This window comes from Microcoleus sp. PH2017_09_SFU_O_A (genome assembly GCF_020738625.1).
In the GTDB taxonomy this organism is placed as follows: domain Bacteria; phylum Cyanobacteriota; class Cyanobacteriia; order Cyanobacteriales; family Microcoleaceae; genus Microcoleus.
In genome coordinates, this window is the sequence record NZ_JAEQCF010000047.1 from 37,184 (window position 1) to 78,008 (window position 40,825).

40 protein-coding genes and 1 pseudogene are annotated in these 40,825 nt (G+C 45.5%); 31 read left to right on the forward strand and 10 right to left on the reverse strand.

Annotated features, from left to right (window positions below):
- Positions 1 to 312: 312 nt before the first annotated feature.
- Positions 313 to 1,329 carry a hypothetical protein gene (locus tag JGK16_RS18170; protein WP_293181891.1) on the forward strand — a complete coding sequence of 339 codons (1,017 nt, stop codon included), beginning with the start codon at positions 313 to 315 and terminating at the stop codon, positions 1,327 to 1,329.
- 254 nt (positions 1,330 to 1,583) lie between these two features.
- Here the strand turns inward: JGK16_RS18170 and serS are convergent, their stop codons facing one another.
- The gene (gene serS / locus JGK16_RS18175) at positions 1,584 to 2,864 is read right to left on the reverse strand and encodes a serine--tRNA ligase (RefSeq protein WP_293191677.1); all 1,281 of its coding nucleotides are present in this window, start codon (positions 2,862 to 2,864) and stop codon (positions 1,584 to 1,586) included.
- 607 nt (positions 2,865 to 3,471) lie between these two features.
- On the opposite strand from serS, the gene JGK16_RS18180 reads away from it, so the two are divergent.
- On the forward strand, positions 3,472 to 4,611 hold the full coding sequence (locus JGK16_RS18180) for a glycosyltransferase family 4 protein (RefSeq protein WP_293191679.1): 1,140 nt from the start codon (positions 3,472 to 3,474) through the stop codon (positions 4,609 to 4,611).
- Between the two features lie 168 nt (positions 4,612 to 4,779).
- The gene (locus JGK16_RS18185) at positions 4,780 to 5,160 is read left to right on the forward strand and encodes a hypothetical protein (protein WP_293153860.1); all 381 of its coding nucleotides are present in this window, start codon (positions 4,780 to 4,782) and stop codon (positions 5,158 to 5,160) included.
- 183 nt (positions 5,161 to 5,343) lie between these two features.
- Here the strand turns inward: JGK16_RS18185 and JGK16_RS18190 are convergent, their stop codons facing one another.
- Positions 5,344 to 5,592, reverse strand: a complete 249-nt coding sequence (locus JGK16_RS18190) for a chlororespiratory reduction protein 7 (RefSeq protein ID WP_293181897.1) — start codon at positions 5,590 to 5,592, stop codon at positions 5,344 to 5,346.
- A gap of 288 nt (positions 5,593 to 5,880) precedes the next feature.
- Here JGK16_RS18190 and sir point away from each other — a divergent pair, with 288 nt between their 5' ends.
- The 9 genes from sir to JGK16_RS18235 all read left to right on the forward strand — a co-directional run bounded on the left by sir (position 5,881) and on the right by JGK16_RS18235 (position 14,226).
- On the forward strand, positions 5,881 to 7,872 hold the full coding sequence (gene sir, locus JGK16_RS18195; protein ID WP_293191681.1) for a sulfite reductase, ferredoxin dependent: 1,992 nt from the start codon (positions 5,881 to 5,883) through the stop codon (positions 7,870 to 7,872).
- Between the two features lie 351 nt (positions 7,873 to 8,223).
- Positions 8,224 to 9,450, forward strand: a complete 1,227-nt coding sequence (locus JGK16_RS18200) for a transposase (RefSeq protein WP_293191683.1) — start codon at positions 8,224 to 8,226, stop codon at positions 9,448 to 9,450.
- Positions 9,451 to 9,578: 128 nt separating this feature from the next.
- Entirely contained in the window at positions 9,579 to 10,415 is an 837-nt protein-coding gene (locus JGK16_RS18205) for a 16S rRNA (uracil(1498)-N(3))-methyltransferase (RefSeq protein ID WP_293191685.1), read from the forward strand.
- Positions 10,416 to 10,474: 59 nt separating this feature from the next.
- A complete protein-coding gene (locus tag JGK16_RS18210) occupies positions 10,475 to 10,705 on the forward strand; it encodes a hypothetical protein (protein WP_293181902.1) in 231 nt (76 codons plus the stop codon).
- Positions 10,695 to 11,081: a type II toxin-antitoxin system PemK/MazF family toxin gene (locus tag JGK16_RS18215; RefSeq protein ID WP_293191687.1), complete on the forward strand. Its 387-nt coding sequence runs from the start codon at positions 10,695 to 10,697 to the stop codon at positions 11,079 to 11,081. Before JGK16_RS18210 ends, JGK16_RS18215 begins: the two co-directional genes overlap by 11 nt.
- 117 nt (positions 11,082 to 11,198) lie before the next feature.
- Positions 11,199 to 11,555 carry a lysozyme inhibitor LprI family protein gene (locus JGK16_RS18220; RefSeq protein ID WP_293181906.1) on the forward strand — a complete coding sequence of 119 codons (357 nt, stop codon included), beginning with the start codon at positions 11,199 to 11,201 and terminating at the stop codon, positions 11,553 to 11,555.
- 3 nt (positions 11,556 to 11,558) lie between these two features.
- Positions 11,559 to 11,999: a hypothetical protein gene (locus tag JGK16_RS18225; RefSeq protein ID WP_293181908.1), complete on the forward strand. Its 441-nt coding sequence runs from the start codon at positions 11,559 to 11,561 to the stop codon at positions 11,997 to 11,999.
- Between the two features lie 104 nt (positions 12,000 to 12,103).
- The gene (locus JGK16_RS18230) at positions 12,104 to 12,877 is read left to right on the forward strand and encodes a PPC domain-containing protein (protein WP_293191689.1); all 774 of its coding nucleotides are present in this window, start codon (positions 12,104 to 12,106) and stop codon (positions 12,875 to 12,877) included.
- Positions 12,878 to 13,068: 191 nt separating this feature from the next.
- Positions 13,069 to 14,226: a tetratricopeptide repeat protein gene (locus JGK16_RS18235; RefSeq protein ID WP_293181912.1), complete on the forward strand. Its 1,158-nt coding sequence runs from the start codon at positions 13,069 to 13,071 to the stop codon at positions 14,224 to 14,226.
- A gap of 104 nt (positions 14,227 to 14,330) precedes the next feature.
- Here JGK16_RS18235 and JGK16_RS18240 read toward each other — a convergent pair whose 3' ends face one another.
- The gene (locus JGK16_RS18240; protein WP_293181914.1) at positions 14,331 to 14,780 is read right to left on the reverse strand and encodes a hypothetical protein; all 450 of its coding nucleotides are present in this window, start codon (positions 14,778 to 14,780) and stop codon (positions 14,331 to 14,333) included.
- 315 nt (positions 14,781 to 15,095) lie between these two features.
- Here JGK16_RS18240 and JGK16_RS18245 point away from each other — a divergent pair, with 315 nt between their 5' ends.
- Positions 15,096 to 15,737, forward strand: coding sequence for an alpha/beta fold hydrolase (locus JGK16_RS18245; RefSeq protein WP_293181916.1), 642 nt, complete (start codon positions 15,096 to 15,098; stop codon positions 15,735 to 15,737).
- On the opposite strand, the gene JGK16_RS18250 is transcribed toward JGK16_RS18245, so the two are convergent.
- Positions 15,721 to 16,176, reverse strand: a complete 456-nt coding sequence (locus JGK16_RS18250; RefSeq protein WP_293191691.1) for a VOC family protein — start codon at positions 16,174 to 16,176, stop codon at positions 15,721 to 15,723. The two genes, JGK16_RS18245 and JGK16_RS18250, sit on opposite strands and share 17 nt — an antisense overlap.
- 26 nt (positions 16,177 to 16,202) lie before the next feature.
- Between JGK16_RS18250 and JGK16_RS18255 the strand changes: the two genes are divergently transcribed.
- Positions 16,203 to 17,096 (forward strand): TIGR00297 family protein, encoded by an 894-nt coding sequence (locus JGK16_RS18255; protein ID WP_293181920.1) that lies wholly within the window; start codon positions 16,203 to 16,205, stop codon positions 17,094 to 17,096.
- A 206-nt stretch (positions 17,097 to 17,302) separates the two neighbouring features.
- Here the strand turns inward: JGK16_RS18255 and hetR are convergent, their stop codons facing one another.
- Positions 17,303 to 18,208: a heterocyst differentiation master regulator HetR gene (hetR, locus tag JGK16_RS18260; protein WP_293181922.1), complete on the reverse strand. Its 906-nt coding sequence runs from the start codon at positions 18,206 to 18,208 to the stop codon at positions 17,303 to 17,305.
- Between the two features lie 744 nt (positions 18,209 to 18,952).
- Between hetR and JGK16_RS18265 the strand changes: the two genes are divergently transcribed.
- The gene (locus JGK16_RS18265) at positions 18,953 to 19,108 is read left to right on the forward strand and encodes a hypothetical protein (RefSeq protein WP_293203316.1); all 156 of its coding nucleotides are present in this window, start codon (positions 18,953 to 18,955) and stop codon (positions 19,106 to 19,108) included.
- A 180-nt stretch (positions 19,109 to 19,288) separates the two neighbouring features.
- On the opposite strand, the gene JGK16_RS18270 is transcribed toward JGK16_RS18265, so the two are convergent.
- The 3 genes from JGK16_RS18270 to JGK16_RS18280 form a co-directional block, all read right to left on the reverse strand.
- Positions 19,289 to 19,507, reverse strand: coding sequence for a hypothetical protein (locus JGK16_RS18270; RefSeq protein WP_293181924.1), 219 nt, complete (start codon positions 19,505 to 19,507; stop codon positions 19,289 to 19,291).
- A 679-nt stretch (positions 19,508 to 20,186) separates the two neighbouring features.
- A complete protein-coding gene (locus JGK16_RS18275) occupies positions 20,187 to 20,414 on the reverse strand; it encodes a hypothetical protein (protein WP_293181926.1) in 228 nt (75 codons plus the stop codon).
- 95 nt (positions 20,415 to 20,509) lie between these two features.
- Positions 20,510 to 22,393 (reverse strand): FAD-dependent oxidoreductase, encoded by a 1,884-nt coding sequence (locus tag JGK16_RS18280; protein ID WP_293191693.1) that lies wholly within the window; start codon positions 22,391 to 22,393, stop codon positions 20,510 to 20,512.
- A 496-nt stretch (positions 22,394 to 22,889) separates the two neighbouring features.
- Between JGK16_RS18280 and cysC the strand changes: the two genes are divergently transcribed.
- The 5 genes and pseudogenes from cysC to JGK16_RS18305 form a co-directional block, all read left to right on the forward strand.
- Positions 22,890 to 23,414: an adenylyl-sulfate kinase gene (cysC, locus tag JGK16_RS18285; protein WP_293181930.1), complete on the forward strand. Its 525-nt coding sequence runs from the start codon at positions 22,890 to 22,892 to the stop codon at positions 23,412 to 23,414.
- 37 nt (positions 23,415 to 23,451) lie between these two features.
- Positions 23,452 to 25,257: an SLBB domain-containing protein gene (locus tag JGK16_RS18290; RefSeq protein ID WP_293191696.1), complete on the forward strand. Its 1,806-nt coding sequence runs from the start codon at positions 23,452 to 23,454 to the stop codon at positions 25,255 to 25,257.
- Between the two features lie 289 nt (positions 25,258 to 25,546).
- Positions 25,547 to 27,871: a tyrosine-protein kinase domain-containing protein gene (locus tag JGK16_RS18295; protein ID WP_293181934.1), complete on the forward strand. Its 2,325-nt coding sequence runs from the start codon at positions 25,547 to 25,549 to the stop codon at positions 27,869 to 27,871.
- Positions 27,872 to 28,367: 496 nt separating this feature from the next.
- Complete coding sequence (locus tag JGK16_RS18300) at positions 28,368 to 29,735, forward strand: NAD-dependent succinate-semialdehyde dehydrogenase (protein ID WP_293181936.1); 1,368 nt, start codon at positions 28,368 to 28,370, stop codon at positions 29,733 to 29,735.
- A gap of 205 nt (positions 29,736 to 29,940) precedes the next feature.
- A pseudogene (locus JGK16_RS18305) lies at positions 29,941 to 31,581 on the forward strand (acetolactate synthase large subunit); the annotation flags it as partial.
- A gap of 262 nt (positions 31,582 to 31,843) precedes the next feature.
- Here the strand turns inward: JGK16_RS18305 and JGK16_RS18310 are convergent.
- Together JGK16_RS18310 and JGK16_RS18315 are read right to left on the reverse strand one after the other, a co-directional pair.
- Complete coding sequence (locus JGK16_RS18310; RefSeq protein WP_293191699.1) at positions 31,844 to 32,236, reverse strand: ACP S-malonyltransferase; 393 nt, start codon at positions 32,234 to 32,236, stop codon at positions 31,844 to 31,846.
- A complete protein-coding gene (locus tag JGK16_RS18315) occupies positions 32,233 to 32,664 on the reverse strand; it encodes a DUF433 domain-containing protein (protein WP_325315363.1) in 432 nt (143 codons plus the stop codon). The genes JGK16_RS18310 and JGK16_RS18315 overlap by 4 nt, the downstream gene beginning before the upstream one ends.
- 256 nt (positions 32,665 to 32,920) lie before the next feature.
- Between JGK16_RS18315 and rpmH the strand changes: the two genes are divergently transcribed.
- The 11 genes from rpmH to JGK16_RS18370 all read left to right on the forward strand — a co-directional run bounded on the left by rpmH (position 32,921) and on the right by JGK16_RS18370 (position 40,176).
- Positions 32,921 to 33,058, forward strand: a complete 138-nt coding sequence (rpmH, locus tag JGK16_RS18320) for a 50S ribosomal protein L34 (RefSeq protein ID WP_006632320.1) — start codon at positions 32,921 to 32,923, stop codon at positions 33,056 to 33,058.
- Positions 33,059 to 33,095: 37 nt separating this feature from the next.
- Positions 33,096 to 33,500 (forward strand): ribonuclease P protein component, encoded by a 405-nt coding sequence (rnpA, locus tag JGK16_RS18325; RefSeq protein WP_293181943.1) that lies wholly within the window; start codon positions 33,096 to 33,098, stop codon positions 33,498 to 33,500.
- A complete protein-coding gene (locus JGK16_RS18330) occupies positions 33,472 to 33,867 on the forward strand; it encodes a PH domain-containing protein (RefSeq protein WP_293147797.1) in 396 nt (131 codons plus the stop codon). Before rnpA ends, JGK16_RS18330 begins: the two co-directional genes overlap by 29 nt.
- Before the next feature lie 332 nt (positions 33,868 to 34,199).
- Positions 34,200 to 35,348, forward strand: coding sequence for a membrane protein insertase YidC (gene yidC / locus JGK16_RS18335; RefSeq protein ID WP_293191702.1), 1,149 nt, complete (start codon positions 34,200 to 34,202; stop codon positions 35,346 to 35,348).
- A gap of 8 nt (positions 35,349 to 35,356) precedes the next feature.
- Positions 35,357 to 35,830 carry a R3H domain-containing nucleic acid-binding protein gene (locus JGK16_RS18340; RefSeq protein ID WP_293181947.1) on the forward strand — a complete coding sequence of 158 codons (474 nt, stop codon included), beginning with the start codon at positions 35,357 to 35,359 and terminating at the stop codon, positions 35,828 to 35,830.
- A 251-nt stretch (positions 35,831 to 36,081) separates the two neighbouring features.
- The gene (locus JGK16_RS18345) at positions 36,082 to 36,600 is read left to right on the forward strand and encodes a YceD family protein (RefSeq protein ID WP_293191704.1); all 519 of its coding nucleotides are present in this window, start codon (positions 36,082 to 36,084) and stop codon (positions 36,598 to 36,600) included.
- 11 nt (positions 36,601 to 36,611) lie between these two features.
- Positions 36,612 to 36,815, forward strand: coding sequence for a hypothetical protein (locus tag JGK16_RS18350; protein WP_293203319.1), 204 nt, complete (start codon positions 36,612 to 36,614; stop codon positions 36,813 to 36,815).
- Between the two features lie 175 nt (positions 36,816 to 36,990).
- A complete protein-coding gene (locus JGK16_RS18355; RefSeq protein ID WP_293181951.1) occupies positions 36,991 to 38,499 on the forward strand; it encodes an AAA family ATPase in 1,509 nt (502 codons plus the stop codon).
- 121 nt (positions 38,500 to 38,620) lie between these two features.
- Positions 38,621 to 38,902, forward strand: a complete 282-nt coding sequence (locus JGK16_RS18360) for a hypothetical protein (RefSeq protein WP_293203321.1) — start codon at positions 38,621 to 38,623, stop codon at positions 38,900 to 38,902.
- Entirely contained in the window at positions 38,899 to 39,375 is a 477-nt protein-coding gene (locus JGK16_RS18365; protein ID WP_293181953.1) for an SH3 domain-containing protein, read from the forward strand. Before JGK16_RS18360 ends, JGK16_RS18365 begins: the two co-directional genes overlap by 4 nt.
- A 624-nt stretch (positions 39,376 to 39,999) precedes the next feature.
- On the forward strand, positions 40,000 to 40,176 hold the full coding sequence (locus tag JGK16_RS18370) for a hypothetical protein (protein WP_194010918.1): 177 nt from the start codon (positions 40,000 to 40,002) through the stop codon (positions 40,174 to 40,176).
- Positions 40,177 to 40,825 lie beyond the last annotated feature (649 nt).

Sequence of the window (40,825 nt, forward strand, 5' to 3'; positions counted from 1 at the left end):
GAGAAATTAAAATCAGACTATTCATTACTCCAATCCTCGGACTTAAGGGTAGAGGCCGCTCTCAAACTGTCAACTGTCAACTGTCAACTGTCAACTGTTCAACGACATACTTAAATCAAGCCTGAAAATATCTAAAATTGATTGTGCTTTGTGAAGCACTGAACCTGCAAGGAGCAACCAGTTGTATTGTAGAGTCAGGGGAAATCAGACAAGTTCAGCAACAGCGGCAACAAGTAACATGAAGCGGGGTGAAGTTTTTTGTAAAATTAAGCCAAAATATAACTAGAGTTCCTTCCCTGCTTCCCGACTGAAATGGATATTGCAAAACTAGATAGTTGGTATTCTCAATCTCAGCGCCGCGCCGCTGTTTCCCTGTTGATGAAACGAGTAGGCGTCACTCGCACTAGGGCTGAATGCTTTGTCAGGCTTTGGATTTACTTATCAGTGAAACAGCTTCAGGAAAGCCAGCCCCGCGTCAAACCGCCGCTGACTAAACTGGAATTACCAGCCACAGAAGTGCAGTGCACTCACCGGGAAGCAGCAGAACTATTTTACTCGGATTCCGATCGCGGGAGCGATCGCGCCGCCGGCATGATGTTAGATAAACTAGAAGCACTCGGATTGATCGAAAAACACTTTGACGGAAACGCTACAGCAATTCAAATTCAACCCATCCCAGAAATTTTAGATCCGCCGAAGCCCGAAAATTCAGTCAAACTCAAATTAGATGATTTTAACCCTCGGTGCGATGCAATCCCCGTCGCTAATTTACTAGCAAGCTATTATAACTGGATGAACCGCAGTACGAACGCAGTTCCACAAAAGATTGCTAAAGTTATTCGGCTTTCGGCTGCTCAATATTCAAAAGGAATGCGAGTTTTGCGTCGCTGTGACAATCTCAATCCAGTCGGATTTTATTTACTTTATCCCACCGCTAGCGAATCGGATGTTAATTTTTTTAGTGCTCCCAGCAAAAGCCTGCATTTAAGTTCTGTTTCTGATATCGATCCTTTCAAGATGGCGCTACCAGGAGATCGGAATTGCCAGTCAGTGTTTGTCCGCTGTTGGGTAATCGATCCGAAATATTTAGAAGAATACCGAATTACTTTGATTGAGGATGTACAAAAAATTTTAGTAGAAATCCAAACAGATTTTCCCAATCTTTGCGACTTGTACACGTTAATTATTCACCCCAGCTATGAAAAAATGTCCTATGCTTTGGGGTTTCAAAAGACTAACAGTGATGCTCAGTTATCTCTTTATTGGATGTATTTAGCGTTGGATAGATTTTTGGCGCTGGATATCAAGGAAGCACTAAAAAATTTGTAAGTCAGAAACCCCGTTTGAGTCGGCGGTTGAAACCGCGCCTACACAAACAATGTCCGCCTCCGCGGACTCAAGAAGATCGCCTAATTTCAACCGCCTTTGCCTTCAACCCGCGGAGGCGGGTTTTGTCTGTATAGACGCGGTTTCAACCGCCGTGTCTTCGTAGTTTACAATACCTCGCAACCGCCTTTGTCTTCAACCCGCGGAGGCGGGTTTTGTCTGTATAGACGCGGTTTCAACCGCCGTGTCTTCGTAGTTTACAAAACCTCGCGACCGAGATAAGATTGGAGAACTTCCGGCACTTTTACCGTCCCATCCGGCTGCTGGTAATTCTCCAAAATAGCCGCCATTGTCCGCCCCACAGCTAAACCGGAACCGTTAAGCGCGTGCACGAATTGAGTACCTTTTTTCCCCGCTTCTTTAAACCGAATATTTGCCCGCCGCGCCTGAAAATCTGCGACATTGGAACAACTCGAAATCTCGCGGTATTTGCCCGCAGAAGGCAGCCACACCTCTAAATCGTAGGTTTTTGCCGCCGCGAAACCTAAGTCGCCGGTACAAAGCTCGATCGCCCGATAAGGCAATTTCAGCGCCTGCAAAACACCCTCAGCATCCTGCACGAGCTTTTCGTGCTCAGCCTCAGAGGTACTCGGATGCACCAGTTTTACCAATTCCACCTTATTAAATTGGTGCAACCGAATCAATCCCCGCGTATCTTTGCCGTAACTTCCCGCTTCCCGGCGAAAACAAGGAGTGAAAGAACAGTGATAAACTGGCAACTGTTCTGCTGTCAAGATTTCACCTCGGTACAAATTCACCACCGGAACTTCAGAAGTAGGAATTAACCATAAATCGTCTTGATCGCACTTAAAACTTTCTTCAGCAAATTTGGGAAGCTGCCCGGTTGCTGTGAGGGATTCGGTGTTAACTAAAAGTGGGGGAATTACTTCTACATAACCAGCTTTTGTATGGCGATCGAGCATAAATTGAATAATCGCTCTTTCCAGGGCTGCACCTGCGCCAACTAACGTGACAAAGCGGGGACTAGCGATTTTTACTGCCCGTTCAAAGTTGATAATTCCTAATTTTTCGCCGATTTCCCAGTGGGGCAAAATCTCGGGATTTTGGGGAATGTATTCGTCTCCCCAGCGCCGGATTTCGATGTTTTCATCTTCATTTTTGCCTAACGGAGTTGACTTACCGGGCAAGTTCGGCAATGGTAACAATAGAGCTTCTATTTGAGCTTTTAAGTCTTTTTCCTGTGCTTGCAATTCGTTCGACTGCGTGCCGACTTCGTTACCTTCGGCTTGCAGAGTCTGAATTTCGGGAGATTCGAGGGGTAAACCCGATTTTCTTTTTTGCCCGATGAGTTTGGCTATTTCGTTGCTGCGGGCTTGCAGTTGCGATCGCTTACCTTCCAACTCCCGCTGCTGTTTGTCTAGTTGCAGAATTGGCTCGATTTCGTGATTGCCTCCGCGAGTGTTGAGGCCCTCTTGTACGGCTTGCGGATTTTCTCGGATTAATTTGAGGTCTAGCACGGATTTATTTTAAATAATATAGGACTTGCCGATCGCCAACCCGATTTCTGGAAAAATATCGGCTTTCGCGAGCATAGATCTACGAATCTACAGGCTTTCTGAGGATTTTTGCGTCAGTCCTATCTTAGGTTAACAGCGACAATGCGATCGGACATACAAGCTTTGGCAATCATTTAGCACCTCAAATATAATTTATTCTCATCGAAAAAACTGCGTTGGTGTCACCCATGATGGGTGACACCCCACAAAAGGATGCTATACTAACCACATTAGTAGATGCACCCTGATAATTTTCTCCCCTAACCAGCGATGTTTAGGGGCTTTTTGTTTTTTGGGCGACATGAAAGTTAGGGCCCAGATGAAAGTTAAGATAGGACGTACGGTTGAAACCGCGCCTAGACAAACGATGTCCGCCTCCGCGGACTAAAGAGAATAACGTAATTTCAATCGCTGTGTCTTTTATCTTCAACCCGCGGAGGCGGGTTTCGCTTGTATAGGCGCGGTTTCAACCGCCGTGTCTTTTATCTTCAACCCGCGGAGGCGGGTTTCGCTTGTATAGACGCGGTTTCAACCGCCGTGTCTTCTTATCTATCAAATCTAAATAAAAATGCGATCGACAAATCACCTATTCTGTTTCCTAGAAATATTTTCCAGCGAAGGCGGGATTCAATCCTACATTCAAGACATCCTGAAAGCTTATTTGTCACTAACCGCAGCCAACAACCTTCCGCCACAAGCAGAAATTTTGCTGTTGCGAGATGGGCCAGATTGTCACAATCCCTTCGAGTCCAAAAATCTCAAATTCTCTTACCTAAAAACTGATCCCGCTTGGCTTGGCCGTTTTAAGTTTGCCACCAAATTGCTAACCTGCTTGGTGCAAAAACGACCTCAACGGGTTTTCTGCGGTCACATCAAACTTGCACCGCTGATTCAAACATTATGCCAGCCGTTGGGAATTCCCTACACGATTTTAACTTACGGCAAGGAAGTTTGGGAAACACTTCCGCTAAAATATCAAATAGCAATGAGACAAGCCGATCGCATTTGGACGATTAGCAGGTACACGCGCGATCGCACTTGCGAACTCAACAACTTAAATCCCGAGAAATTCCAAATAGTGCCTTGTACTGTAGATGAAAAACTATTTACTATCGGTCCCAAACCGCTGCATTTATTAGAAAAGTACGATCTGACTGGTGCTAAAATATTGATGACTGTAGCCCGATTGCGATCGACCGATAGTTACAAAGGCGTCGATGTCACAATTCAAGCTTTGCCGGAAATTGCCAAAAGTTTTCCCAATGTGAAATACTTGGTTATTGGACGCGGGGACGATCGCCCTAGATTAGCAAAACTCGCCACCGATTTGGGAGTTGCCGAAAGAGTTATATTTGCGGGTTTTGTACCGACAGCAGATTTAGCAGCACATTATCAGTTAGCCGATGCTTATGTAATGCCCTCCCAGGAAGGCTTCGGTATAGTGTATTTGGAAGCTTTAGCTTGCGGAATACCAGTGCTCGCCGGGGACGCGGACGGATCTGCCGATCCGCTGCAAGATGGTAAACTGGGATGGCGAGTTCCTCACCGAGATCCGGCAGCAGTAGCGGTTGCTTGTGTGGAAATGCTGCGAGGAAAAGATAAAAAGTGCGATCGGCATTGGTTGAGGGAACAAACCCTCGCAGCGTTCAGTTTTCAATCCCTTTGTCAATCTCTAATTGGGATTTTTCAGATAGATCGCCCAGATTAATTTATGACGTAGAGGGCAGTTTCTCAATGTATAATAGGAAAATTAGCTCAAACACTATCTAAATTTATTAGTACAATTTGATTCCCGTACAGTAACTGTCAACTGTCAACTGTCAACTGTCAACTGATAGAGTTATGCCTACCTGAAAAGACACCAAAGGAGACCACCGTGAACCAAGGCACCCCCAAAATCTCTTTAAACCTACCCCGTATTAGCAATTGGCTGATATTGCTGGGCATCGCCTGCGTGTTGGTGTCAATTGGTTTGGGTTGGGTAGTTAAATCATTTTTGATTGTAGTAGGTTTGTTGCTGCTGACACCTGTGGTAGGATTTTTCGCGCTTCAGTGGTGGCTGAAACGCAATTTAATTGAAGACAAGTGTCCTGTTTGTCAGTACGAATTCACAGCTTTAAATCAAACTCAGTTTCAGTGTGCTAATTGTGGCGAACCTTTGAAAATAGAGGAAGGTCATTTTAGCCGTTTGACTCCGCCCGGTACGATCGATGTTACCGCCGTTGAAGTATCATCTGTTCAACAGTTAGAAGATTAATTGGGAATTGGGCATGGGGCATGGAGCATAGGGCATAGGGCATGAGTTAGTTGTTGGTTATTTTTGTTTGTTGTTACTTGTTACTTGTTATTTGTTATTTGTTACTTGTTGGTTGTAATAACCAATTCTTGATGCCCAATGCCCAATGCCCAATGCCCAATGCCCAATGCCCGATTCCCAAAATTATTTTTCTAAACGCACTGCATACCACTGCAAAAACTTTCCAGGCCCGACATCTAATTCACAATAAGTATCAATTAAATACTTAGCTTGAGCTTCCACCGAAGGAAATTTTACCACATCAGCCGGCAAATCTTCGTGTTCCTGGGATAAGACCGCTTTCAGCTTTTCTAATAGTTCCACCGCCGTCAAAAACTGCTCCGGCTGGTTTGTTTCTAATACCACAAAGGTGTCTTCGTCATACAGTGACATAGTTTTAAAGGTTGAGGTTAATTATTTCTAAAGTTTCCAGCAGTTAAGCTAGCCAAAGTATAAACTCTTAATTACAATTTTTGGGGCCCGGGCTCGAACGTGTTAAAATAGAACAACATCAGAATTCCTACCGGATTACCGTTATTAACTTAGTTCTTAACCGGGTTGTCAACAGATCCGCCACAGCATTTCTGAGGAAATTTGTCAAGTGCAAATTTGTCAACTGTCCAATTGTCAAGAAATATTCGATCGACCTTTATCTAATTATAACTGGCACTATACATTCCCATGATCACATCTACCAATTCAACCGCTGCGGCGCGCAAGCCCTCGAAATCAGAAGGTCTCAAAGAACGCAGCAACTATTTACGAGAACCCGTTGCGACTGAACTGTTACAAGAAACAACCCACTTCACCGAAGACGGGATTCAGATTCTCAAATTTCACGGCTCGTACCAACAAGACAACCGCGACAATCGAGTTAAAGGACAAGAAAAAGACTATCAGTTCATGCTCCGTACCCGCAATCCCGGCGGGTTAGTTCCACCCCAGCTCTTCTTGGCGTTAGACAAGCTATCAGAAGAATACGGCAACCACACGCTGCGCGTCACAACCCGCCAAGGTTTCCAAATTCACGGCGTGCTGAAAAAAAATCTTAAAGCAGTGTTTTCCTCAATTATTAAAAATATGGGGTCAACCTTGGGAGCTTGCGGCGACTTGAACCGCAACGTCATGGCACCGCCAGCACCTTACAAAAATCGCCCAGAATACCAGTATGCTTTGCAATACGCCAACAATGTCGCCGATTTGCTGACACCGCAAACCGGTGCTTATTACGAAATTTGGCTCGATGGCGAAAAGGCTATTTCCGCTGAGGAAGACCCCGCAGTTAAGGCCGCCAGACAGCAAAACGCGAACGGCACAATCTTTAGCGACGACAAGGAAGAGCCGATTTACGGCGAGCATTATATGCCGCGCAAGTTCAAGTGTTCTGTTACTGTACCGGGAGACAATTCAATAGACTTGTACTCTCAGGATTTGAGCTTGGTGGTAATTACCAATGAAGCTGGCGAGTTGCAAGGTTTTGACGTGTTTGCCGGCGGCGGTTTGGGGCGCACTCACAACAAAGAAGAAACTTTTGCTCGCGTTGCGGACGAGATTTGCTATGTTGCCAAGGATGATGTTTACAATTTGGTCAAGGCAATTGTAGCAACCCAAAGAGATTTTGGCGATCGCACAGACAGACGACACGCCCGACTCAAGTACCTGATTAACGACAAAGGCGTCAAGTGGTTCAGCGAAAAAGTAGCCGAATATTTTGGCAAACCGCTAGAAGCGTTTAAACCTCTGCCTGAGTGGAAGTATTTTGATTTCTTGGGCTGGCACGAACAAGGCGACGGCAAACTGTTTGTCGGCATTTCCGTAGAAAACGGTCGGATTAAGGATGAAGGCTCGTTTCAGCTAAAAACGGCTTTGCGGGAAATCGTGCAGAAGTACAATTTGCCTCTGCTGGTGACACCGCACCAAAACGTGACGATTTACGATATTTCGCCGGATATCAAATCAGAAATTCAGGGAATACTCGATCGCCGCGGCATTCAACCGGAAACTGCGATCGACCCCTTAGTACGTTATTCTATGGCTTGTCCGGCATTTCCCACGTGCGGGCTAGCGATTACCGAGTCCGAGCGCGCGATTCCCGGCATTTTAGAGCGGATTCGGGCGATTTTGACCAAAGTTGGCTTACCAGACGAGCATTTTGTAGTGCGGATGACTGGCTGCCCCAATGGATGCGCTCGCCCTTATATGGCAGAATTGGGATTTGTTGGGAGTTTCCCGGAATCTTACCAGATTTGGCTGGGCGGTTCTCCCTCACAAACCCGGCTGGCAAAACCCATTGAGGAAAAGCTGCACGTCAATGATTTTGAAGCTTTTTTCGAGCCAATTTTTGTTTATTTCAAGCAAAAACGGCAACAAAGCGAGAGTTTTGGCGATTTTTGCGATCGCGTTGGGTTAGAATCTATCCGTCAATTTGTAACCAATCACCAATCTGCTGACTCGATGACAACTGAGATTAATGATTTAGATGTTACGTCTAGTAACGGCGATGAAAACGAGACTGCCACTGCTGGCGGTGGTAAAGTCCGCCGTCGCATCAGCGTCCGCGATGAAATCTACAACGAGCTCAAGGAAGAAGCAGCCCGTCAGGGCAAGCCTATCACGCAGCTAGCTACAGAGGCAATTTCCACTTATTTGAAGAAGATTAAGGAGGAAGGATAAGCCGATTTTCGATTGTCAATTTTCGATCGCATCAGATAAAGTTCAGACCAAAGTAACATAAGGGCAGAGCATTTGCAGAAAAAACCTTGAATTTGTCAAATAATTCCGGTTGTAAATGCTTTGCCTTTATTGTTTCTGAACAGTTTTTTTTTAGATAAAAACGGCGATTGAAATCGCTTCTATACAAACGATGTCCGCCTGCGCGGACTAAGAAATAAATCGGGGTTGATGCAGCTCCCAAAAATCTAGCTAATTCTCCTCAATACTACTCATGTTTATAGCAAAATGCCAATAGTGAGTAAGTTTTTGCTGGGAGTTTTCAGAAAAGCCAACTGGTAGTATAATCAGAACATGAAGCTAGTTGAACGTCATATTATCACAAAGAAGCATCATTTCTGGTCAGAGATTGACCACAAGGCTTTTTTGTCGAAAAATTTGTTTAACCTAGCTAATTATCATTATCGTCAGCACTTTTTTCAACAGAACCAGAAATTAAACTTTAACCAACTTTACCACCAACTATCCCAAACTATAGACTACAAAGCCCTACCAACAAAAGTTAGCAAGCAAATCATCCGAAGATTAGATTCAGCATGGACAAGTTATTTTAAAGCTCTAAAAGCTTGGCAGAAACATCCTGAAAAATTCTTAGGTAAACCCAAAATCCCTAGATACAAACATAAAACCAAAGGGCGCAATATCCTTCCATATTCTCACGAATCAATCTCGAAAAAAGCCTTAAAAAAAGGAATTTGTCAGCTCTCAATGAGTGAAATACAAATTCCGACATCAGTAGAGGAAATAATAGAGGCGAGAATTGTGCCGAAGAGTAGTTGTTATGTAGTAGAAATAGTTTATGAAAAAGCAGAGGAGACAACCAATTATCAACAAATAGCAGGTATAGACTTAGGAGTTAATAACCTAATGGCTGTAACTACCAATCAAACAGGTCTCAGACCTCTTTTAATTAAAGGCAGACCACTAAAAGCTATTAACACCTTTTACAATAAACAACGTTCCTGTTTACAATCTGAGCTAAAAATCAAGCAGAATCAAACCCAATCTCAAAGATTAAAAAAACTCACTCATAAACGCAACTGTAGAGTAGACAACTATCTACATACAGCCAGTAAAATAGTGATAGATTGGTGTACGGAGCATCAAATAGGAATCTTAGTAATTGGACATAATCCTACTTGGAAACAAGAGATTAATTTAGGCAAAAGGAATAATCAACAATTTGTGAGCATTCCTCATTATAGGTTAATAGAAATGTTGACGTATAAAGCCAAATTAAAAGGAATTAAAGTAGTCATAACAGAAGAATCGTATACATCTCAAGCCAGTGCTGTAGATGGAGATGCTCTACCTAAATATGGGGGAAAAAAACCTGTGTTTCAGGGAAAGAGAATAGCGAGAGGATTGTATAAAACAGCAAAGGGTAAGTTATTAAATGCTGATGTGAATGGCTCATTTAATATCATTAGAAAAGTAATTCCTGATGTCTTAGACCAAGGAATAAAGGGTCAGCCGTTTGACCCTGTGGTGCTTGACCCACTACGAATGACTGGACTTTAAGCCTTTGAGTAGGTTTGAGTAGGTTTAGTTGAGCGGTAAACAGTCTATCTCCTCTCTTCCTCTGCGCTCTCTGCGCCCTCTGCGGTTAAATAAAAAAATCTAATATAAAACGAGCAATCCAAAATCTCATGGCTCAATTACAAAGATTAGCAGTTACCGCAGCCCAAATTAGTGCTAACAAAATCGACTTAACAAAAGAACAACAGCATTATTTAAATCGCGTCTTGCGGTTGCAAGCGGGCGATCGATTTATAGCAATGGACGGCCGAGGACATTGGTGGTCAGCAATTCTAAAAGCCCAGGAAACCGGGTTATTTGCCTCGATAAAAGAGGAGATTGCCGTTAACAGGGAGCTTCCGGTCGCAGTAACTTTGATCGCCGCTTTGCCCAAAGGAAACGCCTTTGACGAGGTTGTTCGGCAGGCGACGGAGTTGGGCGTGGCAAGTATTGTGCCCGTAACGAGCGATCGCACTTTGCTCAAACCAAGTACGCAAAAAGTCGATCGCTGGAGAAGAATTGCTGCGGAGGCGGCGGAACAGTCGGAACGTCAAATTGTGCCGACGGTTTATGAGCCTCTTTCCTTTGATTTGGCGGTAAAAGATTGCTGTCAAAAATATCGATATATTTGTGTGGCTCGCGGGGATAATCGACATTTGTGGGATTGTTTGATTGGTTTAGAACCCCCCCAGCCCCCCTTGCTAAGGGGGGAGCAAGATGGGGAAGATCCCCCCCAGCCCCCCTTAATAAGGGGGGAGCAAGATTATCGGGGAGAATTATCGATCGCGATTGCTATTGGCCCGGAGGGCGGCTGGACTGATGGAGAAGTGGAAAGGGCGATCGAGTTTGGTTTTGAACCTGTTTCTTTGGGTAGGAGAATCTTGAGGGCGGTAACAGCACCAATGGTGGCTTTATCCTTGGTAGGAGCCGCTTTTGAAAAGTACCCATCCCAAAAAATATCTCCCTGAAGTGCTAGATATGGTAAACGAAGCTAAAATGTCAATGAGTCATTAGGCATAAAACTAAAATGTTAAAATCAGTAAAGGGTATATATCGAGACGGCAAAGTTGTGTTATTAGAAACTCCGGGCGACTTAACTGAAGGGAAAGTTATCGTTACTTTTCTGGCAGAATCAGGATTAGTAGAGCTGCAATCTCTCGGTATCGATCGGCAACAAGCAGGAGATTTACGGGTAAGGTTGAGCAGGTTTGCAGAGGATTGGGAACGACCTGAAATGGATGCTTACGATGCTTTATAGGCGAGGTGATGTAGTGCTGGCTTTGTTTCCCAACGCTGATTTGCGGACTGCGAAACGCCGTCCAGTTTTGATAGTTCAAGCGGACAATCTGGGCACTGGTTTAGGACAAACTATTACAGCGATGATTACTAGCAATTTAGCCCGCGCAGGACACCCAAGCCGGGTTTTTGTTTCCCTAGCAACACCGGAGGGCCAGCAAACACGATTGTTAGCTGATTCCGTAATCATGACAGACAATCTGGTGACGCTTCTAGAAGTTGAAATCGATCGCAAAATTGGTATTTGGTCAAATATGCCGGCGGTAGATGCAGCTATCAAATATACTTTGGCAATCCCATCGACAGGGCGAACCGCCAAATATAAAAAAAAGTTTTAAATTTATTATATCAAATCTGTCTTGTGTTAAGAGAATTCGTAAAATAGGTGTTTAAGGGCAATGAAAAGAAATTTAAGGAAAAGCCGATCGCTCTTTTGGTCAATCGCGCTTTTGACAATGTTAGCTACAACATCAGTTTTCGCACAATCTGAGCACTCTGCGATCGCTCAACAGATTAATTGCGATCGCCCCCAAGGAGATGCACAAGTCAGATCTTGTATTAGGTTAAGGTACGAAGCCTCGGATAAACGCCTGAACGAGGTTTACAAGCAACTGGCTGCTAAATTGAGCAAGGAAGAGAAAGCCCTACTTGCGGAAGCTCAGTTAGGCTGGATCAAAGTGCGAGATAATAGCTGCGAATTTGAAGTGTATAGAAATCGCGGTGGTAGCGGGTTTCAAGGCTTTCTGAATGAGTGTTTGGAACGAGCTACTAAACAGCGCACAGCCGAATTAGAGAAATATTTACAGAGATAAACAATGATGAAAATGCGATCGCCCTTAAGCTTCACAATCAACTTACTAATTTTTAGTGTAGCTTCCCTCCCAATCTTAGCACAATCCACACCGACCATTCAAAGCATCCCCAATGGCGACTACTTTTACGGACAAACAAGCAAAACAAATCAGCCCGGTAAAGAGTACATATTCTTAAGGAAATCCAAGAAGACTGTCACAGGATTTGGCTACCAAAGAAATACAAGTTATCGTTACTGTTTTCGAGGTAATGTCAATAAAAACACTATGATCCATCCCACCGTGATTGAGTTCACGGACGGCCCCGCAGGACATAAACTTTATCAGATTAAATCTATAGATTTAAATAGTTTTCAGAGACTCAATGGTTCAGACACTCAGGTAAATGGCAGACAAAGGCTGACAGAATGTATCAAGTTATTCGAGAAAAATAAGAAAATTTAGAATCCAACAAAACCTCGATCGTAACAAAGATTAATTTTCCGACATCTGCGTTAACTTGCGTGCATCTACGGTTCAAAGAAAATCAAAAAACGGGAGTATAATTCATGAAAATGCGATCGCCCACAATCACCGCCATTATCTCAGCAGTCTTAGCCACCGCCAGCATCCCAGCAGTTTTCGCCCAGCGACAGCCATCAACCACCGAAATCAACATCGATAAAAATTGTCGCCCCAACCAACAACTACCGCAACTTGAAAGATACACTATCTTCTTCAGAAACGAATTCACAACTAACGGTCAAAAATATTGGTTCTACAGCGCCCGCTATCAAGATGGAGGCGTGGTTCTGTGTATATCAAAACCCAATTTTGACCAACCAAAACATTTAAATCAACCCAAAATACAAGCCAATTTTATTGATAAAATAGTCCGAGATACCAAAAACCAAACTGCCTTTATCGTCACAGTCAGAGAAGGAAATGGTCTTGACACACCCATGACAAATTATGGCCTAGATTTCAAAAATGTCGATCGACCAAAACTCACCTCCCTTTCCCTCCTACAGCAACGCGGAACCCTCAAAGACGGCGACCCCAGCCTTCCCAACGGCAGCTTCTACCGCGAACACAGCTTCCAAGGAAATGCAAATCAATCCATCACCATCGACCTCAAAAGCAGATCCTTCGAGCACTTCATCACCCTCATCGCACCCAGTGACAATAAAATTGTAGATATCAAAGCAGTTCGCGTCAACAAGAGAGAATCCCAAATAACCGTAAAATTGCCCAGTAACGGCACTTACAAAATAGTTGTTCAAGGACTCGATCGCACCAGCAAAGGTTCATACACCCTCAGCATTAATTCCAATCAACTTTAACAAACACCAGCCCAAATATTATATAGCACTTCTCAGGACACATCCGCGTTCATCCGCGGTTATAAAATCTAAATCTTATCCTTGCAAACAGCCGAAAATTACCCACAAACATCAAAGCAAAACTTGTTAATCACTGGCAAAACCAACCAAACATCAGCCAAGATAGAAACACACCCATTCCCCCAACCGCCATGACAGACATCCACGAAATAGCCACCGCCCTCGAAAGCCAAGACTACAAACAAGCCGCCCAACTCATCAAACAACTGCAAAAAGAATCCCCCGAAAATCCTTGGGTACAATACTACATCGGTCGTTACTACGAACTCACCAACAACCCCGACAAAGCCCAAACCACCTACAAACAAATACTCCGCGACATCACCAACCCCAAAATCGTTTCCCAGGCCCGCCAAGGCATTCAACGCATTGAAACGGCACAACAAAACCTCCGCCAACAAGCCATCGAAACTGCCAAAAACGACCCCAGCAGCCTAGAACCCGGACTCCTCATCCTCGAACCAGTGAGTCCCGAAGACAAACCCGCAGCCGTACAAAATATCAGCAGAATCTTCAAAATCGACGCGTACACAACCCGGATGCAAATTCAAAGCCGCGGCTGGAGACTCTACAAAACCGGCCCCATTGCCGAACTCAGAATTTACGGCCAAGAACTTCTCAACGCCGGAATTCCCGTATTTTGGGCAACCCTAGCCGACATTAAAAACATCCAAATTTTCCGAGTCCAACACTTCCAGTCTCTCTCTTCTCCAGCGGTTGTTTGTAAAGATAACCTAAATCGGCTCGGTGCTATAGAATTTAACTGGTCAGAAGTCAGCCAAAGAGTAGAAGGCTTATTACCAATGTTCATGGAAATCATGGACTACTCGCCCAACCGCAGAAACGAGCAATTTCGCCACAAAGAAATCACCCAAGATTACGCTCAAATCTGCGACTTGCACATTCCCAGCCGCAACTGCATTCTGCGAATTTGCGACCAAAGTTACGAATTTAAACAAGGCGTTGACTTCACTCAAAGTTCAGCAACTAGCGTAGCTTCACCGCAGTCAAAAAACAAAAAATCTAGTGTCAAAAAATCCCCACAAATACCTCAAAGTACCACCAGAATTAACTGGAATCATTTGCTAGAAATATTTGACCAACAGCTTGACGTTACAGTTTGGTCGGAATTTACTCCCTTTGCGGAGACAGTTCTCGATTACACGCATATGTTAAGCAAAATCGAATCTCATGTAGAGGTAGAGCGCAAATCCGAAACTCCTTGGGACTCGGCGTTCCAGCTATACAGCGGATTAGCCTTTCTCAGACACCCAGGAAATAGGGAATAAAAAAAGAGTTAAAAATTAAAAATGAGGAATCCCATTTTTAATTTTTCAACCCCAGCATTTGGAATTATCCAATCCCCAATTCCCTATTGCGAATTCTCCATTTCCTACTTGGTTTTCACCTGACGAGCCATTTCCCGGAAATTATTCATGCTTGGGCCTGGGGTGCGACGATTTGCAGTTGGTGTCGGCATTAAATTATTAGGAGCAAAAGTCAGAACAGGTTCAGCTTGACTCGACACTTTGCCGTTAGTTGCAGCAGCAGGTACCTTCGGCACTTCCGAAGTCTTAGCAGCAGCGCTAGCGACTGGTTCTTTTTCTTTCTTAGACTTTTTCTCTACCTTAGCTTTATTCGCCGGTTCAGACTTCTCAGACTTGACAGCCTCAACTTTTGCCGGTGCGGCTGCAACAGGCTCAGCCTTCGCAGGTGCAACCTTCGCAGGTTCTTTATCCGAAGATTCGCCCAAATCTAGGAAATATTCAGACTTTTTCAAGCCCAACAGTCCAGCAAAAAAGCCGAAAATACCGCCGAAGAAATTTTTGATAAAACCAAACATTAGACTTACTCCTTTTGTTTTTTTAGAGAAATTTGTACAAGTTTGTCAACAAAGTTAGATTACGAGCTAAGGCAACCTTTGTCTATATTTCTTAATCAAAATTTACATTTTTTGATTAAAAATGCAGAGCTTCTAGTAATTTTTACTCAGTAATGCCAGTTTTAACTTTGCACTTATTTACGATTATCTCAGAATTTATGACTGATTTGCTATTGGCCAGCGATACCTCAAGCCGATTCGCCATCTGTCCTACTCGGGGTCAAACTCCCTAGGGGAGTAATTTATGCTGTAATCGGCAAGCAATTTTCTTTTCAAATGAACAGTTCGCTCGATCGCAATCCCGTCATTCTCATCCACGGCATCTGGGACACAAAGACTATTTTTGACAAAATGTCCGCCCGCCTCACCCAACTTGGATGGTGTGTCCACAGCCTCAACCTCACCCCCAACGACGGCAGCCTCGGCCTCGACTCCCTAGCCAAGCAACTGGCAGACTACATTTCTGAGACGTTCGATCCAGAACAGGCGATCGACATAGTAGGCTACAGCATGGGAGGCATCGTCAGTCGCTACTACGTCCAGCGACTCGGAGGTATTAACCGAGTCCAGCGTTTCATAACCATATCTTCCCCCCACAAAGGAACCCTCACCGCCTATTCCCTGCGCCTACCAGGATACCTGGATATGCGCCCCGATAGTGGCTTGTTGCGCGATTTGAACCAAGATGCGACTATGCTCAAACGCATAAATTTTACATCAATGTGGACGCCATTTGATGTGATGATTTTACCGTCGCACAGCTCCCAAATGCCAGTAGGTAAAGAAGTTAAACTCAACGTTTTGCTGCACCGCCAAATGGTGACAGATTCTCAAAGTATTAACGCATTAGTTCGAGAACTAGAGGCTCCTATTGTACCCTCTAAATTTACCCAAACAATCTCTAGTAACAATCTCTGATTCCTAGTACATAATCTCCAACTTGAGCGTATTCGCTGCGACCGAAAATTGCTTCTGGATCGCAGTAATATTTAAATTCCAACAAATTTCCAAACGGATCTTCTAGAAAAAAGGTGCGGTGTTCTGTGGGCAAACCTGGAAACCGCCGTCTTGATTCTTGATAAAAATTCAACTGTTTTTGCCGCGCCATTTCTAACAGCGCTTCCCAGTCAGACTCCGAGGTAAAAACTAAGCCGAAGTGTCTGGGATAGATGCCGCGCTGGGGTGTTAGAGGTTCGTGGGTGACGTGGGCGACAATCTGATGGCCGCAGAGATTTAAAATGAGAGAACTGGGTGACTCCCGACCCAATTCGCAGCCGAGCCCGCTGACATAGAATGCTTTGGTTCGATCGATATCGGTTACGGGGAAGGCAAGATGAAATAAGACTTGACTGTTCATAACAATAAGAGACGCTACTAGAGGCTATGCAAAACTCAGAATTCTTTTTTAATTATTTGTCTTGGTCTAATCCTTGGTTGGTGGCGATCGCCCTGAATACATTTTTACTCGCGATCGCCACCCTTGCTCCCAAAAAATTGCTTACTCCGGCTGGACAACTCCACGGTTGGCTGCTGGGTGTTATCATCTGGGGCAGTTTGGGATGGCAAGGCTATGCTGTGGTCATGTTCTACTTTCTGGTCGGATCTGGAGTTACCCGCATTGGCAAAGCCCAAAAAGAAGCTGAAGGTATTGCCGAAAAGCGATCGGGCGCCCGAGGCCCGGAAAATGTCTGGGGTTCGGCTTTAACCGCTGCTATTTGTGCTGTGGCAGTTTTGGCATTATGTATTTTCCGAGACACAGGTTTAGGAGACACAGGCGGTATTTTAGGAGACACAGGCGGTATTTTAGGAGACACAGGCAAGATGCCTGTGCCACAAGATGCTATTTGGCCTGTGTCACAAGATGTGATTTCCTTGTTGTTGCTGGGCTATGCGGCGAGTTTCTGCACCAAACTTTCCGATACCTGCGCTAGCGAAATCGGCAAAGCTTACGGGAAGCATACGTTTTTGATTACTACCTTGCAGCCTGTACCTAGGGGTACGGAAGGGGCGGTAAGTTTGGAAGGAACGATCGCAGGTATTGTCGGATCGATCCTGATTGCTCTTGTGAGTTGGGCTGTGGGTGTAATTGACTTGACAGGAATTGTCTTTTGTGTTGTTGCAGCTTTTATTGCTACGAACATCGAGAGCGTGATTGGTGCGACGGTGCAATCAAAGTTTGAGTGGCTCACGAACGAGGTAGTGAATTTTTTCAATACACTCATCGGAGCGATCGCAGCGATCGTCCTAGCCTCCGCTTGGAGAACTTTTTTAGCCTAGTCCAGCTTGCACGAAATCTCACCCAAGAAACCGGGTTTTGCACGATTATTCAAGGCATTAACGCAATATTTTCGTATAAAACCCGGTTTCTGCGCCCAGAAATATGAGTTATTAATCGTTAGTCATTAGTTTCAAGGAATCAACCAATGACAACTGACAACTGACAACTGACAACTGACAACTGACAACTGACAACTGACAACTGACTAATCGTCGTCTTTTGGCCCAAAAACCATTTGTACAATCATCGTTGGTTCGCCCCGCTTGTGATAGCGATCGGCCCAATTACGAATAATTTCATCTAATTCCTCAACAGCCTGTTCTAGGCGTTCCGGCGGAACATCCAAAGTTTCCATAACTCGCATGACTTTCGGTTGTTTTTCCGCCCAATCCTTCATCAGTCGGAAATATCTAGCCGTATCCTCCACCATCGTAAACGTGCGCTCTTCCTGTTCTGCGGGAGAGTAAGTAGCGCGGGTGAGGGCATAAAAAGGCATTCCCCAAGGAGAGTCAATTCGAGTCACGGTTCCGGAATAGATCAAGCGGCGCTTGATGTGTTCTGCTAGAGCTTCGCTTAAAGGCATTCGCCTTTCTGCTGACATTTCTTCTTGCGATCGTCTATGTAGAAACTCGATCAACTCCATAAACTGAAAAGAATTGATCAGTTGAGCGTCAGGCGGATTAGGAGGAATCTTGCCTTCGAGATATTTTTTCTCATCCGCCGTCAAGCTGTTTCCCGGAATCCGAGGGCGTCCCGGAACCCAAGGATACTGTTCCAGCCAGACATAAGGAAACTGAATCAAATATCTAGGTTCTTGGGAACCCAACATTTTCAGCAATTTTCCCTTAGTCAGAGCTTCCCGGACTTCCTCGACGATGACTTTCACCCGTTTAGGCTCAATGTGATGCAAGTGTCCGGTCATCCGCAGGTTGTTTTCCTGCTCCATATAGGTCATATAAATGGCACACTTAGCTGCCGTTGCCGCCGCGTCTAAAAACGCTCCGTGCCTGTGTCCGCTGGTTCTCATGGCGCTAAACGCCAGATATAGCATGATCTGATCCATTGCACTGGGGCTCAGGCTTTTGACCAGATCTAAAGAGTCATTTTTCATAAAAACACTAGGTAAGTGGGAAACTCAGAGTATGAAAGACCTGAGAGGAAAACGACCAGGCGATTTCAATCGCCTTGAATCTTTCCATTACCGCCTTGGGGTTGTTCGATCAGGTGTACTTTTGTAATGTACTTTCGATGGGACAATTACCACCTCAAACCTTACAACCCTGTACGCATAATGTTTGCTCCTGATGGAGCCTAAGAAAGCGGGGTAATGTTCGCTTGTCGGTCAATGTTATAAGAGCTTGTGAGGCTTGCAGCACTGACGAGAGTGACTTTAAGACTGTTTAACTACAAGCGACAGAGCGGAAAACTAGCGTCGCATTCAAGGAGTGTCCTGACTCAAATAACGTAGACCTCGAAAGTCTGAGGCCCGTCAGTACAGCTTGCTCGATTACTCTTACAAGCTCAGTGGCGTTGATTCCCTGAGTTACTGACAATCTCCGAAATAGTAAAACTTGGAGGCATCTTTTCATCCTCCATAAAAGAAATATTGCGAGACCGCCGAATCAAGCATAGCCGACAGTCGCCGGAAAGCTTGGCAGCTACCCTAAGATTCAGGCCGGTTAATTTTCCTGAGGTCACTCGGGCCTTAGCTTAAAGGCGATCGACACCGAATAAGTGGTTCTTATTGGCGAATTTAAGTCGAGAGCTGCACCCTCTGCACTCAGGGTGTAGCTATATATTAAGTTAGTTATCGCACGTCAATTATAGTGCAGCGGTTAAAAATTAAACCCCACCTGTGGGGGGAAAACGTAAAGAACTATTGCGATCGGAAGAATTTGAGGCGACTCAGAGAGGGGGAGAATGGGAAAAAGAGAAAGAGCATTTTCAATACAAAACCGCCACCTACGAGAATATATCTCTACGTAGATGGCAGCTCCAGTTTATATTGTGACATTTGTTACAAAAAAAATCTTCTAGGGAGTATCAATAAAAAGTGCAGTGGCCTGACGAACCTGACAAACTATAAATCCCAGAAAATGCGATCGATCGACACGGGCGACCTCGAAACCAGCCTCGAAACCAGAAACAAGTCAGTTGCGGAACTAGCTTTCTGGCAATGCGATCAAAATTATTATAGTGCCTGAGTGTCAGTGTTGACCTGCATCAAATCATACCGTCCGGTGCCTCTGCGGGGAGCGCGATCTCCTCTTTGTTGAGTTTGCGCTGATAACATATATTGAGCGGTAGAAGTTTTTAGCTGTGGGACTGGGGATTCTATGCTTAGAGCGGCGGTAGCACTCAAGCTAAGGCCCAACAGGCTGAGTAAAGCAATTGCAGTGTAGGTGTGCATGGGTAGTATCCGTGTCAGTGTCTAGTTACAGATACGGACTTTTCCCTTGCTAATCAGGATTGATTTCCTTGAATTTGCCAGACTACCCAAAAAAACATGATGGGAGAATTATTTGATTTTAGTCCTGGACGCACGGGCGAGCAGAAACCGGGTTTCGACTCCGCTTAACCAGCAGTTTTTTACGAAAATCTTGCGTTGTACTCCACAGATGAGGTAAAAAAACCGATTTCTTTGGTCTTAATACGTAAGTCCTCAATTTTTTAAATTGTCTCACCCAAAATAAATTTTAGTTACCTGAATTGACAGGTAAAAAGTCTGGGAGCATCTCAGTTTTGATGTTTTGATTTTATAGTGCGAGCGTCCCCGCTCGCGATCTATAATCGCGAGCGGGGACGCTCGCACTGTAAAGAAATTGCTTTTTTGCATTCATTGAGATGCTCCCAAAAGTCTCTCCAGCCTGGAACATACAAAACCGCCAAATATTGAAAGAGTAAATCCCTCAATAGATGGCGGTTGCAGCTCGATCTGCTATTATTTTTAACACGCAAAAATATCCTAATGACTGTCAACAAGAAGTGCAGTTGCCAAACGAACGTGACCAACTAGAATCCCAGAAAATCAGATCGACACGGGCGGCAGAAACCCACTCATTTGCAGAACTTTCTTTCGTCCTATGCCATTAAGCTAGTATGTAATGTGTGTAAAGATCGTGCTGAGCAAACTCTCTGCGTCCGCTGCCTCTTTCTGGAGAACGATCGCCTTTTTGTGATTGAGTGGACGCCAAGAACATATAATCAGCAGTGGCAATTACGAGCAGTTCCACTAGGCGTTCAAAATATCGAGCGGCGCTGGCACTCAAGGTAATGCCCAACAGGCTCAGTAAAGCAATTGCAGTGTAGGTGTGCATGGGTAGTTTCCGTGTCAGTGTCTATAACCTGATACAGACTTCCCCCCATCCATCAGGATAAATTTCTGGCAATTTTCGGAACTTTGCAAAAAACCTCACCTCTTCGATGTTACTGCACCCGCTAGGAGCCAAGCACCAGCAAAATTCAGCCTGCCCCATACCGTCAGAGGCTTTTCGGTTTCGCAACTCTGTAGAAATCTGTCGGTTTCCCAGTCCAAAGTCACGAGTTGCCAAGTTCGATCGGCTAAGGATGGGGGACTTGTCAGCGTCAGTGTCCAGTCTTGTGCGCCCAGACGGCGGAAAATGCCCGAAAATTGACTCTCGGTATTTGCTGTTTTACTACGCGGATTTACGTAGAAACCGGGTTCAACTTTCAAAGTTATGGGTTCTAATACAGAAATTTCGTTGAGAAACCCGGTTTCTCGATCGCTTTTGACTGACACAGGACATTCGCCGCTGGCGGGATATGCTTGAGGTCGATCGAGATAATAGCGTTGCCAATGCAGCCAGTCCGATCGATCTCGTGTCAAATTAAATAAAGGAACAACTGCCGCCCTCGCCTCGGAATCTTGCAGCAAAGCTTCTTGCAAAACTCTGACAGCTAAGTCGCGCGGCTGACATCCAACTTCCGCACACAAAGCCGCCGCCATCCCCGCCGCCTGTCCGATATTCATCACCAAAGGCTGCAAGCGAGTTGCACCGTTGGCGATGTGAGAGACGGAAATATTTTTTTCGCAAACTAGCAATCCGTCTGTAGTCGCAGGAATTAGCGCACTGTAGGGAATTGTGAAGGGAGTGCCAGTCCAGCGGCCGCCCCAGCGGATGGATTTGGGCTGCAAGGGAATGTCGCCGCTGGTGTAATGATGGTCGTTGGCATAGTTGCCGATCGCAATTGTCTCGCAAATTCCCTCAGAATCGATCGGCAATTTCGCGACTCTACCCCCGACAACCGGCAAAATATCTTGTTCTTTGACTGTACTTATCCCTCGCAAACGGCGGCTTTCTCGGTAGTAGGGGTGCAAGGCAAAAGCAGAAAGAAGGGAAGAATTTGATTGATTTTCTGTTTTTGAAATGGGAAAAATGTTCTCTGCTAAACCGTAGCGGGGGCCGAGTTGGGTTTGAATGAAGCGGGCGAAACTTTGGCTGTGCCAGAGACTTTCTTGGAGGAATTGTTGTCGGGATGCTTGAGATTCAATTAGTCGATCGACCTTTTCACCATAATCATTACCACAAATCGGCCAATTAATCATCAACAATCCCCCAGGAAGTCGGCCGTAATTGAGAAATTGTTCGGGAGTGTAATCTTTCCAAGCATCGAAAAATCGATCGGGATTGTCAACAGGTGGCGCGGGAATTTCTGGCGCCACCGCGCCCTCGCCAAAATCCTGCATGATGGCCACCCAAGTTGGAGCTTGCACCGAATAGCGTTCTGTGAGATCGTTAGAGGCGATCGGCGCGCTAGGTTCTCCCCACTCAGCTTGGAATTCCCAACCCCAGCAGTGTCCAACATCCGCTAAAGCCAGCAAATCTCCCAATTCCGTTGCATCCAAAGTGATTTTGGCAGAAACCGTAAAATCTGCAAATCTCACCCCAGAAATTCTGTTGTCTTCAAAAATCACATCTTGAGCTGTTTGTCCAGAAATCCACTGCAAGTTCGGCAAACACTTAACCCAATCAGCAAAAATTTCAGCACCGATGCGGGGATCGTAAGTAAAAAAACTGACCCAGCCCCAATCCAAACCTCCCGGTTGTCGCTGCTGGAGTTCCCGGAGAAACGCGCCCCACAAACCAGTCTGAAATGCTGCTAATTCGTTGCCGTCGGGAGCACAAACGCCGGCCGAAGTCAGCATTCCTCCCAGCCAGGGGAATTCGCTGACTAAAATAGTTTTGGCACCTCGGCGGGCTGCTTGGACTGCTGCTGAAGTGCCGCCGGTGCCGCCACCAACTACTAAAACATCTGCTTTTAAGACGGGAAACATAGGCAATAGGATTGGAGATTGGAGATTTGGGATTGTTCAAGGCTTATGTAGGCGAGCCGTGCCGTGAATATACGGATATATGTTAAACACTTGTGATAATTACCAGCAATTCGTGCCGTGAATATACGGATATATTTTAAACACTTGTGATAATATCAAATGTTGAGTACCGTTAATCTACGGATATATGCTCGATATTTATAATAATTTTAAGTGTTCAATGCCGTAAATATACTGTTAGATCTTCGAGGTTTGCGATCGATCGCGACTTTGATTTGAATTTGTTAAGTCTTTATAAAGAATATATCGTAAATTATGTGACTGTCGCGCATTTGTGTGGTGAGATGACCGCAGAACTCGCAAATTTTGAGTTCTCATTTTTCGCAGGTAAATCTTATCAAGATGACACCGCAAACCACGATAAGATAGAAAAGGGAGAATAGATATAGAAAATTTTACATTCTATAATTTCCCAGTTACTTATTAATGGTTGAAAATGGAAAAAGGTTTTATTTTGTGGTTTACCGGACTCAGCGGTTCTGGCAAGACAACTATCAGCAAAGCTCTCGAACCAGAATTGAAGACCCGAGGCTGCAAAGTTGAAATATTGGATGGAGATGTCGTTCGCACCAACTTGTCAAAAGGCTTGGGATTTAGCAAAGAAGACCGAGATACTAATATTCGGCGGATTGGATTTGTCGCAAACCTACTCAGCCGCAATGGAGTTGTGGCAATCACGGCAGCTATTAGCCCCTACAGAGCTATTCGCGACGAAATTAGAGCAATGGAGCCAAATTTTGTTGAGGTGTATGTCAAAGCGGCATTAGAAGTGTGCGAAGTTCGAGATGTCAAAGGGCTGTACGCTAAGGTCAGAGCAGGAGAGATTAAGGGTTTTACGGGCATTGACGATGCTTATGAAGCACCCCTCAATCCCGAGATTGTTTGTTGCACAGACGAGGAAAGTTTGGAAGATAGTGTCAAAAAAGTTCTGAGCAAGTTGGAACAGTTGGGTTACATTTAATGTTGGCGGGGTAGGAAGAGGATAGGGGCAAAAAGCGATGGTGGTGAACAGTTCTTCGCGCGGCGCGCAACTTGAGAAAAAACCTCACCCTGCGGTTGTCTTGGCAAAAAGGAAAAGGGGAGATTTTCTCCCTTATCTTTGCAGGAAAGGGTCTGAGGGAGAGGTTTTCAGCACAATCTGCAAACAGGTTTATGGCGTAAGTAATGCAGTCAAAAATTTAATTTTCCAAAGTTTAACTGTGTCAGTGCTGGCGGCGACTGTGGGTTCATCTGTCGCGGTGGCCCAGTTTTTGCCTCCTCCTCCTCCTTCTCCTCCTTCTCCTCCTCCTTCCCCTTCTTATCCTCCTCCTTCCCCTTCTTATCCTCTTCCTCCTCCTCCTGCTTCGGGTTCGGGTTCTCCGATTCGCGTACCGGTACCGGCAGCGCCGGGATTTCCGTCAGTTCCGGCCAGTGCACCTTCGAGTGTACGATCGGAAGTTTACACTTTGGGCGCGGGCGATCGCATTCAAATGGACATTTTCAACGTCCCAGAATACAGCGGCCCCAACGGTCAACACCAAGTACAGGCTGACGGTTCCCTGAGTTTGCCCTTAATTGGCAGCCTGGGAGTGGCCGGAATGACCTTAGAACAAGCTTCTAATGCTGTCAAGGAGCGATACGGCAAATATCTCAAACGTCCTTGGATTACGCTGAAACTGCTGGCTGCGCGTCCTTTACAAATTGCGATCGCAGGTGAAATCAACCGCCCCGGAGCCTATACAATATCTTCAGCAGCAGGCCCTGGAGGCACCTCAGAGCAAATAGGCACTCAAATGCCCACAATATCGCGGGCGCTGCGACTGGCGGGCGGAATTACCCAGTCAGCAGACGTGCGGCAAATCAAAATCCGCCGCCCCCAGCGCAACGCAGCAGAACAAATTATCAGTGTGGATTTGTGGGAATTATTGCAAAACGGCGATTTGCGCGCCGATATGACTTTGCGCGACGGCGACACAATATTTATTCCGACTGTAACTAGCCTCAACCGCCAAGAAGCACCGACTTTAGCAGTAGCTAACATTACCGGGCAAAGCACTCAACCAATTAATATTGCTGTAGTGGGCGAAGTAACTCGACCCGGTACTTATACTCTGGCAAAAGAGCTTCAAAGTAGGTTACAAGAGAATGAATCGGGTGCAGATTCTGGTTTGTTTGCTGCTAAGGAAACTCCCGGTGGAGGGGAAAATGTTTTGCAGCAAACTGTAACTAGGGCTATTAAAATGGCGGGCGGCATTACGCCGGTAGCTGATATCAGACAAATACAAGTTCGCCGCCTGACGCGGGCGGGCACCGAACAAATTATTAATGTGAATTTGTGGCAACTTTTGGAAGCAGGAGATGTATCCCAAGATTTAACACTGCAACAGGGAGATACGGTAATCGTGCCCAAAGCCGAAAATCTCAATGCACTCGAAGGCACACAAGTTGCTAATTCTAATTTTTCACCGGATTCGATTAAGGTTAGTCTGGTGGGAGAAATCGTCAAACCGGGGTCTTTTGCATTGCAGCCCAACACTACTTTAAATCAAGCGCTGGTAGCAGCGGGAGGTTTTAATAAATCGCGGGCAGAAATGGATTCGGTGGATTTAATTCGCCTCAATCCTAATGGCACTGTTTCGCGACTAAGTGTTAAGGTGAATTTTTCTGCAACCGCCAATGAGGAAAGTAATCCCAAACTGCAAAATAATGATGTAATTATGGTAAGGCGATCGGGTCGCGCTGCGTTCTCGGATAATGTAGGTGGCACTCTCGCTCCTTTCAGTCCACTGTTGGGAATTTTCCGGTTGTTCAATATTTTTCGATGATTTCAATAGACTAGCCCTAAGACCAATTTTTTATGAGGCTGCATAGAATTCCGATCCCCCCTAACCCCCCTTGATAAGGGGGGGACAAGATTCTTCTCAAAGTCCCCCTTAATAAGGGGGATTTAGGGGGATCGGAATATGTGCAACTTCACATTAAATTGGTATAAGACCTCATCAACCCGGTTTCTACAAAAAAAATTAGTTGGTAGCGATATCTCTAGTCAGAAACCGGGTTAATGAAACTGCGCCAGCATTACAAACGTTTAAACTAATAAGTTGTAGCAATCAAATGAAACCAGGTAAAAAATCTTCAATAGCACTGTTTAATCACAATAAAAAAATCCTTGGACAGCAAAAGTTATCTTCCGTACTTTATGATGAAGAGCAGTTTTTCGGCAGGGAAAATACAGAAGAACCGTTAAGTTTTTGGGAAGTTTGCCGCAGTCGTTCGTTCTTAGTTATCGGCGTAGCAGCGGCGGTGACAACCGGAGTTTTTGCCTGGACTCTAACTCAAAAAAGCGAGTATGAAGGACGCTTTCAATTATTAGTAGAAACCCCTGTTACGCAAAACACTTTAGCAAAAGTCTACTCCGGGGAGCTGAAACTACAACCAGCGAGTCCCGCGACGCCAGAAAATCCAGGTTTTGACTACGAATCGCAAATTCAAGTTTTGCAAAGCCCGCAAGTAATGTCGCCAATTATCAAACAGTTGCGAGCGAAGTATCCAGAAATAAATTACAACTATCTTTTGAACGAAAAAGCAGATAATCTGCCATATTCTCAGGGAACTAGGCTGTCAATCAATCGCTTCAAAAATACCAAGATTATTGAAGTTAGATATCGGGATTTCGATCCGAAAAAAATTCAGTTTGTTTTGGAAAAAGTTGCCCTAGGCTACCGCAACTACAGCGTGCAAGATACCAAAACTCAAATTAGCCAGAGTTTGGATTTTGTGAAATCCAAAATTCCCAACCAGCAAAAGCGCCAACAAGCTCTGCAAACAGAAATTCAAAAGTTGCGGCAGCAGTACAATTTCATTGATCCGCAAATTCAAACCCAACAACTCGCGCAGCAAATCAGCCAACTTCAAACGCAAAGATTGGACGCGCAAACGCAGCTTAACCAGCAAAGATTGCTCTATATTAACCTGCAAAATCAGCTCGGATTAAACCAGCAACAAGCGCTGATGGCTTCGGCGCTGAGTCAAGCTCCCCGCTATCAAGGAATGCTAACTCAATTGCAGCAATTGGAAGGACAAATTGCGATTAATTCGGCGACATATACAGACCAAACTCCGCAAATGCAGTTGTTGCGAGAACAGCGCAAAAATCTGATTCCTTTGCTGAAGAAAGAAGCCCAACAGGTTCTGGGAACTGATTTGGCTAAGGTGAATTCGCAAGTGCTGGCTTTTCAAGATCCGGTGCGGATTAAGTTAATCGAACAGTTTATCGGTACTGCTAATTTAATTCAGATTTTGGGCGTGCGGAATCAAGTTTTGGAACAGGCTGCTAAGCAGTTGAATCAATATTCTCAAGGATTCCCGGTAATTTTTCGGCGCTATTCGGATTTGCAACGGGAGGCGGAGTTGACTAACAATACGCTGAATGGTTTGCTGGCAAAACAGCAAGCTTTGCAGCTTGAAGCTGTGGGTAAAAAAGAGGTGGCTTGGGAAGTTATTGCTAAGCCGGAAATTCCGCGCTACAAAAATGGCGAGTTGATGGCTGTTGCTCCGATTATGCCTTTGAATTTGGCTTTGGGGGGATTGGCTGGTTTGTTGTTTGGGATGCTGGCGGCGCAGTTGGCGGAACGGTTTAATAATAAAACTGTGTTCAATTCTCCTGAGGATGTCAAACATTCGATTCGGTTGCCTTTGTTGGGGGTAATTCCTGCTAGCGATAAAATTTTGAGACTGCCACCTGCTGAGGGAACTACGATTGATGTGGGAAGTTCGCCGGTGCCGACGGATGCTTTTCAAGAGGCTTTTCGATCGCTCAATGCTAATATTCGGTTGTTAAATGTTAATAGTCCGATCGCTTCTTGCGTAATTACGTCTTGTCAAGTTGCTGACGGTAAGTCAACGGTGGCGGTAAATCTGGCACGGGCGGCGGCGGCAATGGGCCAGCAAGTGCTGTTGGTGGATGCGGATTTGCGGAGGCCGCAGGTGCACGAAATGCTGGGTTTGCCGAATTGGCAAGGCTTGCACAATGTAATTGCCGAGGATGTGGATGTCGAAGAGGTGATTTTGCGATCGCCCCGCGATGAAAACCTATTTGTGTTAACATCCGGGCCAGTGCCTCCCGATCCCACAAAGGTGCTGTCTTCCCGAAAAATGCAGCATTTAATGGCAGCTTTGGCAAGTCATTTTGACTTAGTTATTTACGATACTCCGCCGCTGTTGGGTTTGGCAGATGCGAATTTGTTGGCGGCTCATACTAACGGATTGATGCTAGTGGTGGGGCTGCATCAAACTGAGCGGGAGGCGCTGTTGTTGGCTTTTGAAGATTTGAAAATGGCGGGGATTCCGCTGTTGGGAATGGTGGCCAATAACGATAAAGGCAGCAGGTATTACTATCAGTCTTACGTGCAGAATTACATCGAGGAAAAGTCTGTTTAGGAGCGTGTAGTTACTCGTTATCAGGCTCTGCCTGGTAACGGAGATGCGGAGGCTCTGCCTCCATTGTCGATTCTCCCAGCCGAGGTAGAGCCTCTGAATATGGGTTAAGAGGCTCGGGTGCATCTGGCGCAAGGCAAATATATCCGTAGGGGCGAAGCATGACCGTAGTCAACATAAGATGATAACTAATAACTTATATGCGGTCATGCTTCTTCAGGCTTCAAAAACCAGATGCACCCAAGAGGCTCTGCCTGGGAAGCATTTGCCACTTCGATCGCCAACATAAACTTTAAAAACAAAATTTCTTAAGATTTGCAATTAATACTTTGCACTATAATTAAAAACAGAGAGATTTAAACAAATCCCGGCACTTGCAAATTAGCAATATCTAAAAGTATGGCTGGTAAATCCAAATTTTGTAATACATCAATACAACTCCCGAACTAGCTTCAAAACTATAAGGGAGTTTTGTATATTTTGAAACGGAGATAGAACAATGGGTATTTCTACTATCAACCCGGCAACGGGAGAAACGCTGAAAACTTTCGAGCCGATCGCAGATGAGGCCATAGAAGCTAAGCTGGCATTAGCACAGCAAGCTTTTAACAACTACCGCCACCAGCCGTTTGAGCAGCGAGCAATCTGGATGCAGACAACTGCGGATATCTTGGAGCGCGATCGCGAAATTTTCGCGGAAATGATGACGCTGGAAATGGGCAAAACGCTTAAATCGGCGATCGGCGAAGTAGAAAAATGCGCCTTAGTTTGCCGCTTTTACGCCAAAAATGCCGCTCAATTTATGGCAGACGTACCCGCAACCACCGACGCTAGCAGCAGCTTTGTCCGCTACCAGCCACTGGGCGCTATTTTAGCCGTCATGCCCTGGAATTTCCCATTTTGGCAAGTTTTTCGGTTTGCCGCGCCGGCGCTGATGGCGGGCAACGTCGGCTTGCTCAAACACGCTTCCAACGTGCCTCAGTGCGCTCTAAAAATTCAAGAGATTTTCGCCGAAGCAGGGTTTCCCGAAGGAGTTTTTCAAACTTTGCTAGTGGGCGCCGACAAAGTAGCTAAAATCGTTGCGGACGATCGCGTCAAAGCAGCAACTCTCACCGGTAGCGAACCAGCCGGCGAAAGTTTAGCAGCAAATGCGGGCAAAAATTTGAAAAAAGTAGTGTTGGAATTGGGAGGAAGCGACCCATTTATTGTGATGTCCAGCGCCGATTTACCAGCAGCTTTATCAACTGCTGTAACATCGCGGATGCTAAATAACGGCCAAACTTGCGTAGCTGCTAAACGCTTTATTTTAGTAGAAGAAATCGCCGATGAATTCATCAAAGGATTTGTCAAAAAATTCGAGGAATTGAAAGTAGGCGATCCGATGTTGCCAGAAACCGATATCGGCCCTTTAGCTACTCCGACAATTCTTAAAGAATTGGACAATCAAGTGCAAGCTTGCATTCAGTCAGGAGCAAAACTTTTGACAGGCGGCCGCGCACTGTCAGAGAAAGCCGGCAATTTCTACTTGCCAACTATTTTGACAGATATTCCCCTAGATGCTGCGGCGCGCCAACAAGAATTTTTCGGGCCCGTAGCCTTAGTATTTCGAGTTGCAGACATCGATGAGGCGATCGAACTAGCCAACAATACATCTTTTGGCTTAGCCGCGACAGCTTGGACTACAGTAAGCTCAGAAGGCGATCGATTTATTTCCGAACTAGAAGCAGGCGCCGTATTCATCAACGGCTTAGTAAAATCCGACCCCAGATTGCCCTTTGGCGGCATCAAACGCTCCGGTTACGGACGCGAATTGAGCATCCAAGGAATTCACGAATTTGTCAACATTAAAACAGTGTGGGTAAAATAAGTAAAGCTCGATCGGCTTCTTGCAAAAACCTCAATCCATCTGCGTTAATTCGCGTTGATCTGCGGTTAAAAATTCAACATTAGATTTTTGCAAGAAGTTGACTGAGGGCGGCTAAAAACTTTGTCAGCCTCAAAAGTTGTACAATAAATCCCAACCTTGTAAATTGTTTGAGAACAACAAATCCTGAGTAACCGAGGAAAAAACGGAAATGAACACAGCTCAACTCTTGGTCAAATGTTTAGAAAACGAAGGCGTAGAATACGTCTTCGGACTTCCCGGAGAAGAAAATTTAGAAGTTTTAGAAGCCCTAAGACACTCTTCAATTAAATTTATTACTACTCGCCACGAACAAGGCGCCGCTTTCATGGCAGACGTTTACGGCCGCCTTACCGGCAAAGCAGGCGTTTGCTTGTCCACCTTGGGCCCCGGCGCAACTAACTTAATTACAGGTGTTGCTGATGCGAATTTAGACGGCGCTCCTCTAGTAGCAATTACCGGACAAGTCGGCACGGATAGAATGCACATAGAATCGCACCAATATTTGGACTTGGTGGCTATGTTTGCTCCGGTTACTAAGTGGAATGCTCAAATTGTCCGCCCCAGTACGACATCAGAAATTGTCCGCAAAGCCTTTAAAGTAGCTCAGAGTGAAAAACCGGGAGCAGTTCACATTGACTTGCCCGAAAACATCGCAGCAATGCCTGTCGAAGGAGAGCCGCTCACTAAAGATAACCGCGAAAAAACTTTTGGTGCTTACCAAAGTCTGAATAAAGCTGCTGTGGCAATTTCCAAGGCGAAAAGTCCTTTGCTTTTAGTAGGAAATGGCACGATTCGGGCTAATGCTAGCGATGCTTTGACAGAATTTGCGACTCGATTAAATATTCCCGTCGCTAATACTTTTATGGGCAAAGGCGTAATTCCTTACACTCATCCTTTGGCACTTTGGACGACGGGATTGCAAAAACGGGATTACATTAGCTGTGCTTTTGAAGAAACGGATTTAGTGATTGCTGTTGGCTACGATTTAATTGAATATTCCCCGAAAAAGTGGAATCCTGACGGCAAAATTCCGATTATTCACGTAGGAGCTCTGCCAGCAGAAGTTGATAGCAGTTATATTCCTGTTGTAGAAGTTGTGGGGGATATTTCGGATTCGCTCAATGAAATTTTGCAGCGTGCCGATCGCATGGAGAAGACTGATCCTTTTGCTAAGCAATTGCGGGCAGATATTCGCGCTGGGTACGAACAATATGCTAAGGATGATGGTTTCCCGATCAAGCCACAAAAACTGATTTACGATTTGCGGCAAGTGCTGGGCCCGGAAGATATTCTCATATCTGATGTGGGGGCTCACAAAATGTGGATCGCGCGGCACTATCATTGCGATCGCCCGAATACCTGTTTAATATCCAACGGATTTGCTGCGATGGGGATTGCGATTCCGGGGGCGGTGGCTGCAAAACTCGTTTATCCCGATCGCAAAGTAGTAGCAGCCACCGGCGACGGCGGTTTTATGATGAACTCTCAAGAGTTAGAAACTGCGTTGCGCGTCGGTACTAATTTTGTCACTCTCATCTTTAATGACGGCGGCTACGGGTTAATTGAATGGAAGCAGGAAGATCACTTTGGTCATTCAGATTTCGTCAAATTTGGCAATCCTGATTTTGTAAAATATGCCGAAAGTATGGGTTTAAAAGGCTATCGCGTGGAATCCGCCACCGATTTTATTCCTATTCTGAAGGAAGCGCTGGCTCAAGATGTTCCCTGCGTGATTGACTGCCCGGTAGACTATCGGGAAAATGCTCGTTTCAGTCAATTATCTGACGATATGAGTTGCAATATCTAAGTTAGGAAACTGGCTTTTTTGCGATCGCCTAAATCAACATAGTTCGCTTACCTGAAATCCGCTATATTTCGGGTAAGGGACACTCTTCGATTCAACAACAGATTGGTACACCAATACTCCGGACAGTTCTTGGAACGATACTACAAGCTTTACAGGCTAAGGATCATGAAAAAGTCGAATTAAATGCAAGTCAGGGGTGGACATGACTTTAGGATAAGTCATTGGGCCATAGAAAAACTGTCCGAAGTATTGATATATTTGTTTACGGAATAAATAACCTACCTGCTCCCATATAGTCTTGGATATCGATCGCTATTTCTACAAGCTTTTCAACACAACGCTCTCGATAATCATATTCGTTAACCCGATCCGGATCGCCAATCGTGATAATGGGAAATGAAGTTGGCTCATTTTCTTCCCGCATCACCTGTTCCAGAGAATCTTCACCCTTTGCATTACGGTTTGCTGTCAATAAAAGCATCTGATTAGATTGAGCCAATCGCCAAACAACTCGATCGTCGCTATTAGACGCTAAGCCAATATCTTGAAATGTCACTAACCGAATGGGAGCAATATCTAACCACCCTCCTGCCACCAGACTTCCAGAAAGCAAGAGAGCTTGCCGATTCAAATTGTAGTCAGCCAGAATCATCATTGCTTTGTTGCTTCCCGCTGCACTTTGCGTTGCTGAAGTTTGACTCGCGCAGCTTCATATTCAGAGCGAGGGGGAGTTGCAGCTATGCGAGCAAAGCGTTCGCGGTTGCGTTCTTCCCAATACTGGCGAGTTTCTTCGGCTGATTTCAAAACTTCTTGATACTCAGCTTCTACATCTGTCTGGTGCGCCTCAATGTAGGAAATGGCAGCGCCCAACTGCTCATCCGTAAGGTTAAATACATCGCGAATGAATTTAGGGGGATAGTGGGCTTTGAGATGATCTATTACATCATAAAGAGTTATGCGTGTTCCCGCGATCGTAAGCCCCCTTTCTGTGCGGACAATAGTCACTTTTTCATTAGGATTCGGATTAGGATTTAATACTGTGGCATCCATCTGTTTTTTCCGGTTGGTTATAATATTTGGCATTTTAACCCATTGTTTTTCAAACATCAAATTCTTTTGGCAATGCTTTCAAGAGATGTCAGCCGTTCATAAACCACATTTTTTAAATAAGTCGGGATTATAGCCTTGACCAATCATTCAAGGCTGCGATCGCAACTTAACTCAACTCTCAATACATATCAACTCGGAAAAATATTATTGCCAAGAAAACCACTCTATGGTATACTAGAAGATTGTGAATATTAATCAAAAGTAAAGTAACAAGACGGGAGAAATCGAAATGACACAGCAAACCCTGCACGGAACCAGCCGCAAAAGAAAAAGAACATCCGGTTTTCGCGCCAGAATGCGTACCGCAACTGGTCGATTGGTAATCAAAGCACGCCGCAGCAAAGGTCGTCACCGCCTCGCAGTCTAGCACGGCCCAAGAATGAGCCCGATCGCACGCAGCCACCATGTTGCCCCTGACAAACCGACTCAAGCACCGAAAAGACTTCAGCGCCGTTTACCGCAAGGGAATCCGCCGCAACTCCGCTCATTTCAGCTTAAGAGCTCTACGCAAACCCAAAAGCGTCGAGATTGGCAAACCCACAGCCGATAAATCCTTGCAACCGAGTCGCACAGGCATTTCTATCAGCTTGAAAGTCAGCAAGCGCGCTGTAGTCCGCAACCGGATCAAGCGCCAGATTCGCGCCGCTTTGCGACAGCTATTGCCCCGATTAAAATTCGGATGGGATTTAGTAATTGTGGTGCGTCCGATCGCACAAGAGTGCAATTATGCAGAAATTCTGCAAGAATTAGAGCAGTTGTTGGTAGAAGCCGAGGTACTAGATGGGAATTCGAGAGGAAGTATATTATGAAGGCGGCCCCGCGCTGGGAGACTTGATTATCAACTTACTCCTGGGGCTGACTGTCGTGGGAATCCCCCTCGCAGTAGGAGCAATTGTTCGGGCTCTGTGGCTGCGCTACCGGATCACCAACCGCCGAGTGTCCGTAACTAGCGGTTGGATGGGGGGCGATCGCATCGACGTTATCTACTCAGATATAGTCAAAATTGTCACAGTACCTCGGGGTTTCGGGACTTACGGAGACATGGTGCTGACCATGAAAAATGGCAGCCGCTTGGAACTGCGATCGATTCCGAAATTTCGAGCAGTCTATGACTACATTAACGAAAAACTGCCCGCAGCAGCTCAAAAAGCCAACGCAGCAGCAAAAGCTAAATAACCGAAAGGCTTTTACCCTGATTTGAAGGCGAAATCTGTCGATTTTCCATTTTTCGATTTGAGATTTACTCCACAGATGAATCTGCCAGGTTGAACTCTTAGTCTAAAATTTGGGGATATTTATGACGATTGTCGGGCGTTTGCGTGCGTTTTTTGGGTGAAGTCAGCGCGAGTATTGGCTTTAGTCATTACAAAAATCTGGTAGCGGGCGGTCGATCGACAGGCAATGTCCTAAGATAGAGACAAAAGCCTAAAAGTTGAGACGGCCCGCATTCAGCGGGTAAAAATAGTTCTCAACAGTAAACTAAGAGCACCTAAATTAACTCAAAGCGAATGGATTTTGGTATCTCGTTTCTCTCCAACAACCTAATGCTGCCGATCCTAGATTTTTTCTACGGGATCGTGCCAAGCTACGGTTTAGCGATCGTAGCTCTGACGCTCGTGATTCGCTTTGCTCTCTATCCTCTAAATGCAGGCTCTCTTCGCAATATGCGGCGCATGAAAGTAGCGCAGCCGTTGATGAAAGAGCGAGTAGATCAAATTCAAAAACTGTATAAAGAAAATCCTGCCAAACAGCAGGAGGAAATGAGCAAAGTATACAAAGAATTTGGCAATCCTCTAGCAGGATGCTTCCCGTTGGTGCTGCAAATGCCGGTGCTGTTTGCACTGTTTGCAACGCTGAGGGGTTCGCCTTTTTCTGACGTAAATTACAGCGTCAACGTCCAAGTTTTGCCGAAAGAACAAATCGAAACTGTTCAACCGCAAGCCTTTGCTACGCCACCACAAAATATTTACGTGACGGGTACATTTCACGCTCCAGTTGTGGGCGTGATTCCAGCAGGTGACAAACTCGGAGTCGGCGATACAACCAAGGTTGAATTTAAGACCCCAGACGGTAAACCTCTCCAAGCTCTAGTGGCAGAAAATAAGAGCGAAATTGACTTTGTTCCCAGTTGGAAAGTCATCAAAGGCGAAGAATTCGTCAAGGTAGACGAACAGGGCAACATCGTGGCTTTAGCGACCGGTGAAGCCACAGTTCAAGGCACAATCCCCGGATTGGCTACCAACAAAGGATTCCTGTTTATCGAAGCTCTAGGCCGCGTGGGCGCGATCGACCCAGACGGCACAATCCACTGGGATATTTTGGTAATGATCCTCGGCTTCGGTATCAGTTTGTATATCAACCAAACTCTTTCGGGACAAGCACAAGGGCCAAACGACAATCCCCAACAGGCTACAGTCAACAAACTGACGCCAGTGATATTTTCGGGGATGTTTTTGTTCTTCCCGCTGCCCGCCGGCGTGTTGATGTATATGCTGATTGCTAACATCTTCCAAACAGTTCAATCGTTTATTTTGTCTAGAGAACCGCTGCCCGAAAATCTCCAAAAAATTGTGGACGAAGCAGAAGCGAAAACAAAAAAAGAACAGGGATTAGATGCACTTCCCTTTGAGCCGGGCCGTTCTAAGAAAAAGGCTTGATTGTTAAAATGAAAGAATCAGAAATGCAGCGCGGACAGCAATGGTTAGAAGAATTGCTAAAACTGTCCGCAATTCCCTCAACAGTGGTAAGCCAACAGCAAGATGATTGCTATTGGATGACAATAGATGAAAGCAATCTGACACCCGAACAAGTTGCTATCTTAATCGGCCCAGACGGTAATGTACTAGATGCGATTCAGTACCTCTGCAACACAGTTGCGAACATCGCTCACGAATCAGATGAACCCATTGCTTATACAGTCGAACTGAACGGCTATCGCATCCGCCGACAAGCAGAACTGCGATCGATGGCAGAGTACGCAGCAGATCAAGCGCGATCGACTGGAGGGGAAGTTGAACTCAAATCGCTGTCTTCGGCAGAACGCCGTCAAGTACACAGTTTTTTGAGCGAATGTGAGGATATAGAAACTTACAGTCAAGGCCAAGATGCCGATCGGCGTTTGGTAGTGCGACTGCGCTGACGGTAACAAGGAAAAAAGAAAAAAGGAAAAAGGAAAAAGCCAAAAAAGAGCTATTCCTTTTGACTTTTAACTTTTTACCCGCCCAAAAACAAGTACAAGCCCCGATGCCAAAAGTAGATATCCGAAAATTTTAGAATCGTGTTTAAGCTCCCAGATTCATCTGTGAAATAAATCTAAAATCTAAAATCTAAAATCTAAAATCGACTGGCTTGTGACTTGAGACGAGGATAATAAAACGGCGAAAGATGATTATGGAGACAATTTATATCCCTCACCTACTCGCAAAAACCGAGCGGAAAGAGGTCATTGATTTTGAAGAAATTATCCCCGATTTAGCAACTCTGACTCCCGTGCGGGGGCGGCTGCAAGTTACTCACAAAGGTAATTTTCTTGATGTGAAGGCGAAAGCTGAAACAATTGTGACTCTTAGCTGTCATAGATGCCTAAAACAATACAATCACCGTTTAAAAATCCAATCATCGGAAATAATTTGGCTCGAAGAAAAAGTGAGCGATCCTGATGCAAGTTCAGGAGAATTTGAAGTGGATTTAGAAGATTTAGTGGAAAATTTATCTCCCACAGGCTATTTCTCTCCGAGTGATTGGGTGTACCAACAAATGTGCTTGGAACTGCCGCACAAACAGCTATGCGATGTTGAATGTCCGGGAATAGATTTAAATGAGGATGATGCAGAAGAGGCAGAAAGTTCAGAAACAGTCTCTGACAGTCGCTGGGCGTCTCTGGCGGCACTTAAACGGCAATTGCCTTAGTCAATAGGCAGTTGGCAGTTGGCAGTTGGCAGTTGGCAGTTGGCAGTTGGCAGTTGGCAGTTGGCAGTTGGCAGTTGGCAGTTGGCAGTTGGCAGTTGGCAGTTGTATTCTTATACCAATTTAAAAGTCCCAGCTACCCGCGCCGGATACGGCTCCATGCCGTGTGCCTTGTGCCTACAGATATCATCATCGCGCCTACAACAATCTATATGTAGCCATACTTTTCAGAATTGGGAGAACAACGAATAACTGTGCAATAACCAGGGCAAAAAAATCACACCAGCTAACTAATGACTAATGACTGCTGACTGCTGAGGGCGGGCACGCACCATCCACCGCCCCTACCAACTACCAACTGACAACTGACAACTGACAACTGACAACTGACAAATGACTATTTTTAGCGACGAGTTTGAACTGCTGCTACGATCGCGCTACCCCCTAATCTACATTCCCACACGGGAAGAAGAGCGCGTCGAAGTCGCGATCGCCCAATGCGCCAAAAAACAGGGTTCTCGCGCCGTCTACATCTGGGATTTTGTAGATGGCTATCAAGGCAATCCCAACGATGCGGGTTTTGGCAAGCGCAACCCGCTACAAGCTTTAGAGTTTCTGGAAAAATTGCCGGCATCCGCACCAGCAATCTTTATTTTGCGAGACTTTCAGCGCTTTTTAGAAGATGTCTCGATTTCTCGGAAGTTGCGAAATTTGGCGAGACTCCTCAAATCTGTACCCAAAAATATAGTCATCGTATCTCCGATAACTTCGATCCCGGAAGACCTCAGCGAAGTCATCACTGTTTTGGAGTTTCCTCTGCCTGCGGCTGCGGAAATCAAAATTGAGGTAGAAAGACTGTTAAGTGCTACCGGACAAAGCATAGAAGGGCGTTTCCTGGATGAAATGGTGCGCTCCTGTCAAGGATTGTCGATCGAACGAATCCGCCGAGTTTTGGCAAAGGCGATCGCCACCAGAGGCGAACTGCATCCCGACGATGCCGAACTGATTTTAGAAGAAAAACGCCAAACCATCCGCCAAACTCAAATTCTCGATTTTTACCCAGCCCGCGAAAACATCTCCGATATCGGCGGTTTGGACAATCTCAAAGAATGGCTGCTGCGGCGCGGTGGTGCTTTTTCCGATCGCGCCCGCCAATACGGTTTGCCGCATCCCAGAGGCTTGTTATTAGTCGGAATTCAAGGCACCGGCAAATCCTTAACTGCAAAGGCGATCGCTCACCACTGGCATTTGCCCTTGCTGCGGTTGGATGTCGGGCGCTTGTTTGCCGGATTAGTCGGGGAATCAGAATCGCGCACCAGACAAATGATTCAGCTAGCGGAAGCTTTGGCGCCTTGCGTGCTGTGGATTGACGAGATTGACAAAGCTTTTTCGGGATTGGATGGTAAAGGCGATTCGGGGACAACCAGCCGCGTGTTCGGAACTTTTATTACTTGGTTGGGCGAAAAAACTTCACCGGTGTTTGTCGTCGCCACGGCGAACAACATCCAGTCTTTACCGCCGGAAATGCTGAGAAAAGGCAGGTTTGACGAAATATTTTTTGTAGGTTTGCCAAGTCAGGAGGAACGGCGGGCGATTTTTGAGGTACATTTGTTGCGGTTGCGATCGCACAGCATCAAAAACTACGATCTAGAGCGCTTGGCTTACGAAACTCCAGATTTTTCAGGAGCCGAAATCGAGCAAACTTTGATTGAAGCAATGCACATTGGGTTTAGCCAAAATCGAGACTTTACCACAGATGATATTTTAGAATCAGCTAGTCAGATGGTGCCGTTAGCCCGAACAGCGAGCGAGCAAATCCAATTTTTGCAAGATTGGGCGGCGGCGGGTAAAGCTCGCCTTGCTTCGAGATACGGCAGTTTGAGCCGCCGGATTCAAGGATAGTCGATCGAAAACATTGTGCAGAAAGCATTCGGGAGCATCTTAGTTTTGCATTTATAGTGCTGTCGAGAACTCGCGTGGGTTTATAAGCACGCGAGCGGGGACGCTCGCACTACAATAAAAAATGCTTCTTGTAAAACTGAGATGCTCCCAAGCATTCGGCCTTCGCCCGAAGCTGAAATTTCCCTCCCAGCGTCTATCCCATCGAACCCAAATTTCCCCATTCGCTCTTCCTTGTTCCTTCGGTCAACTGTCAACTGTCAACCCTTCTCTTTCGCAAGCTGTCAACTGTCAACTGTCAACTGTCAACTGTCAACTGTCAACTGTCAACTGTCAACTGTCAACTGTCAACTGTCAACTGTCAACTGTCAACTGTCTGTCAACTGTCAACTCTTCCGCCCTATGAACAGTATATATAGCGTTTTCAAGTTTTTAGTGGGTTTTCTGCTAGCGATCGTGCTGATGGCAGGCGCTAGCGTGGCGGCTGCACTTTACTTTGCCGCTAAGCTAACTACTGTGCCCGACAGACCTGTTTTTCCCAACGACAAAACAGCAGCTCAGATTGCCGGTGCTGGGGCGAAGTCAACAGCCAAGGCCAGCCCAGTGTCTACGTCTAGCGATGCTGCGTCTGGCGATGCTGCGTCTGAGAAACCCCTGGAACCGGGAGCTTACCGAGCTCTGGTAACTCAGCCGATCGGCTTAATTCTTCGGGATAGTGGCAACCGAGACTCAAACCGCATTGGCGGTGTAGGTTATAAGGAAAAAGTTGTGGTTTTGGAAGATTCGCCGGACAAAGAGTGGCAGCGAATTCGAGTTGAGGATGGCAATCGCGAAGGTTGGGTCAAGGGCGGCAATACTGAAAAAGTTGAAGGCGAATAGGAGCGATCGCAGCAGGTTGTTCACCAACGCCTGGTTTTTTCCTGTCTTTTGCCTCAAATAGTGAGATACATATTTATAGGAATAAGTCAAGTTAAATTTATTTGCGATATTACCAAGTCTCAGAAACCGGGTTTCTTGTCGCGGGTTGGTGGTGAAAGCGTAGGTTTTTCGTCAAGAAACCCGGTTTCTTGGGTTTTTGTGCGAGTCGTGGGTATTTAGGGTTGTAATCTGAGATGCTGAGACTGTGGGTGCGATCGCCCCGAAAAACTCCTCAATTTGCCATAAAGCTCACCAGAGAAAAGGTTTCAATAGCTAAAACTCAACAGAAAAACTCATTAATAACATATAGCCTTTCGAGCTCCCATATGAGGTACTATCCGGCATAGGGCTCCGTGGGCTCCGTGGGCTCCGTGGGCTCCGTGGGCTCCGTGGGCATACCTCACCACGCTTGAGAACCGCTATAAGTAGAAATTATGTTATTAATGAGAGTTATGTTAAGAAACTTAGCAAAATTTTAAGCTTAGTTGCAAATCGTAGGCTTTTGTCACCGCAGTAGAGGCAAGAATGGTAGCTTAGATAACAAGATCTAAGTTTTCAGCTTGACAGCTATCAACCATAAAAAATATGTACGACAAACGTCCAGATCGAGATTTGGCGACTGCTGCTGTAACTGCGGCTTTAGGAGCTGGGGTGGTCACTTCTTTTGCAGTCAGCAGAGGGCAAAACCCTCTGGTAGCCTTAGCAATTACTGTTTTTGCAGCGGGAGTAGCTTTAATTTGCGATCGGTTCGGTCTAATTTAACTTAATGTCCCATTTTTACCGGAAATGTGGGTCTAAAGCCCCATCGTAGAAGGACGGCTTTAATTCTCTAAATTTGTCTTGAAAGTTTCCGCTAATTGCTCTCATAACAAGCTATACTAAAACCTAGTATAGGTAGAATACCCGCTAGAACAAATGGATAACCAATTCCAAAACGATTGCCTAGGAAATAACAATACTTAGTGGATGGCGAAAACCACGATAAACATAGCCGAGATAGCCAACGCGCGCTCACTACCAGAAAAATTAAAAACTTGTTAATAAAAGTGTACCGTAGGGCATAGGTCAACAAAGAGAGAAATCTCTTAAAGCTTGGGGAGGTAAGCCCTCTGGGGTTGTCTAAGTTAGGCTCGAAACTTAGTTCTATTGAACGGGTTTTTGGTTTAAGTAATGCCGAAAGGATAGGCAATTTAAAGGTGTATCGGTGAACCAAGAATCCCCGCGCATTCATGCCGGGGAGTGTCAAAAATTAGTTAACCAATAAAATCCTCATTCTGTTTGCAACTAGCAAGGGTGGGGATTTTTAGTCGATCTTGATACTCCCCAGCCCGCTCCGGGACGGGGATTCTTGAAGAGTCCAAATGCGAACTTTCAAAGGCGAAATCAAAGCGCCTCTACTGACTCCTTCAAG

Excerpts from the sequence above, each read along its gene's own strand:
- JGK16_RS18190 (WP_293181897.1), bottom strand. The coding sequence starts at position 5,592 with ATGTCACTGTATGACGAAGACACCTTTGTGGTATTAGAAACAAACCAG.
- JGK16_RS18310 (WP_293191699.1), bottom strand. The coding sequence starts at position 32,236 with ATGATGATTCTGGCTGACTACAATTTGAATCGGCAAGCTCTCTTGCTT.
- rpmH (WP_006632320.1), top strand. The coding sequence starts at position 32,921 with ATGACACAGCAAACCCTGCACGGAACCAGCCGCAAAAGAAAAAGAACA.
- rnpA (WP_293181943.1), top strand. The coding sequence starts at position 33,096 with ATGTTGCCCCTGACAAACCGACTCAAGCACCGAAAAGACTTCAGCGCC.
- JGK16_RS18270 (WP_293181924.1), bottom strand. The coding sequence starts at position 19,507 with ATGCACACCTACACTGCAATTGCTTTACTCAGCCTGTTGGGCCTTAGC.
- JGK16_RS18200 (WP_293191683.1), top strand. The coding sequence starts at position 8,224 with ATGAAGCTAGTTGAACGTCATATTATCACAAAGAAGCATCATTTCTGG.
- JGK16_RS18330 (WP_293147797.1), top strand. The coding sequence starts at position 33,472 with ATGGGAATTCGAGAGGAAGTATATTATGAAGGCGGCCCCGCGCTGGGA.
- sir (WP_293191681.1), top strand. The coding sequence starts at position 5,881 with ATGATCACATCTACCAATTCAACCGCTGCGGCGCGCAAGCCCTCGAAA.
- JGK16_RS18215 (WP_293191687.1), top strand. The coding sequence starts at position 10,695 with ATGCTTTATAGGCGAGGTGATGTAGTGCTGGCTTTGTTTCCCAACGCT.
- JGK16_RS18180 (WP_293191679.1), top strand. The coding sequence starts at position 3,472 with ATGCGATCGACAAATCACCTATTCTGTTTCCTAGAAATATTTTCCAGC.
- JGK16_RS18225 (WP_293181908.1), top strand. The coding sequence starts at position 11,559 with ATGATGAAAATGCGATCGCCCTTAAGCTTCACAATCAACTTACTAATT.
- JGK16_RS18315 (WP_325315363.1), bottom strand. The coding sequence starts at position 32,664 with ATGCCAAATATTATAACCAACCGGAAAAAACAGATGGATGCCACAGTA.
- JGK16_RS18255 (WP_293181920.1), top strand. The coding sequence starts at position 16,203 with ATGCAAAACTCAGAATTCTTTTTTAATTATTTGTCTTGGTCTAATCCT.
- JGK16_RS18205 (WP_293191685.1), top strand. The coding sequence starts at position 9,579 with ATGGCTCAATTACAAAGATTAGCAGTTACCGCAGCCCAAATTAGTGCT.
- JGK16_RS18360 (WP_293203321.1), top strand. The coding sequence starts at position 38,621 with ATGCTTCTTGTAAAACTGAGATGCTCCCAAGCATTCGGCCTTCGCCCG.
- hetR (WP_293181922.1), bottom strand. The coding sequence starts at position 18,208 with ATGAAAAATGACTCTTTAGATCTGGTCAAAAGCCTGAGCCCCAGTGCA.
- JGK16_RS18345 (WP_293191704.1), top strand. The coding sequence starts at position 36,082 with ATGGAGACAATTTATATCCCTCACCTACTCGCAAAAACCGAGCGGAAA.
- JGK16_RS18235 (WP_293181912.1), top strand. The coding sequence starts at position 13,069 with ATGACAGACATCCACGAAATAGCCACCGCCCTCGAAAGCCAAGACTAC.
- cysC (WP_293181930.1), top strand. The coding sequence starts at position 22,890 with ATGGAAAAAGGTTTTATTTTGTGGTTTACCGGACTCAGCGGTTCTGGC.
- JGK16_RS18340 (WP_293181947.1), top strand. The coding sequence starts at position 35,357 with ATGAAAGAATCAGAAATGCAGCGCGGACAGCAATGGTTAGAAGAATTG.
- yidC (WP_293191702.1), top strand. The coding sequence starts at position 34,200 with ATGGATTTTGGTATCTCGTTTCTCTCCAACAACCTAATGCTGCCGATC.
- JGK16_RS18220 (WP_293181906.1), top strand. The coding sequence starts at position 11,199 with ATGTTAGCTACAACATCAGTTTTCGCACAATCTGAGCACTCTGCGATC.
- JGK16_RS18230 (WP_293191689.1), top strand. The coding sequence starts at position 12,104 with ATGAAAATGCGATCGCCCACAATCACCGCCATTATCTCAGCAGTCTTA.
- JGK16_RS18370 (WP_194010918.1), top strand. The coding sequence starts at position 40,000 with ATGTACGACAAACGTCCAGATCGAGATTTGGCGACTGCTGCTGTAACT.
- JGK16_RS18240 (WP_293181914.1), bottom strand. The coding sequence starts at position 14,780 with ATGTTTGGTTTTATCAAAAATTTCTTCGGCGGTATTTTCGGCTTTTTT.
- JGK16_RS18365 (WP_293181953.1), top strand. The coding sequence starts at position 38,899 with ATGAACAGTATATATAGCGTTTTCAAGTTTTTAGTGGGTTTTCTGCTA.
- JGK16_RS18280 (WP_293191693.1), bottom strand. The coding sequence starts at position 22,393 with ATGTTTCCCGTCTTAAAAGCAGATGTTTTAGTAGTTGGTGGCGGCACC.
- JGK16_RS18275 (WP_293181926.1), bottom strand. The coding sequence starts at position 20,414 with ATGCACACCTACACTGCAATTGCTTTACTGAGCCTGTTGGGCATTACC.
- JGK16_RS18290 (WP_293191696.1), top strand. The coding sequence starts at position 23,452 with ATGGTGGTGAACAGTTCTTCGCGCGGCGCGCAACTTGAGAAAAAACCT.
- JGK16_RS18170 (WP_293181891.1), top strand. The coding sequence starts at position 313 with ATGGATATTGCAAAACTAGATAGTTGGTATTCTCAATCTCAGCGCCGC.
- JGK16_RS18245 (WP_293181916.1), top strand. The coding sequence starts at position 15,096 with ATGAACAGTTCGCTCGATCGCAATCCCGTCATTCTCATCCACGGCATC.
- JGK16_RS18210 (WP_293181902.1), top strand. The coding sequence starts at position 10,475 with ATGTTAAAATCAGTAAAGGGTATATATCGAGACGGCAAAGTTGTGTTA.
- JGK16_RS18250 (WP_293191691.1), bottom strand. The coding sequence starts at position 16,176 with ATGAACAGTCAAGTCTTATTTCATCTTGCCTTCCCCGTAACCGATATC.
- JGK16_RS18295 (WP_293181934.1), top strand. The coding sequence starts at position 25,547 with ATGAAACCAGGTAAAAAATCTTCAATAGCACTGTTTAATCACAATAAA.
- JGK16_RS18355 (WP_293181951.1), top strand. The coding sequence starts at position 36,991 with ATGACTATTTTTAGCGACGAGTTTGAACTGCTGCTACGATCGCGCTAC.
- JGK16_RS18300 (WP_293181936.1), top strand. The coding sequence starts at position 28,368 with ATGGGTATTTCTACTATCAACCCGGCAACGGGAGAAACGCTGAAAACT.